Origin of the sequence: Arthrobacter sp. C2, assembly GCA_024207135.1 — a bacterium.
In the GTDB taxonomy this organism is placed as follows: domain Bacteria; phylum Actinomycetota; class Actinomycetes; order Actinomycetales; family Micrococcaceae; genus Paeniglutamicibacter.
The window spans coordinates 797795-855097 of record CP042428.1 but is presented as its reverse complement, the minus strand read 5'-3'; the positions used below and the strand labels follow the sequence as shown (position 1 = coordinate 855097).

At 67.1% G+C, this 57303-nt stretch carries 50 protein-coding genes, 1 tRNA gene and 2 pseudogenes (1 of these 53 running past the window's edge); 38 read left to right on the top strand and 15 right to left on the bottom strand.

The window, feature by feature from the left end; all coding sequences use genetic code 11:
* Positions 1–85: 85 nt before the first annotated feature.
* Positions 86–739 (bottom strand): dihydrofolate reductase family protein, encoded by a 654-nt coding sequence (locus tag FPY90_RS03940; RefSeq protein WP_498683943.1) that lies wholly within the window; start codon positions 737–739, stop codon positions 86–88.
* Between the two features lie 230 nt (positions 740–969).
* On the opposite strand from FPY90_RS03940, the gene FPY90_RS03935 reads away from it, so the two are divergent.
* From FPY90_RS03935 to FPY90_RS03925, 3 genes are read left to right on the top strand one after another with little or no spacing between them, the layout of a single operon-like run.
* The gene (locus FPY90_RS03935; protein ID WP_498683942.1) at positions 970–1413 is read left to right on the top strand and encodes a hypothetical protein; all 444 of its coding nucleotides are present in this window, start codon (positions 970–972) and stop codon (positions 1411–1413) included.
* Positions 1414–1472: 59 nt separating this feature from the next.
* Positions 1473–1904, top strand: coding sequence for a VOC family protein (locus FPY90_RS03930; RefSeq protein ID WP_498683940.1), 432 nt, complete (start codon positions 1473–1475; stop codon positions 1902–1904).
* Between the two features lie 52 nt (positions 1905–1956).
* Complete coding sequence (locus FPY90_RS03925) at positions 1957–2634, top strand: NADPH-dependent F420 reductase (protein WP_498683938.1); 678 nt, start codon at positions 1957–1959, stop codon at positions 2632–2634.
* A 67-nt stretch (positions 2635–2701) separates the two neighbouring features.
* On the opposite strand, the gene pepN is transcribed toward FPY90_RS03925, so the two are convergent.
* The 5 genes from pepN to FPY90_RS03900 all read right to left on the bottom strand — a co-directional run bounded on the left by pepN (position 2702) and on the right by FPY90_RS03900 (position 9552).
* Positions 2702–5341 (bottom strand): aminopeptidase N, encoded by a 2640-nt coding sequence (pepN, locus tag FPY90_RS03920; RefSeq protein WP_498683937.1) that lies wholly within the window; start codon positions 5339–5341, stop codon positions 2702–2704.
* A gap of 141 nt (positions 5342–5482) precedes the next feature.
* Entirely contained in the window at positions 5483–6997 is a 1515-nt protein-coding gene (locus FPY90_RS03915) for an SDR family NAD(P)-dependent oxidoreductase (RefSeq protein WP_071214970.1), read from the bottom strand.
* Positions 6998–7166: 169 nt separating this feature from the next.
* On the bottom strand, positions 7167–7892 hold the full coding sequence (locus FPY90_RS03910; RefSeq protein WP_498683935.1) for a dihydrofolate reductase family protein: 726 nt from the start codon (positions 7890–7892) through the stop codon (positions 7167–7169).
* A 208-nt stretch (positions 7893–8100) separates the two neighbouring features.
* The gene (locus tag FPY90_RS03905; RefSeq protein ID WP_498683934.1) at positions 8101–8466 is read right to left on the bottom strand and encodes a cyclophilin-like fold protein; all 366 of its coding nucleotides are present in this window, start codon (positions 8464–8466) and stop codon (positions 8101–8103) included.
* 189 nt (positions 8467–8655) lie between these two features.
* Positions 8656–9552 carry a helix-turn-helix transcriptional regulator gene (locus FPY90_RS03900; RefSeq protein WP_498683933.1) on the bottom strand — a complete coding sequence of 299 codons (897 nt, stop codon included), beginning with the start codon at positions 9550–9552 and terminating at the stop codon, positions 8656–8658.
* Positions 9553–9687: 135 nt separating this feature from the next.
* Here FPY90_RS03900 and FPY90_RS03895 point away from each other — a divergent pair.
* From FPY90_RS03895 to FPY90_RS03870, 6 genes and pseudogenes are all read left to right on the top strand, one after another.
* Positions 9688–10706 (top strand): annotated as a pseudogene (locus tag FPY90_RS03895) (zinc-dependent alcohol dehydrogenase family protein).
* Positions 10707–10765: 59 nt separating this feature from the next.
* Positions 10766–10909, top strand: a complete 144-nt coding sequence (locus FPY90_RS03890) for a hypothetical protein (RefSeq protein ID WP_498683932.1) — start codon at positions 10766–10768, stop codon at positions 10907–10909.
* A gap of 130 nt (positions 10910–11039) precedes the next feature.
* Positions 11040–12098: pseudogene (locus FPY90_RS03885) on the top strand (alkene reductase).
* A 610-nt stretch (positions 12099–12708) separates the two neighbouring features.
* The gene (locus FPY90_RS03880) at positions 12709–13983 is read left to right on the top strand and encodes an MFS transporter (RefSeq protein ID WP_498683931.1); all 1275 of its coding nucleotides are present in this window, start codon (positions 12709–12711) and stop codon (positions 13981–13983) included.
* An 83-nt stretch (positions 13984–14066) separates the two neighbouring features.
* Complete coding sequence (locus tag FPY90_RS03875; protein ID WP_498683930.1) at positions 14067–14645, top strand: cyclophilin-like fold protein; 579 nt, start codon at positions 14067–14069, stop codon at positions 14643–14645.
* A 61-nt stretch (positions 14646–14706) separates the two neighbouring features.
* Positions 14707–15846, top strand: a complete 1140-nt coding sequence (locus FPY90_RS03870; protein WP_498683928.1) for a PQQ-dependent sugar dehydrogenase — start codon at positions 14707–14709, stop codon at positions 15844–15846.
* A gap of 518 nt (positions 15847–16364) precedes the next feature.
* Here FPY90_RS03870 and FPY90_RS03865 read toward each other — a convergent pair.
* Together FPY90_RS03865 and FPY90_RS03860 are read right to left on the bottom strand one after the other, a co-directional pair.
* Complete coding sequence (locus FPY90_RS03865; RefSeq protein WP_498683926.1) at positions 16365–16592, bottom strand: hypothetical protein; 228 nt, start codon at positions 16590–16592, stop codon at positions 16365–16367.
* A 260-nt stretch (positions 16593–16852) separates the two neighbouring features.
* Positions 16853–17668 (bottom strand): PspA/IM30 family protein, encoded by an 816-nt coding sequence (locus FPY90_RS03860; protein WP_498683924.1) that lies wholly within the window; start codon positions 17666–17668, stop codon positions 16853–16855.
* A gap of 199 nt (positions 17669–17867) precedes the next feature.
* Between FPY90_RS03860 and FPY90_RS03855 the strand changes: the two genes are divergently transcribed.
* Positions 17868–18515 carry a maleylpyruvate isomerase family mycothiol-dependent enzyme gene (locus tag FPY90_RS03855; protein ID WP_498683923.1) on the top strand — a complete coding sequence of 216 codons (648 nt, stop codon included), beginning with the start codon at positions 17868–17870 and terminating at the stop codon, positions 18513–18515.
* Positions 18516–18680: 165 nt separating this feature from the next.
* On the opposite strand, the gene FPY90_RS03850 is transcribed toward FPY90_RS03855, so the two are convergent.
* Both FPY90_RS03850 and FPY90_RS03845 read right to left on the bottom strand, forming a co-directional pair.
* Positions 18681–20762: an acyl-CoA dehydrogenase family protein gene (locus tag FPY90_RS03850; RefSeq protein WP_498683921.1), complete on the bottom strand. Its 2082-nt coding sequence runs from the start codon at positions 20760–20762 to the stop codon at positions 18681–18683.
* Between the two features lie 106 nt (positions 20763–20868).
* Positions 20869–21582, bottom strand: coding sequence for a TetR/AcrR family transcriptional regulator (locus FPY90_RS03845; protein WP_498683919.1), 714 nt, complete (start codon positions 21580–21582; stop codon positions 20869–20871).
* Positions 21583–21653: 71 nt separating this feature from the next.
* Between FPY90_RS03845 and FPY90_RS03840 the strand changes: the two genes are divergently transcribed.
* The 4 genes from FPY90_RS03840 to FPY90_RS03825 all read left to right on the top strand — a co-directional run bounded on the left by FPY90_RS03840 (position 21654) and on the right by FPY90_RS03825 (position 26290).
* The gene (locus FPY90_RS03840; RefSeq protein ID WP_498683917.1) at positions 21654–22952 is read left to right on the top strand and encodes an acetyl-CoA C-acetyltransferase; all 1299 of its coding nucleotides are present in this window, start codon (positions 21654–21656) and stop codon (positions 22950–22952) included.
* A gap of 2 nt (positions 22953–22954) precedes the next feature.
* Positions 22955–24292, top strand: coding sequence for a 3-oxoacyl-ACP reductase (locus tag FPY90_RS03835; RefSeq protein ID WP_498683915.1), 1338 nt, complete (start codon positions 22955–22957; stop codon positions 24290–24292).
* A complete protein-coding gene (locus FPY90_RS03830; protein ID WP_498683914.1) occupies positions 24289–25197 on the top strand; it encodes a MaoC family dehydratase in 909 nt (302 codons plus the stop codon). The genes FPY90_RS03835 and FPY90_RS03830 overlap by 4 nt, the downstream gene beginning before the upstream one ends.
* Positions 25198–25588: 391 nt before the next feature.
* On the top strand, positions 25589–26290 hold the full coding sequence (locus tag FPY90_RS03825; protein WP_498683913.1) for an alpha/beta hydrolase: 702 nt from the start codon (positions 25589–25591) through the stop codon (positions 26288–26290).
* Positions 26291–26312: 22 nt separating this feature from the next.
* On the opposite strand, the gene FPY90_RS03820 is transcribed toward FPY90_RS03825, so the two are convergent.
* Positions 26313–27551 carry a glycosyltransferase gene (locus tag FPY90_RS03820; protein WP_071214979.1) on the bottom strand — a complete coding sequence of 413 codons (1239 nt, stop codon included), beginning with the start codon at positions 27549–27551 and terminating at the stop codon, positions 26313–26315.
* Positions 27552–27910: 359 nt separating this feature from the next.
* Between FPY90_RS03820 and FPY90_RS03815 the strand changes: the two genes are divergently transcribed.
* From FPY90_RS03815 to FPY90_RS03805, 3 genes are all read left to right on the top strand, one after another.
* Positions 27911–27993, top strand: a tRNA-Leu gene (locus tag FPY90_RS03815).
* Positions 27994–28156: 163 nt separating this feature from the next.
* Positions 28157–29482, top strand: coding sequence for a M20/M25/M40 family metallo-hydrolase (locus FPY90_RS03810; RefSeq protein WP_498683909.1), 1326 nt, complete (start codon positions 28157–28159; stop codon positions 29480–29482).
* 124 nt (positions 29483–29606) lie between these two features.
* A complete protein-coding gene (locus FPY90_RS03805) occupies positions 29607–30731 on the top strand; it encodes an acyl-CoA dehydrogenase family protein (RefSeq protein WP_071215188.1) in 1125 nt (374 codons plus the stop codon).
* A 423-nt stretch (positions 30732–31154) separates the two neighbouring features.
* Here the strand turns inward: FPY90_RS03805 and FPY90_RS03800 are convergent, their stop codons facing one another.
* Positions 31155–31409, bottom strand: a complete 255-nt coding sequence (locus tag FPY90_RS03800; protein ID WP_071214981.1) for a DUF5703 family protein — start codon at positions 31407–31409, stop codon at positions 31155–31157.
* A gap of 42 nt (positions 31410–31451) precedes the next feature.
* Here FPY90_RS03800 and FPY90_RS03795 point away from each other — a divergent pair, with 42 nt between their 5' ends.
* The 3 genes from FPY90_RS03795 to mshC all read left to right on the top strand — a co-directional run bounded on the left by FPY90_RS03795 (position 31452) and on the right by mshC (position 34062).
* A complete protein-coding gene (locus tag FPY90_RS03795; RefSeq protein ID WP_071214982.1) occupies positions 31452–31709 on the top strand; it encodes a hypothetical protein in 258 nt (85 codons plus the stop codon).
* 139 nt (positions 31710–31848) lie between these two features.
* Positions 31849–32673, top strand: coding sequence for an undecaprenyl-diphosphate phosphatase (locus FPY90_RS03790; RefSeq protein WP_498683907.1), 825 nt, complete (start codon positions 31849–31851; stop codon positions 32671–32673).
* 111 nt (positions 32674–32784) lie between these two features.
* Positions 32785–34062, top strand: coding sequence for a cysteine--1-D-myo-inosityl 2-amino-2-deoxy-alpha-D-glucopyranoside ligase (mshC, locus tag FPY90_RS03785; RefSeq protein ID WP_498683906.1), 1278 nt, complete (start codon positions 32785–32787; stop codon positions 34060–34062).
* Between the two features lie 129 nt (positions 34063–34191).
* Here the strand turns inward: mshC and FPY90_RS03780 are convergent, their stop codons facing one another.
* Positions 34192–35190, bottom strand: coding sequence for a PAC2 family protein (locus FPY90_RS03780; RefSeq protein WP_071214984.1), 999 nt, complete (start codon positions 35188–35190; stop codon positions 34192–34194).
* Between the two features lie 73 nt (positions 35191–35263).
* On the opposite strand from FPY90_RS03780, the gene FPY90_RS03775 reads away from it, so the two are divergent.
* The 18 genes from FPY90_RS03775 (at position 35264) to FPY90_RS03690 (ending at position 55835) form a co-directional block, all read left to right on the top strand.
* Positions 35264–35983 carry an HAD family hydrolase gene (locus tag FPY90_RS03775; protein WP_498683904.1) on the top strand — a complete coding sequence of 240 codons (720 nt, stop codon included), beginning with the start codon at positions 35264–35266 and terminating at the stop codon, positions 35981–35983.
* Positions 35980–37107 (top strand): site-2 protease family protein, encoded by a 1128-nt coding sequence (locus tag FPY90_RS03770; protein ID WP_071214986.1) that lies wholly within the window; start codon positions 35980–35982, stop codon positions 37105–37107. The genes FPY90_RS03775 and FPY90_RS03770 overlap by 4 nt, the downstream gene beginning before the upstream one ends.
* A gap of 71 nt (positions 37108–37178) precedes the next feature.
* Positions 37179–38267 carry a tRNA (adenine-N1)-methyltransferase gene (locus tag FPY90_RS03765; RefSeq protein WP_071214987.1) on the top strand — a complete coding sequence of 363 codons (1089 nt, stop codon included), beginning with the start codon at positions 37179–37181 and terminating at the stop codon, positions 38265–38267.
* Between the two features lie 165 nt (positions 38268–38432).
* Positions 38433–40169, top strand: coding sequence for a proteasome ATPase (gene arc / locus FPY90_RS03760; RefSeq protein WP_083411248.1), 1737 nt, complete (start codon positions 38433–38435; stop codon positions 40167–40169).
* Between the two features lie 14 nt (positions 40170–40183).
* Complete coding sequence (gene dop, locus FPY90_RS03755; protein ID WP_083411249.1) at positions 40184–41764, top strand: depupylase/deamidase Dop; 1581 nt, start codon at positions 40184–40186, stop codon at positions 41762–41764.
* 106 nt (positions 41765–41870) lie between these two features.
* A complete protein-coding gene (locus FPY90_RS03750) occupies positions 41871–42050 on the top strand; it encodes a ubiquitin-like protein Pup (protein WP_071214990.1) in 180 nt (59 codons plus the stop codon).
* Positions 42047–42838 (top strand): proteasome subunit beta, encoded by a 792-nt coding sequence (gene prcB / locus FPY90_RS03745; protein WP_071214991.1) that lies wholly within the window; start codon positions 42047–42049, stop codon positions 42836–42838. Before FPY90_RS03750 ends, prcB begins: the two co-directional genes overlap by 4 nt.
* Positions 42839–43549 (top strand): proteasome subunit alpha, encoded by a 711-nt coding sequence (prcA, locus tag FPY90_RS03740; protein WP_498683900.1) that lies wholly within the window; start codon positions 42839–42841, stop codon positions 43547–43549. It begins immediately after the preceding gene.
* A 7-nt stretch (positions 43550–43556) separates the two neighbouring features.
* Positions 43557–44954, top strand: a complete 1398-nt coding sequence (gene pafA / locus FPY90_RS03735) for a Pup--protein ligase (RefSeq protein ID WP_071214993.1) — start codon at positions 43557–43559, stop codon at positions 44952–44954.
* A gap of 118 nt (positions 44955–45072) precedes the next feature.
* Positions 45073–46020, top strand: coding sequence for an FKBP-type peptidyl-prolyl cis-trans isomerase (locus tag FPY90_RS03730; RefSeq protein ID WP_498683898.1), 948 nt, complete (start codon positions 45073–45075; stop codon positions 46018–46020).
* A gap of 39 nt (positions 46021–46059) precedes the next feature.
* Positions 46060–46455: an FKBP-type peptidyl-prolyl cis-trans isomerase gene (locus FPY90_RS03725; protein WP_071214995.1), complete on the top strand. Its 396-nt coding sequence runs from the start codon at positions 46060–46062 to the stop codon at positions 46453–46455.
* Positions 46456–46581: 126 nt separating this feature from the next.
* On the top strand, positions 46582–48537 hold the full coding sequence (locus FPY90_RS03720; RefSeq protein WP_498683896.1) for a helix-turn-helix transcriptional regulator: 1956 nt from the start codon (positions 46582–46584) through the stop codon (positions 48535–48537).
* Positions 48538–48539: 2 nt separating this feature from the next.
* Positions 48540–48899 (top strand): hypothetical protein, encoded by a 360-nt coding sequence (locus FPY90_RS03715; RefSeq protein ID WP_498683893.1) that lies wholly within the window; start codon positions 48540–48542, stop codon positions 48897–48899.
* Between the two features lie 34 nt (positions 48900–48933).
* Positions 48934–49158, top strand: a complete 225-nt coding sequence (gene tatA, locus FPY90_RS03710) for a Sec-independent protein translocase subunit TatA (protein WP_113764502.1) — start codon at positions 48934–48936, stop codon at positions 49156–49158.
* 6 nt (positions 49159–49164) lie between these two features.
* On the top strand, positions 49165–50001 hold the full coding sequence (gene tatC, locus FPY90_RS03705) for a twin-arginine translocase subunit TatC (protein WP_342592443.1): 837 nt from the start codon (positions 49165–49167) through the stop codon (positions 49999–50001).
* A 69-nt stretch (positions 50002–50070) separates the two neighbouring features.
* Positions 50071–52860 (top strand): DEAD/DEAH box helicase, encoded by a 2790-nt coding sequence (locus FPY90_RS03700; RefSeq protein ID WP_498685497.1) that lies wholly within the window; start codon positions 50071–50073, stop codon positions 52858–52860.
* A 91-nt stretch (positions 52861–52951) separates the two neighbouring features.
* Entirely contained in the window at positions 52952–54571 is a 1620-nt protein-coding gene (locus tag FPY90_RS03695; protein ID WP_498683892.1) for an amidohydrolase, read from the top strand.
* Between the two features lie 535 nt (positions 54572–55106).
* The gene (locus FPY90_RS03690; RefSeq protein WP_071215001.1) at positions 55107–55835 is read left to right on the top strand and encodes a polyprenol monophosphomannose synthase; all 729 of its coding nucleotides are present in this window, start codon (positions 55107–55109) and stop codon (positions 55833–55835) included.
* A gap of 98 nt (positions 55836–55933) precedes the next feature.
* On the opposite strand, the gene FPY90_RS03685 is transcribed toward FPY90_RS03690, so the two are convergent.
* Both FPY90_RS03685 and FPY90_RS03680 read right to left on the bottom strand, forming a co-directional pair.
* Positions 55934–56293, bottom strand: coding sequence for an RNA polymerase-binding protein RbpA (locus FPY90_RS03685; protein ID WP_071215002.1), 360 nt, complete (start codon positions 56291–56293; stop codon positions 55934–55936).
* Between the two features lie 181 nt (positions 56294–56474).
* Positions 56475–57303 carry the 3' portion of an SPFH domain-containing protein gene (locus FPY90_RS03680; RefSeq protein WP_071215003.1) on the bottom strand. It continues 107 nt past the right edge of the window, so only the last 829 of its 936 coding nucleotides appear in the window; the start codon falls outside the window, past its right edge — the gene reads right to left on this strand; its stop codon occupies positions 56475–56477.

Below are 57303 nucleotides of genomic sequence, written 5' to 3'. Positions count from 1 at the left end.
AGACTACCCCCGGAGTGAACCGGAAGCCCGGGCAACCGGCCTCCGCCCGGGGCTTGGGAGCGCCCCGGTCCCCGGAGCAATTTCATCAGGCCCGCAGCAACCGCACGTGGAAGGCCCCTTCGCCCTGTTGCGACTCGGCCACCCGGTAGCCGTCCGCGACCCAGTTTCCGGTGAACAGCCTTTCGCCGGCGCCCAACAGCACCGGGGCGAAGGCCAGGTGCAACTCGTCCACCAGCCCGGCGGCCACCGCCTCGCGCACCGTCGCCACACCGCCGCCAAGACGGATGTCGGCTCCGTGCGCGGCGCTGCGGGCCGCTTCGAGCGCTGCGGGCAACCCGTCGGCCACGAAGTGGAAGGTGGTGCCTCCGGACATCGGAAGCGGGTGGCGTGGATGGTGCGTGAGCACAAAGACGTCGTGCCCGTAGGGCGGGGATTCGCCCCACCAGCCGCGCCAGGAGGCCGCTTCGTCGTCGGCGTCCCAGGGTCCGCGGATGGGCCCGAACATGTTCCGGCCCATGACGGTGGCGCCGATCCCCGTATCCCCGGCGCGCAGCCACGCATCGTCCGTTCCGGTGCTGCCACCGGGTTCGCCGCTGCGTTCGTGCCAGCATGCGGTTGAGAACACCCATCCGTGCAGTTCTTCCCCACGCACGCCGAGCGGGTCGTCGATGCCCTGGTTGATGCCGGCGCCGTAGCCGTCGATCGAGACGCTGAAATTGTGGACCCTGACCTTTGACATGGTGTCCTCGCTTGACCGTCGTTGTTGCTGACAGGCGCGGGCCTGCCTGTGTCCGCCACCAGCATAGGACTAGACACCGGTCCAGCCAAGCAGCGAGACCCCCGTCGCTTTGGTGATGTCCAGAATGTGGGGCGCCAGTGGTGTCGCATGGGAAGAAATCCATTGGCCCGGACACACGACGTCGTCGCGCCGAACCATTCTGTCAGTGGCAATCGGTAGTATCCGGAAGCATGGAGAAGCCACTGCAGCCCCTATACGACGACGACCATTGCGAAGTGAGCCGAGAAGTTTTTTGGGGCCAAAAGGAACTGGGGCAGGACCTCGGAATCACGGCCGTCCATGTGGGCGACCTGCTGCGCTCGGTGGGCCTGCTGATGCCAGAGGCGAAAGATGCGACACCGGAAGCCTTGGACTCTAAAGCCGCAGTATATGTAACCGTCAAGACTGCCGAGGGATTCCACCGGTATCCACGATGGAACAAGGATCTGGTGCTGGGACCCCTGGCTCAGGCTTTGAGGGGCATGCCAAAGCCGCTGCCGCGAAACCGACCGCAAGCCAAACAGCCCAAGAATGTCACCAATTCCGGTCAATCATTGGTTGAGCGAGTCACCATGTTGGAACGCCGGTTGGAAACCCTGGAGCGTGCCGTCTGGGGCACCACTGCGAAGCCCTAACGCAAACGCCAATTTGACCGCACCTTGAATCGGGCTCTCCGGCGGAATAGCGTGTGCCCATGGACCTCTCTATTCAGATCACCGTCGACAGCGCCAACCCGCACCAGCAGGCCGTGTGGTGGGCCGAAACGCTCGGCTGGACCGTGGAACCCAGCGACCCGGACTTCATCCAGAAAATGATCGACGAGGGCCATGCCAGCGAGGACGAGACGTTGATCTTCGACGGCGAGCTCGCGTGGCGCAGCGGGGCCGGGATCTGCCCGCTGGACCAGCTGGGGAAGGTGCCGCGCCAGCGGATCCTCTTCCAGCTGGTGCCCGAGGCCAAGACCGTGAAGAACCGGGTCCACCTCGACCTTGACCTGGGCGACATCGAGGAGGTGCGCGGCAAGCTGTTGGCCCGCGGGGCCACGTTCCTGCACGCGGCCGCGCAGGGCCCCTTTACCTGGTACACGCTGGCCGACCCGGAGGGCAACGAGTTCTGCATCCGCTAGGCCCTCCCGTGGACCTATCCAAAACCGCCATGCCAAACTGGAAGTTGCCGCCATGAAGATTGCAGTGCTGGGAACCGGCACCGTCGGACGCACGCTCGCGGCGCGCCTGGCCGAGCTCGGGCACGACGTCACCGTCGGCACGCGCGACCCGGCGGCGACCACCTCGCGCACCGGGCCCGGGGCCATGGGCGCCGCGCCGTTTGCAGACTGGGCGGCGGGGAACCCCGGCATCTTCCTGGAGTCCTTCGCCGACGCCGCTGCCAGCGCGGAGCTGGTCGTCAACGCCACCCACGGGGCCGCCTCCCTGGACGTGCTGGCCCTGGCCGGGGCCGGAAACCTTGGGGGAAAGATCATCCTGGACGTTGCCAACCCGCTGGATTTCGGCCACGGGATGCCGCCGACCCTCCTGGTCAAGGACAGCGATTCGCTCGGGGAGCAGATCCAGCGCGCCCATCCCGCGGCCCGCGTCGTCAAATCCCTCAACACCCTCACCGCCGGGCTGATGGCCTACCCGACGCGGTTGCCCGAACCGGGCACGGTCTTCGTCTCCGGGAACGATTCCGACGCCAAGGACACCGTCACCGGGCTCCTGGCCGACCTCGGCCACCGGGACGTGATCGACCTGGGCGACATCACCACCGCACGCGGGGCCGAAATGCTCATGCCGATCTGGTTGCGGCTCTGGGGCGCGCTGGGGACCTCGGAGTTCAACTTCATGATCATCCGCTGAGCCGCGGCGAGCGCGCCGGCCGGGCTCCGGGGTCCGGCGGGCGCGCTGTTCCCGGAAATTCCCGAAGCTAGCCGGCGCTCAGGGCCTGGGCGGCCAGGGAACGGGCGAGGGAGTCGCGTTGCTCAAGCAGGATCCGGCGCAGCGCCCGCGGGGCGTCGGGGTTCTGTTCGAGCCAGGCATCCAGCCGGGCCATGACCGGGTGCACGCCGTCGCCGGCCAGGTCCTGGGCGGCGGGGAAGAGCCCGGAAATCACGCGCGTGGCCATGCCGATGCTCATCGACTCCCAGATGCCCTCGAGCGCCGGCCAGTACTCCTCGTAGTGCCCGTCGAGCAGCTCGTGGGGCCCGAGCAGGAAACCGGCGGCGGTCGCGGAGACCGCCTCGTTGGACAGGGCGGAGCCATCGGCGTCCACCCCGGTGAGCACCGCGTGGAACGCGGCCTGCTTCACGGCAGGCTGCGGGCGCGCGGCCAGCGCCAGCAGGCGCCCGGCGGTGGCCACGGCCGAGGGGTGCGCGGCCGCGTCGGCCTCGAGCCGGGCCAGGGAAGCCTCGTCCAGGGTTCCGCCGGCGGCCTTGGCCGCCCACAGGGCCCAGCGCAGTTCCTCGTCAAGTTCCAGGCCCGCGAAGCGTTCCTCGCCGGCGAGCAGGGAATCGACGATGTCCCCGGCAACCGAGCCGCGGGCCAGCACGGCCAGGGCGCGGGCCGCGGCGACCTGCGCGTCGCTTCCCGGTGCGGCACGATCCAGCCATGCGGTGATGGCCTCGGCCAGGGCCCGGCGCTCGGCATCCCGCAGCTCCGGGGGCAGGTAGTGGTTGATGGCGGTGGTCGCCTGGGCGAGCAGCTGCGCGAAGACCGAGACCTCGGTGACCGACTCGGCGTGGGCGCGCACCGCGGCCAGGAACTCGGGGGCCGGAAGCTTTGCGTCGCGCACCATGTTCCACAGCGCGGCCCAGCAGGTGGCCCGGGCCAGCGGATCGGCCAGCGTGCCCAGGTGGCCCAGCAGCGTGGCCAGGGAGACCTCGTCGAAGTCCACCATGGCGTAGGTGTCGTCCCCGTCGTTGGGCAGGATCAGGTCCGGGCGCTCCGCCCCGGCCAGGAAGGGCAGGTCCACGCCGCTTCCGGCCAATTCCACCCGGTGGGTTGCGGTGCGGGCCAGGGCGCCATCGATGATCTTGAACAGGCCCATGTTCAGCACGTGCGGGTGGGTGATGGGGGTCCCGGTGATCGGGTCGGTGCCCGATTGGGTGAGCGTTGCGGCGGTGATCTTCCCGTCGGACAGCTGCAGGTCCAGGCCCAGGCGCGGGACCCCGGCGGTCTTCAGCCAGGCGTCGGCCCACGCGCCCATGTCGCGGCCCGAGGCCGCCTGAAGGGCGGAGAGGAAGTCGGTGAGCGTGGTGTTGGCGTATTCGTGGGCGCGGAAATAGGTGCGCGCGGCGTCGCGGAAGGCGTCGGCCCCCACGTAGGCGGCCAGCTGCTTGAGCACGGATGCGCCCTTGGCGTAGGTGATGCCGTCGAAGTTCTGCTTCGCTGCCTCCAGGTCGGTGATGTCCGCGACGATGGGGTGCGTGGAGGGCAGCTGGTCGGCCACGTAGGCCCAGCCCTTGCGCCGGTTGGCGAAGGTGGTCCAGGCAGTGGTGAATCCCGTGGCCTCGGCGTTGGCAAGGGTCCCGATGTAGTCGGCGAAGGACTCCTTGAGCCACAAGTCGTCCCACCAGCTCATGGTGACCAAGTCGCCGAACCACATGTGCACCATCTCGTGCATCAGCGTGTTCGAGCGCTGCTCGTGCTGCGCCTCGGTCGCCCGCGAGGTGAAGAGGTAGTGCTCGGTGAAGGTGACCAGCCCGGGGTTTTCCATGGCGCCGAGGTTGTATTCGGGCACGAACGCCGAGTCGTATTTGCCCCACGGGTAGGGGTAGTCGAAAAGCTCGTGGAAGTAGTCCAGCCCGGTGCGGGTCAGCTCCAGGATGTTTTCCGGATCGAAGTGCTCCGCGAGCGAGGCGCGGCAGGTGGCGTTCAGCGGGATGACCAGTTCCGTGCCGTCATCCAGGGTGCGGGTGTAGGTATCGGTGGCCACGAAGTAGGGTCCGGCGAGCACCGTGGTGATGTAGGTGGAGATCGGCAGGGTCGGGGCGAAGTGCGTGGTCGCGGTGCCGTCGCCGTGTTCCTCGACGCGGGCGGGGGCCTGGTTGGACCCGACGTGCCAGCCTTGCGGTGCGCGCACGACGAAGGTGAAGGGCGCCTTGAGATCGGGCTGCTCGAAGTTTGCGTAGACGCGGCGGGCATCTGCGGGTTCGAACTGGGTGTAGCAGTAGGTCTGCCCGTCGGCCGGGTCCACGTAGCGGTGCAATCCCTCGCCGCTGCGCGAGTACCGTGCGTGCCCGTCGATGATGAGCGTGTTGGGGGAGTCCGCGCCCTGGAGAAGGTCTCCAAGGTAGATGCGGGAGCCGGAGACGGCCTGCCCCGGGTCGACGGGGGCGCCGTTGAGCGTGATCGACTCGATGGATTCGTGGATGAAGTCCAGGAAGGTGCCGGTGGTGCCGTGGGCCTCGAGCACCAGCGTGGTCCTGGAGCGGTATCCGGTCACGGCCGGGTCCTGCGCGGCCGAGAGGTCGAGCTCCACCCGGTAGGAGAGCACCTTCAGGGTTTGGGCGCGCCATGCCGCCTCGTCGCGCGTGAGGTTTTCGTTCGGGCCCGGGGTTCTGGTCATGTGATCCACCAGACCATTCAAACATGAAACGAGCGTTTGACAATGTCCGGGTGCCGGGCCCGCGTATTGGCCGCAGAGGGAACGTGCGCCGCCTCGTGGCCGGCCGTCGAGCGGCGGCCGGCCACCGGGCGCATCAAGCTCCTACCAGGGGGAGGGCTCGTAGTCCTTCAGGAAGCAGCCGTAGAGGTCGATGCCGCGTTCCCCGTCGACGATCGGCTGGTAGACGCGGGCCGCTCCGTCGATCAAATCCAGCGGCGCGTGCCAACCCTCGGCAACCATGCGGACCTTGGAATCGTGCGGACGCTCGTCGGTGATCCACCCGGTGTCCACCGCCGACATGAGGATCCGGTCCGTCTGCAGCATTTCCTCGGCGCTGGTGCGCGTGAGCATGTTCAGCGAGGCCTTGGCCATGTTGGTGTGCGGGTGCCCGGCGCCCTTGTAGCGGCGGGAGAACTGCCCTTCCATGGCCGAGACGTTCACGATGTACTTGCGGTGCGCGTCCGAGGCCGCCAGCGCCGGGCGCAGGCGCGAGGCCAGCAGGAAGGGAGCGGTGACGTTGCACAGCTGCACCTCGAGCATTTCCAGCGCGTCCACGTCGCCCAGGATCTGCGTCCAGGAGTTCTCGGTGACCACGTCCGGGACCATCCCGCCGGCATCGATCGCGGTGCCCGCGGCAATGCGCTCCAGCGTTGCGGAGCCCGCGGTCATGGCCAGGTCGGCCACGGCCTGCGCGTCGTAGTTGGTCGGGGTTGCCGGGACCAGCAGCGCCGAGTCCTCCAGGCGGAAGGCGCTGGCCAGGGCCTTGGGGTGCTCGGAGGGGGGATTGGCCTCGCCCCAGACCTCCGGGCCGCCGTGCGCGAACTCGAGCTCGGCCGGCAGCGGCTGGTTTTCGGATTCGATCAGGTGTAGGTAGGAGTTCGAGGTGCGGCGCACGGTCTGCGCGGCATTGTTGATCAGGATGTCCAGCGGGCCCTCGGCGGCGACGCGGTCGGCCAGCGAGATCACCTGGGAGGGATCGCGCAGGTCGATGCCGACGATGCGCAGGCGGTGGATCCAGTCCGCGGAGTCCTCCAGCGCGGCAAAGCGGCGTGCGGCATCGCGCGGGAAACGCGTGGTGATGGTGGTGTGGGCGCCGTCGCGCAGCAGGCGCAGGGCGATGTGCATGCCGATCTTGGCGCGCCCGCCGGTGAGCAGGGCACGCTTGCCGGTCAGGTCCGCCCGGGCATCGCGGCGCTCGCGTCCGGCCGCGGCGCACTCCGGGCACAGGTAGTGGTGGAAGGCGTCCACGGTGGTGTAGCGCTGCTTGCAGATGTAGCAGCCGCGCGGCTTGATGTATTCGCCGGCGGTGTGCTCGTCGGTCGGGGTGCTCAAGTCCAGGCCGAGGGTCTCGTCGTCCAGGCGCTGCGGGGAACCTGTGGCGGTGCGCTCGACCACGGCGCGGTCGGCGGCGTTGATGGCCGATCGCTTCTCGTTCTTGCGGTGCCGCTTGGCGGACTTGAACATCTTGCCGGTGGCCCGGCGCACCGCGATGTGCCGTTCGTCCTCGGCGTCCAGCCGGTGCACCTGGCCCAGCACCTTCAGTGCCGTCTCAAGTTCCTCGGCGGTGAAAAGTTCGTCATTGCCGGCCGCATCGGCCGCAGGATAATTCTCAGTCATGTCGCCATCAAGTCTACCGGCAGTGCCTCATCACGGTTTCGGTCGACCGGAAAACCTGCAAGCCCAGTCGGGCAGTGCGTGGCGATCCCCAACCGGAACCATGCCTTGGCGTGACGGTTCAGGCCACACGGCGACGCCTCGGATCCCGGATCAACAAATCAAAAGAGTCCTATGGGGTGGGCTGATTGACGGTATAGCGCAGCCAAACGACGCTGTCGCCGAGGTCTTCAACGCTGCTCAGCCGCAAAGCGACGGGACTGACAGAACTATACGGTTCGCGGGCTGTAAAAAAGCGAGGGGCATTAGGGTCGCCATTCGCAATTGGGGCCAACACCATGCTGACTTCATCCACCAGGCCCTGCTGGAGGAACGACCAGTTGATGGTGCCGCCACCACCGACCATGAGGCGTTTGATGCCAAGGTTGGCGAGTTTGGTCAGCATGATGCCGTAGTCGACTTGATCGGTGCCTGCGATGATGTACGAGATTTTCTTCCGGCGCAGGAAGTCCTTGTAGGCGTTGCTTGCCTGGTCGGTGAGCACGTCAAGGAAATGTGCGGGGACGCCACCGTAACCGAATGTATTGGTTTCCCACGCGAGCTCCCCACGAGGGTCGATGGAAATGTAGTACATGCCTGCATCGGGCTCGGCTATGAAGTCCCCGGCCGGGACCTGCGCGGCGTGCTCGTCCACATCGGGGACCTTGTAGTGGGTGATGTTGTCTTCCGTGGAGGTCTTGCCGTTCAGGTAGGCATCCACGTTGAGCACCTGCTTGCCGGGGGTCAACGACAGGTCTTGATAGAGCTGGCTGCCGGCTTCGAATGCGGGCAGGTCCATTCCGTCGATGTTTCCGTCGATTGAGGTGTGCGTGTGGATGATGACGAATGGGCGTTCCATGTTGTCCTTTTTCTCGGAAGTTCTCTGCTTCGGTGCGCCGAATCAGTCGATGGCTTGCTCGCCCGTTTCTCGCGGTGCAGTTGATTCTGTTGCCGTCGAAGGCAGGTCTGGCGCGGTTTTGGGAGTCTCTGTCCTGCGCTTTTGGAAAGGATTCAAGGGTGTTCCTCACCGAGCGGGACCACGGGACCTCACCGACTAGAGGGGTGGGTCAGGGGTTGGGGACGGCAGCCAATGCGAAATGGATCAGCGTCCTGTCCGGTAGCGCGCGCAGCGCACCCAAGTCGTAGTCGAATCGTCCCATGCGCACGAGTCCGGGCCATTTCCCGGGGCTGCCGTAGTACAGGACCAGGCCCTGGGCTGGGGCGTAGTAGCCGATTTCACCAGGGCCGGGAGCATCCGCGTGGGGCACACCATCCAGGCCAAGTGCCTGGTCGAGGGTCGCGACTTTCTCGACCGCGTTGAAATCGTTGAATTCGAGATCGAGGGGCAGCAGCCCAGCCAGTTCGCGTGCCACCGGATGGTCATACAGTTGGGCGTCAACACGGTTTCCGTTGATGGCCAGTTCGATCTTCATGCAGATGCGTCCTTTGTTCGATCGTGTTGGTTGGTCTTTGGAAGCCCTGTGGCGGGACCAGTTATCCGTGCCGATGCCCGAGAGCACCTTGTTGGGAGGTTCCGTCCTAGTCTGAGCGGTACCGCTGCCGGGGCTTCACCGTACAAGGCCGACGGAATGCGCGTCGGACCTTGGTCTTCGTTGTCGGGTTCAGCGGTCGGTTGGCGCCTCGGCGACGGTGGAGGTGGCCTGTATGCCGTACTCGGTCGCTGCCCACGAGGCGAGCAGCCGCATTGCCTGTTCGGAGCTGGAACCGGGCTCTGCGGCATAAAGTGTGAGGGTCAGGCCGGGTTCGGCTGCCATTTCCAGGCCTTCGTACGCCAGTGTGATTTCACCGACGACCGGGTGGTGGAAGGTCTTGGAACCTGCCCCGTGGTGGCGGACGTTGTGCGCGCTCCACCGCCGCCGAAAATCGTCGGATCGGGTGCTGAGCTCCCCAATGAGGTCGTGGAGTTCCTTGTTGTGTGGATCGCGCGAAGCTTCGGTGCGCAGGATGGCGACGGTGACCTCGGCGAAGAGTTCCCAATCGGGGTAGAAATCGTGGGCCCGGGGATCGAGGAACGTGTACCTGGCGATGTTTGGCGCCTGGCCCGGCATATCGAAAACATCCTTGTAGAACGCGCGGGCCAAGGGGTTCACCGCGAGGATATCCATGCGTCCGTTCCGGACGAACGCCGGCCCCGCCGTGACGGCGTCGAGCACCCATTGCAGGGATTGGTGTGCGAGCCAGGTCTTGGGGTTTCGTCGCCGCGGAGGTCTGGCTACGGGGCTCGCCGCCTGTGCGAGGTCGAAAAGGTGTGCACGTTCCGCATCATCGAGCTGCAACGCCTTGGCGAGGGCGTCGAGGATCTCGGGGGAGACGCCGCTGATAGAGCCGCGTTCGATGCGGGTGTAGTACTCGATGCTGACACCAGCCAAGGTGGCGACTTCGTTTCGTCGCAGGCCCTTGACCCTCCGGTTGTTGCCGGTTGGGAGGCCGACCTGTTTCGGGGTGAGTTTGTCCCTACGCGACGAAAGGAACTCCCGCACTTCTGCTCGATTATCCATGCTTCCACGGTAGACGAGACCCCGGCTCCGAGGGAGTCCCTTGCGGTACCACCATCAACAGGGGCTCCGTCCAGCGGTCGATTCGTGGTGTCGTTGAATCGATAAAAGATCCGATTACAAAGAGGATCACCTCTCATGCGCGGAGTCATCATGCACGCACCCGGCGATGTACGCGTCGCCGTACGCGAACAACCCGCCATCGTCCACCCCACCGATGCAGTGATCCGGGTTACTGCTTCCTGCGTCTGCGGTTCCGACCTGTGGCCGTACCGCGGAGCCGACGATGCGGCGGATAGCCCCATGGGTCACGAGTACGTCGGCGTGGTCGAGGAGATCGGCGCGCAGGTGTAGTCCGTCAAGCCCGGGGACTTCGTTGTCGGCTCGTTCATGGCATCAGACAACACCTGTGAGATCTGTCTGGCCGGGTACCAGTCCCGCTGTGTCCATGTCGAAATCATGAGCATGATCGGCACCCAGGCCGAATTTGCCCGGATCCCACACGCCGACGGCACCCTCGTGGCGACCCCGTCCATGCCCGAGGATGACCTCATCCCCTCGCTATTGGCCGCCTCCGATGTGTTGGGCACCGGTTGGGTTGCCGCCGTGGCCGCCGAGGCAAGCCCTGGCAAGACCGTGGCCGTCGTCGGTGACGGCGCCGTCGGACTGCTAGGGATCATGGCATCCAAGCAACTCGGCGCCACACGCATCATTTCCATGTCCCGCCATGCCGACCGCCAGGCCCTCGCCCGCGAATTCGGAGCCACCGATATCGTCGAGGAACGCGGCGACGCCGGGGTTGCCCGCATCGAGGAACTCACCGGTGGCTACGGCGCGCACAGCGTCATGAGGCCGTTGGAACGCAGGAATCCATGATGCAGGCGATCCGGTCCACCCGCCCCGGCGGCCACGTCGGCTATGTCGGGGTTTCCCACGACGAGCAGCTGCCCGGCGAGGAGTTGTTTTCTCCGGCGTGCACCTGCACGGCGGCCCCGCCCCAGTGCGCCGGTTCCTGCCCGAACTGATCCAACTGATCTGGGACCGCAAGATCAACCCCGGCAAGGTCTTCGACCTGACCCCCCCCGCTGGATGACGCCGCCGAAGGCTACAAGGCCATGGACGAACGTCGCGCCATCAAGGTCCTCTTCCAGCCTTGACCGCTCTCTGCGGCGTAAGCAGCGCATACGCTTCCGCGTCCACTCACTGGGTGATGGGCATGGCGAAATTGGCAGCCCTGGATTCCGCGGCCGAGGGGTTCAAGATCAATGCCATCTACCCCGGCATTGTGGAGACCCCGATGATGGACCTGTTTTCCGGCGATATCGCCGAAACCCGCGCCCTAATCGTCGGCGGAGGGTAAACGGTCGGACCCTGAAAACAGAGTCGGCACACGAGTCATCAAATCCAACATGAACACTGAATAAGGAACAACCTCGAGTATCTTTTCCCCCATCACCCTCGGTGACCTCGACTTGCCCAACCGCCTCGTCATGGCCCCGCTCACCCGTTCCCGGTCTGGCCGCGACGGCGTACCCGGAGAGATCGTCGCCGAGTACTACCGGCAGCGCGCTTCCATGGGGATGCTGATCACCGAAGGCATCTACCCCAGTGCTGACGGACAGGGTTTCGTGCGCCAACCGGGACTCGAAACCCAGGCGCAGATCGATGGCTGGCGCAAGGTCACCGACGCTGTCCACGCGGAAGACGGACGTATCATCGCCCAAATCATGCATGCGGGGCGTGTTGCCAACTCCGGCATCACGGGCCAGCAGGCAGGGGCCCCCAGCGCCATCGCCATCCACGGACAAACCAGGACCTATGAGGGAAAGATCCCCTACGAGGTCCCGCGTGCCCTGGAAACGGACGAACTGCCGGTAATCATTGCGGATTTCGTCCAGGCTGCCCGCAACGCCATCGCGGCAGGCTTCGACGGCGTGGAAATCCATGGCGCCAATGGCTATTTGCTCCACCACTTCCTGGCTCCCTCGGCCAACCACCGAACCGATGGCTACGGAGGAACGCCGGAGGACCGTGCACGGCTCACCATCGAAACGGCATCGGCCGTCGCCCGGGCCATCGGAGCCGACAAGACCTGGCTGCGGATCTCACCGGAAAACACCATCGAGGACGCGCTGGACAGCGACCCCATCGACGCCCTGGCCACCTTCCTGGCCGTGGCCGCAGGCATCGCCCCGCTGGGACTGGCGGGCCTGAGCATCCTGCACACGGACCCCTCCGGCTCACTCGTCCAGCAGGTGCGCACCCGATTCGGTGGGAGAATCATCCTGAACACCGGATTCAACTCGGTGACGTCCCTGCAGGATGCACGGAATCTCACTGAGGGTGGTTGGGCCGATGCCGTGGTCGTGGGCAGGCCGACACTTGCCAACCCGGACCTCGTCCGCAGGTAGCAAGAAGGGCTTCCGCTGAACGAACCCGACCACACCACGTTCTACACCGAAGGCCCCAAGGGCTACACGGACTACGCCGCGTGGCAGAAATCACACCAAGGAAGTCAACCATCGACACGTTTTCCTTCCCATCCATGAGCCAAAGGAGACTCGTCCAAGGGACGATTCGATCAGCTCCACTGCTGGATCGAGGAGAAAAATCGTCGTCGTCTTCGTGCTGTTCATTCTGGTACTCGGATTGGTCGCTGTCATCGAACGCTCCGTCCTCGGCAGCCTGCGTGGCGCGCCAGTCGGTGAACTCGCTGCCGGGCAGATCCCGAATGGCTGGGCACCACTGAAAGAAGAGGCTGCCGAGGAGCGCCCCGCCGGGGGAGAGAGCGGTCGCCGCGCCGGGCGGTGCCCGAGCACTCCAATCACCGGATTGGGCAGGCTCCATGACCGGCCTCTCCCTGTGTGGCTCTTACCGGCTGCATGGCGATCGGACAGAACCACGCTGAGGCCCTCATCATGAGTCGGCCCGTTCGGTTTGCTCCGGGAGTGGTTCCCGATCGGGTCAACGGTGCCCATGGCCCACTCTGGGTATACGGCCGTTTGCCGATCCACCCCTTGCCGACGAAGGGATCACTGCCGGTACCCCTCACAACGTGGACTCCCACGGCGGGCGAACCTGCTGTTTGATGGAGATTGAACAACCAACAATCCACGCGCCGGCGGCGCCAGCAGCCACAGCAAGCAGGAAGAAACGACCTTGACGAAAGAAACCTTCTCGAGCCGCGCCGAAAGCGACGGCGCCACGCCGGGAATCGGCGCGGGAGCAACGAAACTTGCCGAAGCGATGCCAACGGCGGCCGCGATCCCGCGGGTTCCGGGCGATCGACTGCCACTGGCTGCATTGCTCGTCATGGCGCTCATGGGCTTCATCCTCATTGCCACCGAAACCATGCCAGCGGGCTTGCTGCCTCAGATCGCCAGCGGACTGGGCATTGCCGAGGCCACCGCGGGTCAAATGGTCAGCGCCTACGCGCTGGGCACCGTGGTCCTCACGATCCCTGCCATTGCGCTGACCCGCGGGATGCGGCGCAAGCCCGTTTTCCTCGTAGCCATCCTGGGCTTTCTGGTGGCGAACATCGTCGCGGCCGGCTCGGAGGACATCATTCTTTCCCTGTCGGCCAGGTTCGTTGCCGGAGCCTTTTCCGGGTTGGCGTGGGGAATGATGGCCGGTTACGCGCGTCGAATCTCCGCCCCGAAGTTCGCCGGAAGGGCCCTGGCCATTGCCTCGATCGGCACGCCGCTCGGGTTGGCCGTGGGCACGCCCCTCGGGTCGTGGCTGGGCACAACCTTTGACTGGCGCTTCTCCTTCTGGGCACTGTCCGCCTTGACGATTCTCACCGGGTTGCTCGCACTGGCGATCGTCCCCGATGCCCCCGGCCAGCGCGCGGAATCCCAAATCCCGATGCTCCGCGTGTTCTCCATCCCCGGGGTATCGGTGATCCTCGTGGTCATTTTTGCGTGGATGCTGGCGCACAACACCGTTTACACCTACATCGCCTCCTATCTGCGGACGACAAGTGAGTCCATCTCGGTGGACGTGGCCCTGGTGGTGTTCGGGGTGTCAGCCCTGGTTGGCATCTGGATCACCGGAACCCTCATTGACCGGGCACCGCGGCCCCTGGTCCTGGCCAGCCTCTCCCTCTTCCTGATCGCGGGCGTCATCTTCATCGCCGGAAGCCAGTCGCTGATCGCCGTGCTGGTGGCCCTTGCCCTCTGGGGAATTGCCTTCGGCGGAGCGGCACCACAACTGCAGAGCTCCATCAGTGCAGCCAGTGGAGAGAACGCCGATATCGCAAATTCCCTGCTCGGGGTCGCGTTCAACGTCGCCATCTTCTTCGCTGGCATTATCGGTGCCGTTTTGATCAGTTCCGCCGACGGTACGCTCCTGCCCATCCTGATGGTTGCCCTGGCAGCCGTTGCCCTGGCCCTCGTCTTCATGGCACGTCGTTATGCCTTCCCTTCTGCCCGCTAGCCTCCGTGGAAGCGAGTTAGTCGCGCAGCACCCGCCGCACCAAACACCGCCTCCAACCGACCAGACAACAGGAGACACGACGAATGCGTAGAAACCACATCACCGCCGGATCTCTGGCGCTGTTGCTGGCCCTGACCGGATGCGCCCAGACCGGTGACGCCACACCTTCGACCCCGGTAACGGGCACGGAGCCAAGCTCCCTCTCCGCGACCAGCACGTCACAGCCGTCCGCATCGATGCCCGCGACAAGCCCGACCACGTCCGCGCCTGAATCAACGGCCACGGAAACAGCCGCCGAGCAGTTGCCCGTCGTGCGTTTCACCTCGGGGCAGACGTCCATCGATGTCACCATCAAGCCGGAGAACCCCACCGCCAGGGACTTCCTCTCGATGCTCCCGCTCACCGTACCTGTCGAGGAATTCGCGGGGCGGGAGAAGATCGCCAACCTGCCCCGGGAGCTGGTGACCGAAGGTTCTTCGGGCTCGGACCCGGTAGACGGCGACCTGATCTACTTCAAGCCGTGGGGAAACCTCGGTTTCTACTACAACACCGCGGGCATTGACTTTTCGGACCAAACCATCCATCTCGGGACCTACGAAGCCACGGGCGAACAATTGGAGCTCCTCGAAGGCAGTGACATCACCGTCGCCCGTCTCGACTAGGGCAGGCACTTCGGCCACCCTAGAACCATCACAAGAAACTCGGAACGCCCAGGAGAAAACCTTGAAGAACCTACGAGCAGCATCGGTGCTGGCCGCCGGCCTGGGGTTCAGCTTTCTGCTGACTTCATGCACACCGACACCTCCGGCCCAGCCCTCGCCGCCGGCCACCTCATCGGATGGACCGTCAACGCCGTCGCCATCAACGTACTCGTCGGCGGAACCGGCCGGAGCTGCGGCACCCACCGGCACTCCGCGGGTGGTCAGCAGCGGCATTCAGGCCCCCTGGTCCGTGGTGTTCCGTGACGGCAAGGCCTTGGTCAGTGAACGCGACAGCGCCCGCATCCTCGAACTGGCCAAGGACGGGAGCTCCCGTGTCATCGGGACGGTTCCAGGGGTGGCCGGCGCCGGCGAGGGCGGCCTGCTGGGCCTGGCGGTCGATGACCATGGACGGCTGTACGTCTACTCGACGGGTGCCGGGGAGAACCGCATCCAACGCTTCGATATCACCGGCGAGTCCGGGGCGCTGGCGCTGGGCGCTGCCGATTCGATTCTTGACGGGATCCCCTCGGCGAGCTACCACGACGGAGGACGCCTCGCCTTTGGCCCGGACGGTATGCTCTATGCCACCGTGGGAGACGCCGGGCAGGCCGACCAAGCACAGGACCTGGATTCGCTGGGCGGCAAGATCCTGCGGATGAGCGCCGACGGGGATGTACCCAATGACAATCCGTTCGACGGTTCCCTGGTCTACAGCTATGGGCACCGCAACCCACAGGGACTTGCGTGGGCGCAGGACGGGACAATGTTTGCAACAGAGTTCGGGCAAAACACCTGGGACGAGCTGAACATCATCAGCGCCGGCGCCAACTACGGGTGGCCGACCGTCGAGGGCATCGACGACGCCGAGGGCTTCACTAACCCGGTGCAGCAGTGGACCCCTGATGCGGCCAGCCCCAGCGGCATGACGCACATCGATGGGACCCTGTTCATCGCCAACCTGCGCGGATCGGTGCTGCGCGCGGTGCCCGTCGCTGACCCCGCCACGTCAACCGACCACTACGTCGGCGAGTACGGTCGCATTCGGGATGTCACGGTAACCCCGGACGGGGAGCTGTGGTTCCTCACCAACAACACCGATGGCCGCGGGACGCCGGGTCCCGAGGACGACCGCATCCTCGGCGTGGATCTGGAACAAGAGTAGAAGTCTGTGCCCTCGCCCTGTATTCCAGCCCGTCAAGTGCGTTCGAAGCGCGGAAGAAATTGCATAGAGGAATCTCGCGGATATGACATGGCCGACTGGCGCCGATGGGGGCAGCTACATGCTGCTGTGTCGGGTAACGACCGTAAATGGACGCGTCCATCCTTAGCATCGGATATGTGACGAATTCACGAGCTACTCGGTTGTCGGCCATGCGTCGAGGTGTCCGTTTCGCCGGGCCTGCAGCACCCTTTCGTTCCCATATGAAGCGTGTTGAGGAGGTCCGGTTCGGGTACGGCATCAGCAGTTTGCTTGTTACCGTCTTTGTCGCTGACAACCGTTTTCGGCACGATGGCGCTAGAACCGTGAACCGGACGGGTCCCGCATCGGGCACCAAGATCACGATTCCAGCCAGCATCAAGTGGCTAAAAAGGGATCCAACATCCGGCTTCCTGATGATGGTGCGGCCAGGAATTCATCCTTGAGTGGCCGCCGTTGAAAACGGAATTCGCTTCGCTGAACTACACCAGCCAGGCGCCGTGTCGCCTGCGCGCCGCGCGACGCTTGAAGTAACCGGCGATCAATCCACCGGCCAGGAGGATGACCCCTGCGGCAAAAAGTCCGACGTACATGCGTAATTGGTAGGGGCCGCCGGCAAAATCGCTGAACGGTTCGGGGCCGGAAATGATCCACGACTTGCGCTCGGCTTCTCCATGGATGAACAGATACAGGGCAACGGGGCTGGCCATGAGGAGAAGTCCCCATCCGAACAAGATTCCTGCTGCAAAACCTCGACTCTTGCGCATTCGTGGCCCCCCGTTCGTGTCAGTCCATTCAACCACGATGAGGCCGGCAGTCAACGGCCTACAAAGAATGGTTGACCTGTGGTGAAAGGGAACCGGCACGGCGTTCCTCTGACGGGGAAACGAAGGCGGGGTTGGACAACTGGTGTCCAACCCCGCGTCATGGCCCCGGAGGCAGCGCGGAAGCTGCATCCGCGGCAGGAAAACTAGCCCTGGTTCTTGGCCTTCAGCTCCGCCAGGCGGGCTTTGATCTCGGACGCCGCCGGGGCGTCCTCAAGCTGCGCGGCGGCAGGTGCCTGTTCCAGGATGTTCTTCTCGGCCTTCATGGCCGCCAGACGTGCCTCGACCTCGGTGGACTCGCCCAGATCCTCCAGGGAGGCAAACTGCGCATCCAGGGAGGAAGAAGCAAGCTCGGCCGCACCGCGCACGCGCGCTTCGTCGGAGCGGATCTTGGCTTCGAAGCGCCCGATCTCGGAGGTCGGGTCGCTCATGTCCAGGGCCTTGACCGCGTCCATCATCTGGCCCTGGGTCTTGGCGTTGCGGGCGCGGGCCACCAGCTCGTCGCGCTTGGCCACCAATTCCTGGCGCTTGGTCGACATGGTGTTCAGGCCGGTCTTGAGCTGCTCGACGACCTGGCGCTGCGAGGCGATGTTCGGCTCGGCGTTGGCAGCCTGCTTCTCGCTGGACATCTGGCGCTGGATGGCCACGGTGGCCAGCTTGTTGAACTTCTCGGCGTTGGCGCCGTCGCCGGCGGCCGCGTATTCCTCGGCCTTGTTCGAGGCGGCCAGTGCCTTGGCGCCCCACTCGCGGGCGTCGTTGACCGCGGTCTTGTAGTCGTCCTCAAGCATGCGCAGGTTGCCGATGGTCTGGGCCACCGCGGTTTCGGCCTTGGCAATGTTGTCGGAGTAGTCACGCACGTTCTGGTCCAGCATCTTCTGCGGATCTTCCAGCGCATCCAATGCCGCGTTGGCGTTGGACTTTCCGATGCGGAACAGTCGTGCAAAAATCGAGTTCTTCTTCATGGGGGGAGCGTTGCCCTTTCATAAGCCGCGTTGGAATAACTCTATGCGACAGGCGGCCCCGACTGAACCCGGGACCAAGGATTCCCGGCAGGTCGAGGGGCGTGCGCGTCGCGCGGAACGGGACGGATCCGCGGCCATCCGGTGGATCGGGCGACCAGGGATTGTTGCCTCGGCGCGTGGCAACTGCTTGGGTGGAACCATGACCCCTGCACCGAGCTCCGTGATCTGGCCCGTCGTTCACCGGGAGCGCCTGGCCCTGGCCGACGACCTCGAAAGCCTGGCGCCCGGGCACTGGGAGACGCCGTCGCTGTGCCCCGGCTGGTCCGTGCACGACGTGCTGGCCCACCTTGTCGACTCCGCCAAGACCACCCGGCTGGGATTCATCCGCCGCATGTTCGCTGCGGGCTTCAACTTCGACCAGGACAATGCCGTGGGACTCGCTAGGGAACGCTGCGCGGACCCGGCACGGACGCTGGCCGGGTTCCGCACGGTGCTCACGCGAACCAGCACCCCGCCGGCGGCCTTGCCCACCCGCCTGGTGGAGGCGTTCGTGCACGGGGAGGACATTCGCCGTCCACTGGGCCTCCGGAGCGACTACCCAGCCGCACACGTGGCCACGGCGTTGGAATACCAGGTGCGGACCAGCACCAAGATGGGCGGCGGCAAGGAACGCGCCGCCGGGTTCCGGCTGGTTGCCACGGACACCGGGTTCGAGCACGGTTCCGGGGACTTGATGGTCCGCGGCCCGGCGATTTCCTTGCTGCTGGCCGTTTCCGGCCGCCCCCTGGCGGTGGATGAAGTCTCCGGACCGGGTGCGGCGGCCTTCGCGACGCACGCAGGATCCTGAAGCAGGTTCGGAAGTCCTTGATCCACGGGGATCAACTACGGAACGCGCCTGATACGGGCCCCCAAAGGATCAGGGAAAGCCAAACGGGGAGTGCGGTGCGGACCGAAGGGCAGTCGATTGCCTGTTGGTCCGCGCCGCACTCCCCGTCGGGGATGGGTGCCCGGGCTACTTCTTGGCAGACGCGTGGTGCGCGGCCTTCTTGGCGGCCTTCTCGCGCGCGATCAGCACCTTCTCGTCAACCGGGGCATCGGCACTGGCACGCAGCTTGCGGTAGTACTGGGCGGCCTCATCCTGGCGTTCGGCTTCCCCTCCGTCGGCGATCTTCGCGCGCAGGTGCTCCGGACCGTAGCCGAAGGCATCGACCAGGTCCTGGGCGTGCGGGCGAAGCCGGGCGAGCAGGATGTTGATGTAGCCGGTGAGCGTGCGGGCCCGCTGCATCGACAGGCGCCCATTCATCAGGTACCAGCCGAGGTTCTCCTCGATGAGGGTCAGCGCGTACACGTCGCGCAGCCAGGTCAGCACCGTGCGGGTCCCGGCGTCGGAGGTGTTGCCCAGGGCCGTGGTGAAGGCCTCCCAGCGCAGCAGCTCGCCGTGCGCGCGGGCCGCGGCGATCAGCGCGTCCTGCTTCTCGTTGAAGGCGGCGGCGGAGGCCGCGCGGTCCTTGGTGTTGACCCCGCGCAGCGCGTCGGCGATCTCAGCGACCATGGTGTTGATCCGGTCGGTGAGTAGGGCGCGCTGGTTGGATTCGTCCTTGAAGAAGTTGGCGCTCTTGCGCTCATCCCCGGTGTCCGCGAACGCCTGGCCGACCGAGCGCAGCCCGGTGCGGTGCAGCGCAACGTTTTCGGCCTGCTTGACCACGTAGCGGGCCAGCACCCCGGCGTCGAGCTTGCGGAATTCCTGCCCGTAGTCGGTCAGCAGCCGCTTGCCCACCAGCTGCAGCAGCACGTTGTTGTCGCCCTCGAAGGTGACGTAGATGTCCAGGTCCGCGCGCAGGGCGGTGAAGCGGTTCTCGGCAATGAATCCGGCGCCGCCGCAGGCCTCGCGGGCCTCCTGCAGGGTGTCCAGTGCGTCCCAGGTGCTCAGCGGCTTCAGGGCTGCGGCCAGGGTCTCAAGGTCCTGGCGGTCGGCGTCGGTGTCGGTGGCCCCGGAGAAGACGTCGTCGAACTTCGCCAGCAGTTCCTCGTGGGCGAAGGACGCGGCGTAGGTGCGGGCCAGGCGGGGGATGAGCCGGCGCTGGTGGCGCTGGTAGTCCATGATGTTCTCCTCCTGGATGTCGGAGGAGGCGTTGAACTGGCGGCGCTGGTTGGCGTAGGTGACCGCGATCTGCAGGGCGATCTTGGAGGCGGCCGTGGCGGCGCCGTCCAGCGAGACGCGGCCCTGGACCAGGGTGCCGAGCATGGTGAAGAAGCGGCGGCCGGGGGAGTGGATGGGCGAGGAGTAGGTGCCGTCCGCGGTGACGTCGCCGTAGCGGTTGAGCAGGTTGGTGCGCGGGATGCGGACGTTGGTGAAGTGCAGCCGTCCGTTGTCGATGCCGTTCAGTCCGCCCTTGAGTCCGTCGTCCTGTCCGCCGATGCCCGGCAGGAAGCCGTTCTCGTCCCGGATGTCGACGTAGAAGGCGTGCACGCCGTGGTTCACGCCGCCGGTGATGAGCTGGGCGAAGACCACCGCGGCCTTGCCGTGGACCCCCGCGTTGCCCAGGAATTCCTTCCATGCGGCCTTGAAGGGGGTGTTGATGACGAATTCCTGCGCCTGGTCGTCATAGGTGGCGGTGGTGCCGATGGAGGCGACGTCCGAGCCGTGCCCGATCTCGGTCATCGCGAAGGCCCCGGGGATTTCCAGGGACATGATGCCCGGCAGCCACTTGTCGTGGTGTTCGGCGGTGCCCAGGTGCAGCACCGCGCAGCCGAACAGGCCCCACTGGACGCCGGCCTTGATCTGCAGGGACGGGTCGGCGGTGACCAGTTCCTCGAAGCTGGCGATGGAGCCGCCGTGGTTGTCCTGCCCGCCCAGGCGCGCGGGGAAGGCCCGGTGCACGGCCTTGGCGTTGACCAGTTCGTGCAGCTGGGTGAAGACGCGTTCGCGGTGTTCGTCCATGGTCAGCCCGGGGGTTCCGCGCAAGGCCTCGGTGCCGGCCAGGGCGCGGGCTTCCTTGCGGATCTCCGCCCAGCGGCCCAGCAGCTGTTCGCCGAGGGATGCCACGTCGATGGTGACGTCGGCGGTGTCGAGGGTGATTTGTTCCTGGGTCACTGGCGTATCTGCCTTTCGGTTGTGCTGCCCTCGCGGTGCGGGGGAACTGACGCTGGATTTCTTGGATGTTTGGTGGTCGTCTTGCCGTGGGGAAGGAGCTTGCGGGCTAGGGGAGGTCGAGCGAGGCCTGGGACGCGACGCCGTGGGTGAGCCACAGGGTCAGGCTCCGGGCGAGTTCCTCGATGCCGGGGCGCCCGGGGCCTTCGGGTGCGCGCAGCCACAATTCGCCGGCGGCGCGGACCATGCCGATCGATGCGCGCGGCCAGAGCTCGAGGGCGGGGCTGGCCCGCTCCCCGGGCCCGACGCCCATGTAGGCGTGCATGCGTTCGCGCATCATCGTTGCCAGGTCCTCGAAGAAGTCGTTCAGTGCCCCGTCGCGGACCTGCCCCCCGGCACCGGCCGGGTCGGTCAGCACGTCCGTTGCGGGGCTGGCGGTGACGAAGAAGTAGATGTTCGGGGAGGTCGCGGCCATCCGCAGGTAGGCCAGCACCATGGCGTGCAAGGCGTCGCCCTCGCCGCTGGACTTGAGGGCCGCGGCGATCACCTCGGTGCGGAAGTTGGTGATGACGTACTGGCCCAGCGCCTGGCGCAGTCCCTCCTTGTCGCCGAAGTAGCGGTAGAAGACGGACTTGGAGGTGTTCGCCTGCGCGGCGATCTCCTCCATGGAGGCGCCGGGGCCCAGCCGGTGGATCGTGTGCCGAGCGAGCTTGATCAGTTCCAGGCGCCGCGCGGCCCGGTGGGCATCCCAGCGCACCGAGCGGCCATCGCCTGGTGCTTGCATCGGGGTGCCCGCGGTGTCGGGGGCTTGAGGGTTGTTCACGATACCCAGCGTATCAGGTACGCTGGGTATCAGTAACTCACCTCACATCTGCCCCCAGGAGCAACCACAGCATGTCCGACCAGACCCAAGCCATTCGCCCGGCCGTCATCATCGGCGGAAACCGCATCCCCTTCGCCCGTTCCAACGGCGCCTACTCCAAGGCCAGCAACCAGGACATGCTCACCGCCGCACTTGACGGGCTGATCGCCCGCTTCGGCCTGCAGGGCCAGCGCCTCGGCGCAGTATCCGCCGGAGCGGTGCTCAAGCACTCCAAGGACTTCAACCTGGTGCGCGAATCCGTGCTCGGCACCTCGCTCTCGGCCCGGACCCCGGCCTACGACGTCCAGATGGCCTGCGCCACCGGCATGGAAGCCATCGGCTCGCTGGCCAACAAGATCAAGCTGGGCCAGATCGACTCGGGCATCGGCGGCGGCGTGGACACCACATCGGATGCCCCGATCGCGGTCTCCGAGGGCCTGCGCGCGGTCCTGATGGATCTTTCCCGCGCCCGCACCACCGGCGCGAAGCTCAAGGCGGTCTCCAGGTTCCGCCCGCGCGATTTGGCACCGAACGCGCCGGGCACCGGCGAACCGCGCACCGGCCTGTCGATGGGCGACCACCAGGCGATCACCACCAAGGCCTGGAACATTTCCCGCACCGCCCAGGACGAGCTCGCCCTGGCCAGCCACAAGAATCTCGCCGCCGCCTACGAGCGGAACTTCTTCGACGACCTCATCACCCCGTTTGCCGGGGTCTCGAAGGACACCAACATGCGCGCGGATTCCAGCCTGGAAAAACTCGCCACGCTCAAGCCGGCCTTCGGCAAGAACCTGGGCGCCGAGGCGACGATGACCGCCGGCAACTCCACCCCGCTGACCGACGGGGCCTCGGTGGTGCTGCTGGGCTCGGAGGACTACGCCCGCGAGCACGATTTGCCGATGCTGGCGAACTTCGTGGACTTCGAGGCCGCCGCAGTGGACTTCGTGCACGGGGCCGAGGGGCTGCTCATGGCGCCAACGTATGCCGTGGCCCGCATCCTGGAGCGCAACAACCTCTCACTGCAGGACTTCGACTTCTACGAGATCCACGAGGCCTTCGCCGGCACCGTGCTGGCCACGCTGGCCGCCTGGGAAGATGCCGAATTCTGCAAGAACAAGCTCGGCCTTGACGCCCCGCTGGGGGCCATCGACCGTTCCAGGCTCAACGTCAACGGCTCCTCGCTGGCCGCCGGGCACCCGTTCGCCGCCACCGGCGGACGCATCGTGGCCTCGCTGGCGAAGATGCTGCATGAGAAGGGATCGGGCCGCGGCCTGATCTCCGTGTGCGCCGCCGGCGGGCAGGGCGTCGTGGCGATCCTGGAGGCACGCTGATCATGGCCGACAAGTACCTGGAACTCGTGAACTCCGGCTTCACCAAGAAGCTTGCCAAGTCCCTCGGCGCCCCGCGTCCGGCGATCCTGCGCCGCTACGCACCCGGGGCCCCGTTGCTGCCCGGACCGCTGCTGCTGCTCGGAAACTCCTCCGCCGCCCAGGACCTGGCCGACACGCTGCTGGGCTGGGGCCTGGATGTGCGCCGGCACGCCTCCGGCGAGAGCCAGCTCGGCGGGATCATCCTGCTGCTCGACGAGCTGGCGGACCCCGCCGAACTCTCCGAGCCCATGCTCGCCGCCGGCGCGGCGCTGCGCCGGCTGGCCCCCGGCGGACGCGTGGTCTCCTTCAGCCGGCCCGCGCTGGACACCGACGCCCCGGCCGTGGCCGCCGTGCGCCAAGGCATCGACGGGACCATGCGCTCCCTGGGCCGGGAAATGCGCGGCGGTGCAACAGCCAACGGCATCGTGCTCGCCGAGGGCATCTCGGTCACCGCCCCCTCCGCACTGGCTGCCCTGCACTTCCTGCTCTCCGGGCGCAGCGCCTACGTAGACGGCCAGTTCATCGCCGTCGACTCGGTCGACGGGACGCTGCCGGAGAGCTTCGACAAGCCCCTGGCCGGGAAGGTCGCCGTGGTCACCGGCGCGGCGCGCGGCATCGGGGCGGCCATCGCGCAGACGCTGCACCGCGACGGCGCCACCGTAGTGGTGGTCGATGTCCCGGCCGCCGGGGACGCGCTGGCAAGGGTCGCCAACCGGGTTTCCGGCACCGCCCTGCAGCTGGACGTGACCCGCGCCGACGCCGGGGAAAAGATCATCGAGCACGCACGCTCCCGCCACGGGGCACTGGACATCGTGATCCACAATGCCGGGATCACCCGCGACAAGCTGCTGGCCAACATGGACGCGGTCCGCTGGGACTCGGTCATCGCGGTGAACATCTCCTCGCAGCTGGCCATGAACGAGGCGTTCCTGGCCGCCAAGCTGCCGGGGCTGCGCATCGTCTCGCTGGCCTCGACCTCCGGCATCGCCGGGAACCGCGGACAGACCAACTACGCGGCCTCCAAGGGCGGGGTCATCGGCATGGTGCGGGCCTCCGCGGCCGCATTCGCCGCAAACGGCGGCGGCATCAACGCCGTGGCTCCCGGTTTCATCGAGACCGACATGACCGCGAAGATCCCGTTGGCGACCCGCGCCGTGGCGCGGATGCTGATGCCCTCGCTGATGCAGGGCGGGCTGCCGCTGGATGTGGCCGAAGCCATCGGATTCCTGGCTTCTGATGCGGCCGCCGGCATCAACGGGCGCACCCTGCGGGTGTGCGGGCAGTCGTTGGTGGGGGCATGAGCGCCCGCGAACGGGTCGTCCTGGATGCCGCACCTTCGCTGGGCGCGCTCTACGCCAAGGCCGCCGGAAGCCGGCTGCGCGCCCTGCTGCCCGGCGGCCAGGCCGCAGGCGGCACGCTGCCGGAAATCGAGCACCGCCTCGAGGCCCTGGTGGCCGATCCCGCACGGCTGGTCGACTACCAGCGCCTGATGGGCGACACCGTGCGCGACACCCTGCCCAGCGTCTTCGTGCATGGCATGGTGTTCCCGGTGGCGATGTCGGTGATGGTGCGCGAGGACTTCCCGCTGCCGCTGCTGGGCATGGTGCACCTGTCCAACCGGGTCAACCACCTGCGTCCGATCCCCGCCTCGGCAACGCTCTCGGCCACCGCCTGGGCGGCCAACCTGCGCGAGCACCGCGCCGGCACCCAACTGGATCTCGTCGTCGAGGTCTCCGAGGGCGGCGAACCGGTGTGGCGCGGGGTCTCGACCTACCTGGCCCGCGGGATCTGGCCCGGCAGCCGGCCCGGCGCCCCCTCCGAGGCCCGGGCTCCCTTCACCATCCCGGCACGCACCGCGTCATGGAAGCTGGCCGCCGACACCGGGCGCACCTACGCGGCGGTGCTGGGGGACTACAACCCCATCCACCTTTCCGCCGCCTCGGCCAAGGCGCTGGGCATGAAGCGCGCCATTGCGCACGGGATGTACCTGGCCGGACGCGCACTGGCCGGCGCCGCGCCGCAGGACGCTGGCTACGACTGGGAGATCGAGTTCGCCACCCCGGTGTTCCTGCCCTCCACCGTCGATGTCGGCTACGAGGACCGCGGGGACCACATGGTCTTCAGCGGGTGGGGCGCACGCAGCGGCAAGCCGCACTTCTCCGGATCGATCACCACGCATCCGGACGGGCCTGCCTCCCGGGCGTAGAAGGCCGCGGCGCCTGCCGCCACGCCTTGGGTCCTCGACGCACGGACCGGTCGACCCAACTGGACAGGTCCACGACACGTCCTTCGCCGCGGCAACTGCCCGGGTCCTTCATGGAAGACTCGAGCCGTTGCCGGCCCACAGAAAAGGAAGCGCCCATGAACTTTCATAAACCAACAGAAGCCGGCGTCGAGGACTACGCGGCCTTCTTGCCGCCCGCCCGGAACCAGCGGCAGGTTTCCCCGGCGTCGACCTGGTGGTCCTGGCGGAGACATCGCGTCCACCTCTCCCGGTTGCGCAAGCCCGACGCCCCGGTGCGTCTGGTCGTCGTCCATGGTGCCGGCGCCCATGCGGCTGCGCTGTGGCCCGTCCCGGCCTGCTGGCTGACAGCGACGTGGACATCACCGCCGTCGACCTGCCGCTCTACGGCCGAACCCTCACCGCATCGCGGACCCGGGTGGTCTACGAGGACTGGATCGCCCTGCTGGCCGATCTCCTCGAGGCCGAGGACGACGGGCGTCCCGTGGTCCTGCTCGGGGCCAGCATCGGCAGTCTCCTCGCGGTGGAGGCCGCTGCCCGTGCCGGCGGCGTTGCCGCGGTCATCGCCACCTGCCTGCTTGACCCCCTGGAGCGCGAGGCGCGCGCGGCCATGACGCGGTTCGGGTCGCTCGCACTTCCCTTCATGCCGCTGCTCGCCCTGGTGCGCGGACCTGTGGCCCGGATTCCGGTCAAGATCTCCTGGATCGCCGATCTTCGAAGCATGGGGCGAGATCCCCTCTTGGGGCGGCTCTGCGCCAGGGACCGGCGCGGCGGCGGCGCCTGGCTGCCCCTGGGGTTACTCGCCTCGTACCTGAGGCACCCGCACACCGCGGCACGAACACGGGCGGTCACGGTGCACCTGATGCATCCCGAGCTCGACGCGTGGACGCCGGCGGCGCTGAGCGAGGGAACCCTGCAGGCCTTGCCCGGTCCCACGGTCAGCCGGCTGTTGCGCGGATGCGGCGATTTTCCCTTCGAGGAGCGCGGGCTGCAGGATCTGCTCGATGGGCTCGAGGAGGTACTGGCCGACGCGGCATCGGCCACCGGCCAACCGTGAGCGGGTCCCCGGCGGGGGCGCGCTAAGGGGCGGGGGAGGTGCTTGACCTGTCCGCGCTGCGCTGCGCGATGGCACCGGCATAGGACGACAGCGCCGCGGCGGCGGTTTTTTCCCAGCCGTGCCCGGCGGCGAAAGCGGCGGCCTGGGTGCCCAGCCGCCGGCGCAGCGGCGCGTCGGCGGCAAGCTTCGCCAGTGCCACGGCCCAGGCGGCGGGCTCGGCGCCATCGACCAGGATTCCGGTGTGCCCGTCCCGCACCGCGTGGGGCAGCCCCCCGACGCGGCGGGCCAGCACCGGGGTGCCGCAGGCCTGCGCCTCCAGCGCCACCAGCCCGAAGGACTCGCTGTAGGAGGGGACCGCCACCAGGTCGGCGCAGCGGAACGCCTTGGCCAGGTGCTCCGCGGGCATCGGCAGCGAGAACCGCACCAGGTGCTCCACTTCCTGTGCCTCGACCAGCTTCTGCAGGTCCAGCTCCTTGGCCCCGGAGCGCGCACCAATCACCGAAAGCTTCACATCGAGGTCCGGGCGTTCACGGGCCAGGATCCCCAGCGCCCGCACCAGGATCTGCGGGCCCTTGAGCTTCTGGATGCGCCCGGCAAAGACCACCCGCAAGGAACCCGGTGCGCTCTCGCGCTGCTCGCACACCCCGGGGTGGAAGGTCGACAGGTCCACGCCCGGCTCCACCACGTCAAGCGCCGCGGGTTTTGCACCGTAGAGGTGGATGAGCTCCTCGACCTCCACCGGGGTGTTGGCGGTGAGCCGGTCGGCCTGGAGGCACAGCAGCATTTCCCCGCGGATGCGGGCGGCGGACTCCTCGGTGTGCGCCGAGAGCTTCTTGACCTTGCCCATGGTGTGCATGGTGTGCACCAGCGGCACGCCCCATGCATCACGTAGCTGCAGCCCGACGATCCCGGAAAGCCAATAGTGGGAATGGATCGCGTCGTAGGGTCCGAGGCCCGAGGCATAGTCCTGGATCGCCGAGGCGGCTTCCGGCAAGTGCCCGGCCAGTTCCTCCTTGGCCAGCTTCCCGGGCGGGCCTGCCTGCACCTCGTGGCACACCACGCCCGGGGCCATGTCGGTGGCCCTGGTCTCGGCGCCGCGGACGAAGACATCGACTTCCACCCCGAGATCGGCCAGTGCGAACGCCAGGTGCCTGATGTACACGTTCATTCCGCCGGCATCCCCTGACCCGGGCTGTTCCAGCGGGGAGGTGTGCAGTGAAATCATCGCGATGCGCTGGGGGGTGTTCGTGGGTTCGGACATCGGTGCTCTGCCGCCTGTAAACGAGAAATGTGCGATCAATGCGGCCGCCGTTTCCCGACATGCTCGGGAGGTGGCGGCCCAACACCTTCATCCTACGCAACAAGCCCCGCCCCGGATCATGGCCTGCCACGGGCCCGAAATCCACGATTTCCCCCTTCGGAATATGACCCTGCTCACAAATAGCGGCCCCGACTGCATGTTTTGGCTCCGAAGCACGCAAATAGCCTTGTAAACACGGGGTTTTCGGGGCGGGGAACCGCCGAATTGAAGTGTGCCCCAGACCCGTGCTAGAGTCTTATCTCGCCGCGGACAACGGAAACAAAGTTCTTCACGAACTTCCTCCGGTGCAGCGGCCACCAGCGAGGGTGGCGGAATGGTAGACGCGCTAGCTTGAGGTGCTAGTCCACGTAAGTGGGTGGGGGTTCAAGTCCCCTCCTTCGCACAGACAAACCCCCGATCGGATGAGAATCCGGTCGGGGGTTTTCTCGTTCCCGGCAAACGCCCCCCGCGCCACGACTCGTGGCGCCTCGCCCTCGCCTGCGTGCGCCGGTCTGGATAGGGTGGGGGAACCAGGTTTCGTCACGAGAAGGCAGAAGGATTCCCCCATGTCAGCTGCGCAGAGCACCCCGGACATCGTTGTTGCCGAGGACGAGGTCGCCGGCATTTGCCAGGCGCTGATCCGGATCGACACCACCAACTACGGCAACAACGAGGGCGCGGGGGAGCGCAAGGCGGCCGAATACGTCGCCGAACTCATCCACGAGGTGGGGCTCGAGGCCACGGTCCTTGAATCGGCCCAGGGCCGCGCCAACGTCGTCACCCGCCTCGAGGGCACCGACAAGTCCCTGCCGGCACTGATCGTGCACGGGCACCTCGACGTGGTCCCGGCGTTCAAGGACGAATGGTCCGTGGACCCCTTCGGCGCCGAGATCAAGGACGGGATGATCTGGGGCCGCGGGGCGGTGGACATGAAGGACATGGACGCGATGATCCTGGCGGTCATGCGCCAGATGCAGCGCACCGGCACCCGCCCGCGCCGCGACCTGGTTTTCGCGTTTTTCGCCGACGAGGAAGCCGGCGGCGACTACGGCGCGCGCTGGATGGTGGAGAACCACCCCGAGCTCTTCGAGGGCGCCACCGAGGCCATCAGCGAGGTCGGCGGCTTCTCCGCGACCATCGACGGCAAGCGCGCCTACCTGCTGCAGACCGCCGAGAAGGGCATCGCCTGGCTCAAGCTCACCGCGAACGGGCGGGCCGGGCACGGCTCACAGATCAACGAGGCGAACGCGGTGACCCGGCTGGCGGCGGCCATTACCCGCATCGGCGAGCACGACTGGCCGATTTCCTACACCGACACCACCCGCGCCTTCCTTGAGGGTGTTTCGGGGATGACCGGCATCGAGTTCACCGAGGACAACCCGCAGGTGCTGCTGAATGAGCTGGGCAACGTGGCACGCTTCGTCGGGGCGACCCTGCAGAACACCGCCAACCCCACGGTGCTCTCCGCCGGGTACAAGCACAACGTGATCCCCGGGTCCGCCGAGGCCCTGCTGGATGTGCGCACGCTGCCCGGGCAGCACGAGGCGGTCATGGAAACGCTGCGCGCCCTGGCCGGGCCGGACGTCGAACTGTCCTCGTTGCACCTGGACCGGGCGCTGGAGGTTCCCTTCGCCGGGGGACTGGTCGATTCCATGGTCGCCGCGCTGAATCGCGAGGACCCGGAGGCCGTCGTGCTGCCCTACATGCTCTCCGGCGGCACGGACAACAAGTCGCTCTCCCGGCTGGGCATCACCGGCTACGGCTTCGCCCCGCTGCGCCTTCCGGCCGAACTGGACTTCACCGGCATGTTCCACGGCGTCGACGAGCGCGTCCCGGTCGACTCGCTGAAGTTCGGCACCCGGGTCCTGCGCGACCTGTTGACCACCTACTGACACCCTCCCGGGCTATGCCCGCCGAGGCCGGTGACCGGCCGCCGCGGGATGATCCACACCCCCAGCAACAGGAAAGCGAAGCGAAACCCACGTGAAGACGATTGACCAGGTGCTCGGCACCGACATGCTCGAAGGATTCCGGGCACGTGCCGGAGGCTACGACGAACAGAACACCTTCTGCACGCAGGACTTTGCCGAACTTGCCGAGGCCGGGTACCTGCGGGCCATGCTCCCGGAATCCCGGGGCGGCTTCGGCTGGGGCATGGAAACGATGACCGCCGCCCAGCGCCTGCTCGGCTCCTACGCCCCGGCCACGGCACTGGCCGTGAACATGCACCATGTCTGGTGCGGGGTGGCAACGCTGCTCGCCGCCCGCGGAGACCACCGGCTGGACATGGTCCTGGACTGGGTGCAGGCGGGGGAGGTCATGGCCTTCGGGGTCTCCGAGGCCGGCAACGACCAGGTCCTCTTCGACTCCGTCACCCGGGCCGTGCCGGCGGCCGACGGTTCCTACGCCTTCACCGGCACCAAGATCTTCACCTCGCTGGCCCCGGTCTGGACCCGGCTGGGGGTCTTCGGCAAGGACGAAAGCGGCCCAGAGCCGAAGCTGGTCCACGGTTTCCTGCACCGGGATGCGCCGGGCATCGAGATCCCGCAAAACTGGAACACCCTGGGCATGCGGGCCACCCAATCGAACTCGACCGTCCTCACCGGGGCCCCGGTGGCGGCCGAGCACATCCACAGCACCCTGCCGGTGGGCCCGGTTCCGGACCTGCTGGTCTTCGGCATCTTCGCCTCGTTCCTCTCGCTCACCGCCTCGGTCTACGTGGGGCTGGCCGAGCGCGGCATGCAGTTGGCCGCGGCCAACCCGGTGCGGCGGAAATCGCTGAAGAACGACGGGCGGACCTATGACCAGGACCCGGACATCAGGTGGCAGGTAGCCAACGCCGGGATGGAGATCCTGCGGCTCGACGCGATGCTGCGGATGACCACCCGCGACCTCGACGACCTGGTGGATCACGGGGGATCCTGGTTCCCGCGGCTGGTCACGCTGCGCACCGCGGCCGGGGACGCGGCCCGCTACTGCATCGATGTCGCCGCCAAGGTCTCCGGCGGCGGGCAGTACTTCCGCGGTTCGGAGCTCGAGCGGCTCTACCGCGACGCGCTGGCCAGCCTCTACCACCCCTCGGACGCCGAGTCGGCGCACTCCACGGTGGCGTCCTGGTTGCTGGGGCCGGTCAGGGAGTAGGCCGCGAGGGCACCGGGCGATCTGAAGCACTGGGAAGGGCCACGCACGGCAGGGGCCCCGGCATCGACCGCTGCCCTGCCGCCTCCTTCAATGCGGCCAGCTGCAGCACCGACGCCTACGCAAGGAACCTTTCAATCCTCCACTTCCAGGAGGGACTGGTGGGGCCGGCACCGCTTGACGAGGGCTTGGCGTGGGGGATTCCGGAGGAGCTTTTCGGTGCCGTTTAGTCGATCGATCCGCTCGAGGCCGGCGAACGGATCGGTCGGTACATCTCGCGGCAGGTCGACAACCTCCCGGACGGAAAGCCCGCAGCGGTCTCCAGCGAGCCTGCCTGCCTCGCAAGGTCCTGACCGGGCTTGATCCATGGGCGGGACGTTTCCTGCCGACCGCCGGCGTTGATCGTCCGCGGGGAAGCTGCGCAGCTCAGGCGCGGATGTCAAGGGTCGGCTTGACCCGCATGATGCGCCTGCGCATCCAGTACTTCTGCCCGCCGCCCTCGTAGAGGCAAGTGCGCACCAGTTCCCACTTGCCGTATTCGGAGTGCTCCCGCACCGCGGCCCGGGCCACCGACCGGTGCTCGCCGGGGCGGGCGGTGATGACCAGGTATTCGAAGCGGTGTCCGGGGTCCCCGGGCATCGCCTCGAGGGGGCTTGGTGCCGTGATTTTCTTTTCGATCATGACCCTGTCCATAGTGTGGCTTGTGCATGTAACGTCGAACACATGAGTACAGACCCGCGTGTTGCCCTCAGTGTATTGATCAGCTGCCTCGAAGAACACCTTTCGGCGGTGGCGGCAAAGCGCGGTGCCCAGGACGCCTCGATCAGCGCGGCATTCCTTGCCGTGGCAGACGCCTACGAGGAGTACGAGGACGCACTGTATGAGTCCTACGAGGAGTTCCTGCCGCTGACCGTGGTCGACGAGGACGACGACAACGACCCCTACGACGAGGACGGGCCGCTTCAGGGAAGCGAGCAATAGGACCGGGACACGGCCGGTGCGCCGAACCGGTACCAGGGTGCCGGTGGCGGCCCTCGGCGGGTGGGACCACGGTATTAACTTCGCCTCACCGTGGAGAGCCAACGGGCCTCGGTGCGCCTTGGTGAAGTAGTGTCGGTACGTGAATTGGTTTGAAGCGGCATTCCTGGGGCTGATCCAGGGTCTGACAGAATTTCTCCCCATCTCTTCCAGCGCCCACTTGCGCATTGTCGGAGAGCTATTGCCCGGTGCCTCCGATCCCGGCGCGGCGTTCACCGCGATCACGCAGCTGGGCACCGAAACCGCCGTGCTGGTGTTCTTCTGGAAAGACATCGTGCGGATCATCGGCGCCTGGTTCAACGCATTGCGCGGCCGGATTCCGCACAGCGACCCGGACGCGAAGATGGGCTGGCTGATCATCGTCGGTTCGATCCCGATCGCGGTGCTGGGCCTGCTCTTCGAAGAGCAGATCGACACGTCCTTCCGCTCCTTGTGGATCGTGGCGACCACCCTGGTGGTCTTCGGCCTGATCCTGGCGGTCGCCGACTACTACGGCAAGCAGGACCGCGAGCTGGCCTCGCTGACCCCCAAGCACGGCATCCTCTTCGGCTTCGCCCAGGCACTGGCCCTGATTCCCGGGGTCTCGCGTTCCGGCGGCACCATCACCGCGGGGCTGTTCATGGGCTACACCCGCGGCGCCGCGGCCCGCTACTCGTTCCTGCTGGCCATCCCCGCGGTCTTCGCCTCCGGGCTGTACAAGCTGGCCAAGTCCTTCGACGAGCCCGGCGTGTACTCGCTGCCGCAGACGGGCCTGGCAACGCTGATCGCGTTCATCGTCGGTTTTGTCATTGTCGGCTGGTTCCTGAAGTACGTTTCCTCGCACAGCTACAGCCTCTTTGTCTGGTACCGCGTGGCCCTGGGCCTGGCCCTGTACCTGCTGCTGGGCTTCAACGTGATCAACGCCTAGCAAACCCGGCCCCGAATCGTGGAATAAGCGCGGGGTCCTTTGGACTTGTTCCAAGTAACTGCATTGCGCCCCGGCCTGTTCCGGGGGAAAACCTAAGAGAAAGGACGCCCCGTGCTTGCATGGTCCGCGCCCACCGTCCCGCACGTTCCGGGAAACGCACCGATCCTGGCGGTGCACGACACCGCCAGGCAGCGGCTGGTTGACACCGCCCCCGCCGAGAAGTCCGACGCACCGGCGAGCATGTACGTCTGCGGCATCACCCCCTACGACGCCACCCACATGGGGCACGCCGCCACCTACGTGGCCTTCGATTTGCTGCTGCGCACCTGGCGCGACGCCGGGCGCGAAGTGAATTACGTGCAGAACGTCACCGACATCGACGACCCGCTGCTCGAGCGGGCCGCCGCCACCGGCATGGACTGGCAGGTGCTGGCCAAGGAGCAGACCGACCTGTTCCGCGCCGACATGGAGGCCCTGAACGTGATCCCGCCGAAGCACTACATCGGCGCCGTGGAATCCATTACCTGGCTCGTCCCGCTGGTCGAGGAGCTCGTCGCCAAGGACCTGGCCTACGCGGTGCCCGGTGAAAACGGGGAACCGGACGGGGACATCTACTTCGACGCCGCGGCCGCGGCCTCCGACGCCTGGGAGCTGGGCACCGTCAGCGGGTACGACCGCGAGACCATGCTCGGGTTCTTCGCCGAACGCGGCGGGGACCCGGCACGCCCGGGCAAGCGCGACGCCCTGGATCCCCTGCTGTGGCGCGTGGCCCGGCCCGGTGAACCGGAATGGGACGGCGGAACCTTGGGCGCCGGGCGCCCGGGTTGGCACATCGAGTGTTCGGTCATCGCCCGCCGCTTCCTGCCCGCCCCCTTCACCGTGCAGGGCGGGGGATCGGACCTGATCTTCCCGCACCACGAGTTCTCCGCCGGACACGCCGCCGCACTGGACGGCAAGGCGCTGGCGCAGTCCTACGTGCACACCGGCATGGTGGGCCTGGACGGCGAAAAGATGAGCAAGTCCCTGGGCAACCTGGTGCTGGTCTCCAAGCTGCGCGCCGCCGGCGTGGAGCCGGTGGCGATCCGCACCGTGCTGCTGGGCCAGCACTACCGCAGCGACTGGTTCTGGACCGACGAGCTGCTCGCCCAGGCCCAGGACCGCCTGGCCCGCTGGCGCGCCCGCATCGATTCCGCCACCCTGGCCGAGGCCACCGCGGTGATCACCCGGATCCGCTCGAGGCTGGCCGACGACATCAACGCACCCGCGGCCCTGGCCGTGCTTGACGCCTTCGCCGCACAGGACCCGGCCGAGGACGACGGCCAAAACGGTGCCGGCGGGCAGCTGCTCACCGATGCGCTCGATGCGCTGCTGGGCCTGAAGCTCTCCTAGCGATCCGTGCCCGCCGCTTCGGCAGCGGGCACGGAAACCGGAACGCGTCCCGCACCGCCACACCCCTTGCAGGGGCAGTGGCTGCGTGCGGGACGCGTTTTGCGTACCCCCGGGGCCTTGCGGGAACCGCTAGTCGGGGGTCCCGGGGGTGTCCGGCGTCTCGGGCGTATCCGGTGATTGCGGGGTCTGCGGCCCCCCGGTGGCAGGGTCGTTCCTGTCGGGCGATTCGTGTTCCTCGTGCGCCCCGGCCGCCCCGGGGCGGTGCCGGCGCTTGAGGTAGCGCTCGAATTCCCGGGCAATCGCCTCGCCGGTGGCCTCGGGCAGCTCGGTCTCGTCCTGCGCCTGCTCCAGCTGCTGCACATAGGCTGCCACGTCCGCGTCCCCGGTGGCCAGCGCGTTGACCCCGCGCTCCCAGGCCAAGGCGTCCTCGGTCAGCTCGTGCAGGTCCAGCGTCAGCGGCAACAGTTCCTCCACCCGGTGCAACAGCGCCAGTTCGGCCTTCGGCGAGGGCGGCTGCGCCACATAGTGGGGGACCGCGGACCAGATCGAGAGGGTGGGCAGCCCGGCGGCCTCGGAGAACTGGGCCAGCACCCCCAGGATCCCGGTCGGACCCTCGTAGCTCGCCTGCCCGGCGCCCAGGGCCTCGCGCACCTTCGGGTCGTCGGAAGAAATCGAGGCCTGGATCGGGCGGGTGTGCGGCACATCGGCCAGCAACGAGCCCAGCGCCACGACCCCCTGCACGTTCTCCTCCTCGGCGCGGGTGAGGATCTCGGTGATGAACGCCTTCCACCGGTAGGTCGGCTCCACCCCGCGCACCAGCAGCAGGTCCACCGGCGAGTCGGGCAGCGACGCACGGTAGATGCGGGTGGTGGGCCACTTGATGACCCGCTTGCCTGCGGCATTGCGGCGCACCTGCGGCCGGGAGAACTGGTAGTCGTAGTAGTCGTCGTCGCCGATGCCCGCGACCTTCACCGCGCCGGTGGCCGACTTGATGGTCTTCAGCGCCGAGCTTGCGGCGTCCCCGGCATCGTTCCATCCCTCGAAGGCCACCACCATGATCGCCGGGCGCAGGGGCGCGGGCGTCGCGGACGCTGCCACCAGCGAGGAAAGTGTCACTGGTTCATTCATATCTTCGCTCACATCCTCACCCTAGCGCGCGCACCGGTCGCCGGGGCAATGGCGCACACACTAGAATTGGCTCATGCCAACCCAGAATTGCGACCCCCTGCCCAGTGCTGCCCTGAACACCGAGATCCAGGGCGTGCTGTGGGACATGGACGGAACCCTGCTTGACACCGAACCCTATTGGATGGCCGCCGAGGCGGCCCTCGTGGCCGAATTCGGCGGCCGCTGGAGCGAAGACCAGGCCATGGCCCTGGTCGGAAACGCCCTGCCCGACGCCGCGGCCGCGCTGCAGCGCGCCGGGGTGGCCCTTCCCGAGCGCGAGATCATCGACCGGCTCACCGCCGAGGTCCTGGCCGGGGTGCGCCGCCACGTCAACTGGCGCCCCGGCGCCCTGGAACTGCTTGAAACCCTGCACCGGGCGAACATCCCCTGCGGGCTGGTGACCATGTCCGAGGAGCCGCTCGCGGCGCTGGTGCTCGAACAGCTGCCGCACCCCTACTTCGGCTTCCGCGTCACCGGCGACATGGTCTCCCGCGGCAAGCCGCACCCCGACCCGTACCTGCTGGGCCTGGACATGCTCGGGCGCTCCGTGGCGGATCTCGAGCCGGCCCGGGTCATCGGGCTGGAGGACTCGGCCCCCGGCATCGCCTCGGCCGCCGCCAGCGGCGTGACCGCTGTGCTCATCCCGCACATCGCCCCGGTCCCGGACTCCGTTGCCTGGCACCGATTCGGCTCGCTGGCGGAGCTGGACATTGAAACCCTGGGCACCCTGGTGTCCGCCGGGGCACGCACATGAGCGAAGCCGGCACCAAACGCGCGGGGATCCCGCTCGGTTCGATCTTCGGGGTCCCGGTCTCCCTGGCCTGGTCCTGGTTCGTCATCACCGGGGTCATCGTGCTGCTCTTCGGGCCCAACGTCGCAAGCTCCATCCCCGGGCTCGGCGCCATGGCCTACCTGGTGGCCTTCGCCTACGCGGTGCTGCTGGCCGTCTCGGTGCTCATCCACGAACTCGCCCACGCCCTGGTCGCCAAGTCCTTCGGCTGGCCCGGGGCGCGGATCACCCTGAACCTCTGGGGCGGGCACACCCAGTTCTCCTCCTTCAACGCCACCCCCGGCCGCTCGCTGGCCGTGGCGATGGCCGGGCCGGCCGCGAACTTCGTGCTGGCCGGGGTCGGCTACTCGCTGCTGCTCTGGGTGCAGCCAACCGGCGTGCTGTACCTGCTGTGGTTCATCCTGGTCTGGGCGAACCTGCTGGTGGCGATCTTCAACGTGCTGCCGGGGCTTCCGCTCGATGGCGGGCGCTTGGTCGAATCGGCCGTCTGGCGCTACACCGGATCCCAGGACCGCGGCACCATTGCCGCGGGCTGGGCCGGGCGCGTGTTGGTGATCCTGGTGGTCGGATACTTCGTGATCCGCCCGCTGACCCGCAACGAGCCCCTGGACCTGCAGGTGCTCATCGTCGCGGTCCTGGTCGGCGGCTTCATGTGGGTCGGCGCCTCGCAGGGCATCACCCATGCCAAGCTGCGCCTGCGCCTGCCGCTGGTGAAGGTGCGGGCCCTGATGGAACCGGCCACCGCCATCCGCCAGGACTCCACTCTCGCCCAGGTCGCCGCCCGGCTGGCCAGCCGCGGCGGGCGGGTCATCCTCGTCGACGAGGCCGGGAACCCGGTCGCGGTGATCGACGAGGAGGCCCTGGGCTCCATCGACCCCTCGCTGCTGGCCGGGTCCCCGGCGCTCTCCGCGGCCCGCGCCCTGGGACCGGGGGCGGTGGTCGACGCCAACGCCGACGGCCGCGCCCTGATCGGGTACCTGGCCACGCTGCAGGGCAGCGAGTACGCGGTCATCGACGAATCCCACCGCGTCATCGGACTGCTCTCCCAGGCCCGCATCGTCGCGGCCATCACCGGCAAGCCGCACTAGCCACGGCGCCGCCTCGCGGCCGCCACCGACGAACACCCACCAATCCAGAACGTAAGGACATTTCCACCCCCATGAGCGAAAAGCCAGCAACACCCCACGGGGCCGAGAACCGCCGCGGCCCCTTCCGCCCCGGCGACCGGGTCCAGCTCACCGACCAGAAGCGCCGGATCCACACCATCACCCTGACCGCCGGCGGGGAATTCCACACGCACAAGGGCGTGCTCTTCCACGATGCGCTGATCGGCGCCCCCGAGGGCTCCATCGTGGAGAACACCAACGAGGTCCGCTACCAGGCGTTGCGCCCGCTGCTGAAGGACTTCGTGCTGTCGATGCCGCGCGGCGCCACCGTGGTCTACCCCAAGGACGCCGCCCAGATCATCCAGATGGGCGACATCTACCCCGGCGCCCGCGTCGTGGAGGCCGGCGTCGGCTCCGGCGCCCTGTCGATGTCGCTGCTGCGCGCCGTGGGCGATTCCGGCTACCTGCACTCCTTCGAGCGCCGCGAGGAATTCGCCGACATCGCCCGCGGCAACGTGGACACCGTCTTCGGCGGCCCGCACCCGGCCTGGCAGATCTCCATCGGCGACTTCCAGGAGAAGGTCCTGGAAACCGAGGAACCCGGCTCCGTGGACCGCGTGGTGCTGGACATGCTCTCCCCGTGGGAGTGTGTCGACGCCGTGTCCACCGTGCTGGCCCCGGGCGGGGTGTGGGTCAACTACGTGGCCACCGTGACGCAGATGTCCCGCACCGTGGAGGCCATCCGCGCCACCGGGCTGTACACCGAGCCCGAGTCCTTCGAGACCATGGTCCGCGGCTGGCACGTCGAGGGCCTGGCCGTGCGCCCGGACCACCGCATGGTCGCGCACACCGCCTTCCTGATCACCTGCCGGCGCCTGGCCGACGGCGCCGTGGGCATCCCCGGCGCCAAGCGCGTGAAGGAACACACCTACTCCGCCGAGGACCTGGAAACCTGGACCCGCTCGCAGAACCCGGAGGCCTGGCACCACGAGGCCCTGGGGGAGCGCGGGGTCTCGGACCGCAAGCTGCGCCGCGCCGCCAAGGACGCCAAGTCGATGATCCAGCGCGGTTCGCTGCCCGCCGGCACCGAGCCGGATTCCGCGACCGACACCGGGCCGGAAACGCGCACCGAGGGCAACTAGCCCCGCGCGCCCCCGTGGCCGCGCGCCTTTCCGGGCCCACCTGCCCGCGAAGGTGCGCGGTCACATTTCGTTCAATCCGCCGCGCCCATGCCTAGGATGGAAGCAAAGAAAGGTGCCGGTTCACCCCGGCACCCGCAAACCCTCCGGATCAAGCGAAACAGGTGGATGATGGGCGAAGATACGGATCGCGCACGGCTCGAGGGCCAGGTCACTGCGGCCGAGCGGCAGCTGAACATCGTGCGGGACAAGAACCGCCAACTGGACCGGCAGCTGGCCACGGCCGGTGCCAACAACACCCGCCTGGTCGCCATGCTCGAGCGCACCCGCGAGGAAATCCTGAACCTGAAGTCCGGGCTCGAAAAGGACGGGGACACCCCCTTCAGCCACGGCACCGTCGTCGACCTGCACCCGCGCACCCACCCGGTGCCCGGGGTCGCGATCTCCTCGACCGGCGTTCAGTCCGCCGACATCGTCCAGGGCGGGCGCAAGCTGCGCGTGGGCATCTCCCCGCTGCTGGACTTCGCCAAGCTGGCCATCGGCCAGGAGGTGCTGCTGAACGAATCCCTGGTCATCGTCGCCGGGCTCGGCTACGAGAAATCCGGGGAGCTGGTCACCGTCAAGGAGGTCCTGGAGGACCACCGGGTGGTGGCCATGGGGCGTGCCGACGACCAGCGCGTCATCCGCCTGGCCGCACCCCTGGTCAAGGACACCGTGCGCGTCGGTGACGTGCTGACCCTGGACACCCGCACCGGGCTGGGCCTGGAAAAGGTGCACCTCTCCGACATGCAGTCCCTGGTGCTTGAGGAGGTCCCGAACATCTCCTACGCCGACATCGGCGGGCTGTCCGACCAGATCGAGGCGATCCGCGACGCGGTGGAACTTCCGTTCCTGCACCCGGACCTGTACCGCGAGCACGGGCTCACCGCCCCCAAGGGCATCCTGCTCTACGGCCCCCCGGGCTGCGGCAAGACGCTGATCGCCAAGGCCGTCGCGCACTCGCTCTCCGAGCGCACCAACGAACGCAACGGCGACACCGGCACGGCCAAGAGCTACTTCCTGAACATCAAGGGTCCCGAGCTGTTGGACAAGTACGTCGGGGAGACCGAGCGCCACATCCGGCTGATCTTCGCCCGCGCCCGGGAGAAGGCCGCCGGCGGCAACCCCGTGGTGGTGTTCTTCGACGAGATGGACTCGCTGTTCCGCACCCGCGGCACCGGGGTGTCCTCCGACGTGGAGACCACCATCGTCCCGCAGCTGCTCGCCGAGATCGACGGGGTTGAGCGCCTCGACAACGTCATCGTCATCGGCGCCTCCAACCGCGAGGACATGATCGACCCGGCGATCCTGCGCCCGGGCCGATTGGACGTGAAGATCAAGATCCGCCGCCCCGACGCCCAGGGCGCCGCGGAGATCTTCGCCAAGTACCTCACCGCGGATCTGCCGCTGCACCCGGACGACCTGGCCGAACACGGCAACGATGCCGACGCGACGGTGCGCGCCATGATCCAGGCGACCGTCGATGCGATGTACTCCACCGGGGAACAGAACCAGTTCCTCGAGGTCACCTACGCCAACACCGAGACCGAGATCCTCTACTTCAAGGACTTCTCCTCCGGCGCGGTGATCCGCAACGTCGTGGACCGCGCCAAGAAGTCCGCCATCAAGGCGCTGCTCACCGGCGCCGAACGCGGGCTGCGCATGGAGCACCTGCTGGCCGCTGTCGTGGAGGAATTCCACGAGCACGAGGACATGCCCAACACCACCAACCCCGACGACTGGGCGCGGATCTCCGGGCGCAAGGGCGAACGCATCACCTTCATCCGCACCATCGTGGCCGACAAGAACGGGCGCGGCAAGACACTGCAGGCCCCCGGCGCCGACGAGACCGGGCAGTACCTGTGAGCGTCCACCGGGTCATGGGCCTGGAGACCGAGTACGGGGTGCTGGCCCCCTCCATGCCCGGGGCGAACGCCACGATGCTCTCGGCCCAGGTCATCAACGCCTATGCCGCGACCGTCCGCGAGGCCCGCGGAAAGATCGCCGGAACCCGCTGGGACTACGCGGACGAGTCCCCGCTGAACGACGCCCGGGGCTTCACCCAGCCGCGTGCCCAGGCGGACCCCTCCCAGCTCACCGACGTCGAACCGGAACTTGACGCCGAGCAGGTGGCGCTGGCCGGCGGGGACGTGAGGATCGGGGACACCCTCTACGAGGCCGGGCCCTACGACCACGAGGTGCTGATGAACATGGTGCTGGGCAACGGCGCCCGGCTCTACGTGGACCACGCGCACCCGGAGTACTCCTCCCCGGAAACCACCAACCCGTTCGACGCGGTGCTCTGGGACCAGGCCGGGGACCACGTGGCGCTGGCCGCTGTGCGCCGCATCGAGTCGCTGGCCGGGGTGCCGGATGTGCACCTGTACAAGAACAACACCGACAACAAGTCGGTCTCCTACGGGGCGCACGAGAACTACCTGATGCCCCGTTCGGTGCCCTTCGATTCGATCGCCGCGGGGCTGATCCCGTTCTTCGCCACCCGCCAGGTCATCTGCGCCTCCGGGCGGGTGGGCCGTGGCATGCTCGGCTCCTACCCCGGGTTCCAGGTCTCGGCGCGCGCGGACTTCTTCGAGGCGCAGATCGGCCTGGAAACCACCATCCGCCGCCCGATCATCAACACCCGCGACGAGCCGCACGCGCACTGGGAAAAATACCGCCGGCTGCACGTGATCATCGGGGACGCGAACCTCGGGCAAATCTCCACGCTGCTGCGCACCGGCACCACGGCCCTGGTGCTGTCGATGATCGAGGCCGGCACCGCCCCGGAGATCGAGCTGCGCGATCCGGTCGCCGCACTGCAGGCCATCAGCCACGACCCCACACTCACCGCCAAGGTCGAACTGGTTGACGGGCGCCGGCTCACCGCGCTTCAGATCCAGTGGATCTACGCCGAGGCCGCGGCCCGGCACAGCGGCGCCACCGATGCGACCGACGAGGCCACCGTGGAGATCCAGCGGCGCTGGGAGGAAACCCTGCACCAGCTGGAAACCGACGTCTTCTCCGCGGCCTCCACCGTGGACTGGGTGGCCAAGTACAAGCTGATGGGCTCCTACGCGCAGCGCCACGGCCTGGACTTCACCGACCCGCGGATCGCGGCGATGGACCTGCAATGGGCGGACATCCGCCCGGAGAAGGGCCTCTACCACCGGCTGGCCGCACGCGGGCTGGTCGAAACCCTGTATTCCCCGGCGCAGATCGCCCACGCCGCGACCAACCCGCCGGAGGACACCCGCGCGTACTTCCGCGGGCGGGTGCTCAGCCAGTATCCGGAGCACGTGGTGGCGGCCAGCTGGGACTCGGTCTCCTTCACGGTTCCCGGGGGCCGGAAGCTCGAGCGCATCGCGACCCTGGAACCGTTGCGCGGCACCAAGGCCCTGGTCGGGGAGCTGCTGGACCAGGAGTTGTCGATCCGCGAGTTCATTGCCACGCTGCGGAGCTAAAGTCCCTACCCAGTGGCAAGATGTAAGTAACAGCACAACCAAGGGGCCCAGGCCGCGGCGTCGCCGCTACCGGCCCCCGGAGCAGAGGGAAGAGAGCGCAACCGCCATGACACAGGAACACCACTCGGGACAACGCCGCGAAGAAACCCAGGCGCAGGAGCAGGAAGCCACGGCCGCCGCCGGCCAGGACGCCGGGGTCGATGACCTGCTCGACGAGATCGACGGGGTGCTGGAGCAAAACGCGGAGGAATTCGTGCGTGGCTTCATCCAAAAGGGCGGGCAGTGACCGAACTCGGTCCCGGGCCCTCCTTCCTGGAGCACCTGAACCGGGACCGCCCCGACCTGCTGCCCGGCACCCGCGCCGTGCTGCCGGCGGACGCCGGCGCCCAGGTGCCCCACGGAACCACCATCGTCGCGCTGTCCTACGCCGATGGGATCGTGATGGCCGGGGACCGCCGCGCGACCATGGGCAACGTGATCGCCAGCCGCCGCATCGAGAAGGTCTTCGAGACCGACAGCTACTCGGTCATCGGGATCGCCGGCGCGGCGGGCCTGGCCATCGACATCGCCAAGCTCTTCACCGTGGAACTGGAGCACTACGAAAAGATCGAGGGCACACGCCTGTCCCTGGACGGCAAGGCCAACCGGCTGGCCTCGATGATCCGCTCCAACATGCCCATGGCCCTGCAGGGCATGAGCGTCGTTCCGCTCTTTGCCGGCTTCGACACCTTCTCCGGCACCGGGCGGATCTTCTCCTTCGACATCACCGGCGGGCTCTACGAGGAGGTCGAGCACCATTCGATCGGCTCCGGCTCCCCGTATGCCCGCGGCGCGCTGAAGAAGCTCTGGCAGCCCGGCCTCGGCGCCACCGCCGCGGTGCAGGTCGCCGTGGAGGCGCTTTACGACGCCGCCGACGACGACTCGGCCACCGGGGGACCTGACACCGTGCGCGGCCTGTGGCCGGTGGTCTACACCGTGGATGCCACCGGGGCCCACCGCGTCGAGGACGCCATCCTGGCCGACATGGCAGCCGACATCATCGCCACACGCACCGCCAGCGGGAGGGAGTCCTAGATGAGCGCACAATACTACGTATCGCCCGAACAGCTCATGAAGGACCGGGCGGACTTCGCCCGGAAGGGCATCGCCCGCGGACGGGCCGTCATCACGGCCTCCTGCATCGACGGGATCGCGTTGATCGCGGAGAACCCCTCGGGTTCGCTGCACAAGATCGGGGAGATCTACGACCGCATCGCCTTCGCGGCGGTGGGCAAGTACAACGAGTTCGAGTCCCTGCGCCAGGCCGGGGTGCGCTACGCCGACACACGCGGCTACTCCTATTCCCGCCACGACGTGACCGGCCGCGGCCTGGCCAGCGTCTACGCCCAGTCCCTGGGTGCGGTGTTCACCGCCGAGGCCAAGCCCTTCGAGGTGGAACTGGCGGTCCTTGAACTCGGGGCGACCCCGCCCGAGGACACGCTGTTCTCGCTGAACTTCGACGGCTCGATCGCCGAACAGCCCGGGCACATCATCATGGGCGGGGACACCCCGGCGCTGCGCGAGGCCTGGAACGCCTACTGGATGGGCAAGGACCTGGCGGCCGCCGGCATCGACGAGGTCATCCGCGCCGCGGCACTGGTGTTGCCGGGCGTGGGGGAGGGCCCCGGGGACGCCCACCTCCTGGAGGTCGCGATGCTCGAACGAACCACCTCCACCGGCTCGCACCGCCATTTCCGCCGCCTCGACACCCCCACCATCGCCCGGATACTGGGAGCAGGGAAGTAGACAGAACATGGACCGCAGAATCTTCGGCATCGAAACCGAATACGGGATCAACTATTCGGACCCCACCGGGCGCCCGCTCACGCCGGAGGAATCGGCCCGCTACCTCTTCCGCCGGGTGGTGGCCTGGGGGCGCAGCTCCAACGTGTTCCTGACCAACGGCTCCCGGCTCTACCTGGATGTCGGATCGCACCCCGAATACGCCACGGCCGAATGCGACGAGCTGACCCAGTTGATCGCCCACGACCGGGCCGGGGAAGCGATCCTGAACGACCTGGTGCAAAGCGCCGAGGAACGCATGGCCGCCGACGGCTACAACGGCCGGCTCTACCTGTTCAAGAACAACACCGACACCGCCGGGAACTCCTACGGCTGCCACGAGAACTTCCTGATCCCGCGCAAGCTCGAGTTCGCCCGGCTCGCCGAGATCCTGATCCCGTTCCTGGTCACCCGGCAGCTGATTGCCGGGGCCGGAAAGATCGTGAACATCGAGGGCGAGCCGCTCTACGCGTTCTCGCAGCGCGCCGACCATGTCTGGGAGGGCGTCTCCTCGGCGACCACCCGCTCCCGGCCCATCATCAACACCCGCGACGAGCCGCACGCGGATGCCGAGTACTTCCGCCGCCTGCACGTCATCGTGGGGGACTCGAACATGTCCGAGACCACCCAGCTGGTCAAGCTCGGAGCCACCGACCTGATGCTGCGGATCATCGAGTCGGGAAAGATCATGGAGGATCTGCGACTGGAAAACCCGATCCGCTCCATCCGCGAGATCTCCCACGACTTCAACGGCACCACAATGGTCAGGCTCGCCAACGGCACCGAGCTTTCCGCCCTGGCCCTGCAACGCCGCTTCCTGACCCTGGCCACCGAGTTCGTGGAGCGCGAAGGGGCACACCACGACCAGGTCCCCGCGGTGCTGGACCTGTGGACCCGGACCCTGGATGCCGTGGAATCGGGAAACTTCTCGGGCATCGACACGGAAATCGACTGGGCGATCAAGCACAAGCTGATCACTTCCTACGCCGATCGGCACAACCTGGACATGGGCGCCCAACGCCTGGCCCAGCTGGATCTGACCTACCACGACATCGACACCAAGCGCGGGCTTTTCCACCTGCTGGCGGCCCGCGGGCGCGCCGCCACCGTGGTGGATCCCGCGGACATCGCCTTCGCGGTGGACAACCCGCCGCAAAGCACCCGGGCGAAATTGCGCGGGGACTTTGTGCGTGCCGCCAAGAACGCGGAGCGCGACTTCACCGTGGACTGGGTGCACCTGAAGCTCAACGACCACCCCGGCCAGACGGTGCTGTGCAAGGATCCCTTCGTCAACGAGGACCCGCGGGTCCAGGAGATGATCACCTCGATGGGTGGGTCGCCCCAGGTTGCATCCGGCCGCCTGCAATAAGGAGATTCACAGATTCGGCATTTAGGCTGTTTATAACCTCTTTCGAAAGCTCACCATTCAGTGTGGGTGTTTCAAGTCCCAAAATCCCCAACTGAAAGTTGATTTCGTGCGCAAAGTTATGGCACTCGTTGCAACGGCCTCGTTGCTGCTGGTCACGGCCTGTGGTTCAACCACGACGGCCTCCAGCGGTGACATCGCCCCCTTGGAATCGATCAAGGTCACCCCGGGTTCGGATGATGCGTCCGATCCCACGGTCACCTTCGAAACCCCGCTGGTTGCCACGGCAACCGCGGCCAAGGTCCTCGTCGAGGGCAAGGGCGATCAAATCAAGGAAAACCAGAACATCAAGTTCAAGTCCATTGCCTACAAGGCAACGGATGCGAGCCTGCTCGGCTCCGGCTTCGCCGGCGAGCCGGTGACGCTGCCGACCAACGAGGAATTCAAGGCCCAGCTCCCGGCGCTCTACGACACGCTGATGCAGACCAAGGTCGGCTCCTGGATCGCCATGGTCGAACCTGCGGCCGAGGCAGCGGCAACCGGCGGCGCCTCGCCCTCGGCAAGCCCGGAAGCGGCCCCGGCCGAAACCGTGGTCGTGCTCAAGGTCGTCTCCACCGAGGAGATCCCGCCGAAAGCACCGCCGTCCAAGAAGCTCGGCGCCGACGAGGTCAAGAAGCTCAAGGACGCCGGAGCGCTGCCGACCTTCGAGATGAAGGACGGCAAGCCGGCCATCACCATCCCGAAGGACAAGGACGTGCCGGGCGGACTGGTCGTTGACGTCGTCAAGGAGGGCACCGGCAAGGTTGCCACCGCCACCTCGAAGGTCTCGGCCAACTACACCGGGGTGAGCTGGGAAGACGGCAAGCAGTTCGACTCGAGCTACGACCGCGGGGCGGCGTCGGACTTCGGCCTCGACGGCGTCATCCCCGGCTGGACCCAGGGCCTGACCGGGCTGAAAGCCGGCACCCAGGTCATGCTGACCATCCCGACGGACCTGGCCTACGACGGGGCCCCTGGAGCCCCCGAGGGCCCGCTGGTGTTCTTCGTGGACCTCAAGGAAGTAAAGTAGCTAGGACGCTTCTAGCAAACAACCGAAAGGACTTCACCCATGTCTTTTGGACAGCGTGAATACGACCGCACCAAGCCCGAGATCGATTTCCCGGGAACCGATGCCCCGACCGAGCTGAAGATCGAGGACATCGCCGTCGGCGACGGTGCCGAGGTCGTTCCGGGCTCGAACATCTCCGCCCACTACGTCGGCGTGGCTTGGTCCACCGGCGAGGAATTCGACGCCTCCTGGAACCGCGGCGCCCCGCTGGACTTCCGTGCCGGCGTCGGCCAGGTCATCCAGGGCTGGGACCAGGGCCTGATCGGGATGAAGGTCGGCGGCCGCCGCCGCCTGGAAATCCCCTCGGAAATGGCCTACGGTTCCCGTGGCGCCGGCGGAGCCATCGGCCCCAACGAAGCCTTGATCTTCGTCGTGGACCTGGTGGCAGTGCGCTAGGCACGGCTTCACCGATCGACGCCCTTGGCCGTGTTTTCCCATGTTGAACCGGGAAAACACGGCCAAGGGCCGTTAACGCGGCGTTGCATTGGCCCGGGTTCGTCGCCACGGGGTAATCTTGCGGACGTGGCTCAAATTAATTCCGGCGGTCCTTCCCGTGCCGAGAAACTCGTCAGTCTCACCTATGCGTTGATCAACACCCCGCACGGGTATTCCAAGCGTGAGCTGCGCAAGATCGTTGACGACTACCAGGGGCTGAACGACGCCGCCTTCGACAGGAAGTTCGACCGGGACAAGAAGGACCTTCGCGAGATGGGCGTTCCGGTGAAGACCCTGGGCACCGGATCCGACGAACGCTACCTGATCACCCCCGAAAGCTACAGGCTGCCCGAAGTCAGCTTCAGCACCGAGGAAGCCGCGGTGCTGGGCCTGGCGGCACAGCTGTGGAAGGACACCGACCTGGAATCCTCCGCCGCCCGGGCCAACGGCAGGCTCTCGGCCGGCCTGGAAGACACCGGGCACGGGGTCCGGTTCACCGAATACGTCCCGCGCCTGCACGCCGCCGGGCCGGCCTTCGCCGCCTGCCTGGAAGCGGTCTGGGCACACCAGGTCGTCTCCTTCGAGTACTTCGATGCGCAGGGCCGCACCAGCGAACGGACCATCGATGCCTGGGGGATCGGATCCCGCTTCGGGAACTGGTACCTGGTGGGCCTGGACCACAAGCGCCAGCACGTGCGGATGTTCCGGCTCACCCGCATCCTCAGCCCCATCCACACCGGCAAGGCCCACGACACCCGCCCCGCCGGGTTCTCCATGGCCCAAACCCTGGGCCGGCTGGATCCCGACATCGCCGGGCAGACCGCCAGGATCTCGGTGGCCAAGGACACCGGCTGGGCACTGCGCTCACGCGCCGCATCCATCACCCCGGGCCAGGACCGCGACGAACTTTCCCTGCAATTCCACGATCTCATGGCCCTGGCAGCCGACGTGGCCAAGCTTGGCGCCAACGCCCGCGTGCTGGAACCGGCATCGCTGGTGTCCGCGGTGCGACGGAAGCTCGACGGGGCGCTGGCGGCCTCGAACCACCCGGTCCCCGACTACAAGCTCGGCAAGCGCCGCAACGCCGGCCGGCCGCCCTCGACCGAGGCCGTGGCACGGAACCTCGACATCATTTCCTACGTGGCCAGCCACGGTTCACCAAGCGTTGTGCAAACGGCCACCCACTTCGGGTTGACTGAAAAGCAGCTGCTGGCCCACCTGCAAACCATCATGATGTGCGGGGTGCCCAACGGCTTGCCCGACGAACTGATCGACGTGGAATGGGAGGCCGGGACCATCAGCATCAACAACGCCGAGGCCCTCAACGCACCGATCAGGCTCAGCCTTCCCGAGGCCGCGACCATGCTTGCGGGACTGGCCTCGCTGCGCGGGCTCCCGGGATTCGAACACGCCGCTGCCGTCGATTCCGCCCACGCGAAGCTGCAGGCCGCCGCCGTCGGATTCGAGGGCCTGGAAGCGGTTTTGTCCATCACCCTGCGCTCCGCCGAGGAAAACGAGATCCATGCAACCCTGGCCCGGGCCATCCGCGAACGCCGGGTTGTCGAACTGACCTACTACAGCGCCTCCAGCGATGCCGTCACCGTCCGGCGGGTCGAGCCGATCCGGCTCCTGGAGAACGCCGGCCGCCAGTACCTTCGCGCCTTCTCGATCCCCAACGACGAAATCCGGTCCTTCCGCATCGACCGGATCCAGTCCGCGACCCTCCCCGGGACTCTCTTCGACTTCGATGCGCAACGGCACGAGGACGAGGCCGACATCTTCTTCACCCCCGGCCCCGCCGACGAGCTCGTGGTCCTGGGCTTTGCCCCGCGGCTGGCGGCCCTGGTGGAGGAGTACGCACCGGAGAGCTGGGCCAAGGCCGGGGAAGAGCACATTGCCGAGATCCGGATGCCCTCCACCTCGACCATGCCGGGCATGGTCGCCTACCACGGCGGGGACCTGCGGGTCATCGGCCCCGATTCCCTGCGCGCCGAGGTCGAGACCTGGCTTCGTGCGGCCGTCGACTCCCAGGAAGTGAAGTAGCGATGTTGCCTTGGTGGTTTTGGGTCCTGCTGTGGACCGTCCTGGCCTTTGCCACGCTGCTCTTCCTGGTGCTCGCCGGGATCAGGCTCTTTCGCGGCTTCATGGCACTGGCCCACGAGGTCGGCGAGGCCATGGACCGCAGCGGCGCCTCGATGGATGCCGAGGCCGAGGACCGCGACTACCCCGAGCCAACCGACAGGACCCCGGCCGGGGTGGCCGCCCTGTTCCAGGATCCCGATGCCGCACGCCAGGGATACGAGGCCGGCAAGCTTCGTCGGGCCACCGCCCGCCGCAACACACGCGTGAAGCGCAAAGCCCTGCGCGGACAACCCCAGCGCGTAAGCGATTTAGAACTCTTCTGACGTAGACTTAACACGATTGAAAGGTAGGTTCCCCATGGGTGGAATCCAAGGATGGCATCTGGTCATCATCGTAATTTTGGCGCTGCTGCTGTTCGGTGCCCCGAAGCTTCCCGGTTTGGCACGCTCCGTCGGCCAGTCCCTGCGCATCTTCAAGTCCGAGGTCCGCCAGATGAAGGACGACGACAAGGCTCCTGCTGCCGGCGACGAAACCGTCGAGGGCAAGATCGTTGATCCCGACCGTCGTGAGAACAACGCCTAATATTTCGTGAGCGAACAAGAAGCTGCTGCCACCAAGGGGCGGAAGAAAAATCCCGAGGGCCGCATGGCCCTGAAGGAACACCTGGTCGAGGCCAGGAACCGTCTCTTCATATCGCTGATTGCCCTGGTTCTGGGAACGGTCGGAGGGTTCTTCCTCTATGACAATGTCCTCGAGCTGATCATCGCGCCGGTGCGCGCGTACGGCGGCGAAGTCAACTTCACCTCCGTGATGGCACCCTTCGACATCATGCTCAAGACATCGCTCCTCCTGGGCCTGGTCTTCTCCGCGCCCATCTGGATCTACCAGCTCTGGGCCTTCATCGTCCCGGGCCTGAAGAAGAAGGAACGCAACACCGCCATCGGCTTCGCCGCCGCGGCGGCACCGCTGTTCATCCTCGGCGTGGGCATGGCCTACTGGGTGCTTCCGCACGCCCTGAAGTTCTTCATCTCGCTGACCCCGGAAAACGCGCAGTCCTGGCTCACCACCGACACCTACCTCCCGTTCGTCTTCCGCCTGCTGATCGCCTTCGGACTGGCCATGCTGGCCCCGGTGCTGATGGTCGGGCTGAACATGGTCGGAGTGCTCAAGGCCAAGCTGATCATGAAGCACTGGCGCATCACGGTCTTCCTCATTGCCCTCGTGGCAGCCATGGCGGCACCCGGCGGCGATGCGATCACCATGTTTGCGCTGGCCGGCCCGCTGTTCGTGACCTTTGCGACGGCAACGCTGATCTGCCACCTGAACGACAAGAAGCGCGACAAGAAACGTGCACAACTTGAGGCGGAAAACGCCGCCAACGCAGGCGAGGGGTCCAGCATTCCCGACTCGCCGGATCTTCCATAGGAACGCCCGCGTCCGCAACACGGACGCGGGCGCACCTACTACCCTCCTGAAAGGGGTCGCAGCGTGAGCATGCCGGCCGAGCGATACACCGCAGCCAAGGAACAACCGCAGGAGGAAGGAACCGGGCTTGCCGAGTTCCGCGCCACCCTGGGCTTCGACCTTGATCCCTTCCAGGAAGAGGCCTGCCGTGCCGTTGCCACCGGTTCCGGTGTGCTGGTCGCCGCCCCGACGGGCGCGGGAAAGACCGTGGTCGGCGAATTCGCCATCTTCCAGGCGCTGCGTTCCGGCCGCAAGGCCTTCTACACCACACCCATCAAGGCGCTGAGCAACCAGAAGTACTCCGACCTCGTGGCCACCTACGGCCCCGAGCGGGTCGGGCTGCTCACCGGGGACATGACCATCAACGGCGAGGCCGAGATCGTTGTCATGACCACCGAGGTGCTCCGCAACATGCTCTACGCGGACTCAGACACCCTCGACTCGCTCGGCTACGTGATCATGGACGAGGTCCATTACCTGGCCGACAAATTCCGCGGGGCCGTGTGGGAAGAAGTGATCATCCACCTGCGCGACGACGTCCAGGTGATCTCGCTGTCGGCCACGGTCTCCAACGCCGAGGAATTCGGCGGCTGGCTCGACACCGTGCGCGGGGACACCAGCATCATCGTATCCGAGCACCGCCCCATCCCTTTGTTCCAGCACGTCATGGTCGGCGGCCGGCTCCTTGACCTGTTCGCCGAGGACGTGTCCTTCGACCAGGTCGCCAATGCACCGGAGCGCGCCGCGGAGGTCAACCCCGAGCTGACCAAGATGGCACACCGCGCCATGGCCGGCCCACGCTCGCAGCGTGGCCGCTCGCGCCGTGGCGGGGGATCATGGGGGGCGCAGCGCGAGCAGCTCAGCACCCGGGTTTCGCGCCCCGACATGATCATGGCCCTTGACCAGGCAGGGCTGCTGCCCTCGCTGGTGTTCATCTTCTCCCGCAACGGCTGTGACGCGGCCGTTGCGCAGTGCGTGCGTTCGGGCCTGGCCCTGACCACCATCGCCGAGGCCACCGAAATCGAGCAGAGCATCGACCTGGTGGCGCACAAGCTGCCGCCGGACGACCTGGAGGTGCTGGGCTTCTGGCCATGGCGCGAGGGCCTGATGCGCGGCTTCGCGGCCCACCATGCCGGGTTGCTGCCGATCTTCAAGGAAGTCGTCGAAGACCTCTTCGTCCGCGGCTTGGTCAAGGCCGTGTTCGCCACCGAAACACTGGCACTGGGCGTGAACATGCCCGCCCGTTCGGTGGTCATGGAAAAGCTGGAGAAATTCAACGGCGAATCACACGTGGCCATCACCGCGGGGGAGTACACCCAGCTGACCGGCCGCGCCGGGCGCCGCGGCATCGACGTCGAGGGCCACGCGGTGGTGCTGTGGCAGCAGGACACCGACCCGGCCGCGGTGGCCGGGCTCGCCTCGAAGCGGACCTACCCGCTGAACTCGAGCTTCCGTCCCACCTACAACATGTCGCTGAACCTGACCTCGCAATTCGGCAGGGAACGGGCCCGCGGCATCCTGGAGACCTCCTTCGCCCAGTTCCAGGCCGACCGCTCCGTGGTGGGCATGGCCCGCCAGGTCCGCTCCCGCGAGGAATCGCTGGCGGGGTACAAGAAGTCGATGACCTGCCACCTGGGGGATTTCACCGAGTACGCGGTGCTGCGGGCCGAGTTGTCCACGGCCGAAAAAGACGCGGCGAAAACCATATCCCGGCTGCGCCGCGCGTCGGCGACCGAATCCCTGGAATCCCTGGTCCGCGGCGACATCATCGAGGTCACCGGCACCCGCCGGCTCGGGCGCTGCGTGGTCATCGAACAGGATTCGGCCTGGAACGACCCACGCCCCACGGTGCTGACCGAGGACAAGCACATCCGCCGTGTCGGCGTCCAGGACCTCAACGGCCCGGTCGAGGTCATCTCCCGGATCCGGATCCCCAAGGGCTTCACCGGGCGCAGCCCCAAGGAACGCAGGGACCTGGCCGCCTCGCTGCACAGCGCGCTGGCCGAGTCCCGCCCGCCGCGCGAGGACGCCCCGGAATACAGGTTCACCGGCAGCGACGAGGAGGAAGCCCGCATCACCCAGCTGCGCGCCACCCTGAAGGCGCACCCCTGCCAAGGGTGCCCGGAACGCGAAGACCACGCCCGCTGGGGCGAGCGCTACTCCAAGCTCTTGCGCGACACCAACAAGCTGCGCTCCCAGATCAGTGGCCGCACCAACACCATTTCCAAGACCTTCGACAAGGTGGCCAAGGTGCTGGAGGACTTCGAGTACCTGGTGCCCGCGTCCGACGACCTGGGCCAGGCCCAGATCACCGCCGCCGGGCAGCGGCTGCGCCGCATCTACGGCGAACGCGACCTGCTGACCTCGCTGGTCATGGAGACCGGGGCCATGAACGAAATGACCGCGGAGGAGCTGGCCGGGTTCATCTCCGCCCTGGTCTTCCAGGCGAGGCGCGAAGACCACGGGCCCGACCCGCGCATGCCCACCGCGAAGATCCAGATCGCCTGGGAAGCGTCGGTGAACCTGTGGTCGCGGCTCTCGGATGTCGAGGCGAATGCCGGGCTGCCCGAGACCGCCGCCCCGGATTCCGGGCTGATCTGGCCGATCTACAAGTGGGCGCGGGGCTCGGACCTGCGCGAGTGCCTGCGCGGCACGGACCTGGCGGCCGGGGACTTCGTGCGCTGGGCCAAGCAGGTCATCGACGTGCTGGACCAGCTGGCCAAGATCCCCGACCTGGATGCGGGATTGGCCCGGTCCTGCAACCGCGCGGTCCAACGCGTCCGCCGCGGGGTCGTCTCCTATTCAAACGTGGTCGACTAGGACCACGCTCTCCCGGGCCCGGCCCGGCATCTGTTGGATCGAAGCACGCCGAGGGATTTTCGTGCGTGCCTGCTTAAAGCAAAGGTAAGAAATGTCTGTTGAGTTGTACCGCAATGGTTCCATCTATTCCCCGGCCGATCCCTTTGCGACCGCCATGCTGGTCGAGGACGGCACCGTGGCGTGGATCGGGACCGAATCCGCCGCCGGCGCGCTGCTGGATGCGCGGATGACGGAGATCGATTTGCAAGGCGCACTCATCACCCCGGCCTTCGTGGACTCCCACGTCCACCTGGGTTCGCTCGGTGCCTCGCTCAACGGACTGGACCTGGGCAATGCCCGCAGCACCGGCGAGGTGCTCGAGGCCGTCGCCGCGGCGGCGGCGCAGGGCAGCGGCCTGCTCCTCGGCGCCGGCTGGGACGAATCGACCTTTGGCGACGGCACGCTGCCCACCAGCGAGCAGTTGCAGCAGGCGGCTCCCGACCGCGAGGTCTACCTGGCGCGCGTCGACGTGCATTCGGCCCTCATCAGTCCCAAGCTGGCCATGCGCTTCGGCCTGTCCGAAGGTCCCGAATACACCGGCGCCCTGGTCCGCGGGAAGGCCCACGGGCGCATCCGGGATGCGATCTTCGCCTTTGACGAAGCCACCAACTCCGAAAACCGCAATCGCGCCCTGGCGCACCTGGCCTCCACCGGGCACGGAACGGTCGTGGAGATGGCTGCCGGGCAGATCTCCGGCCGCGCGGACCTCGAGGCGCTGCTGGCCCGCACCGACGCGGACAAGGCCGCAACACCCGAGGTCTTCGCCTACTGGGCGGAACTCGTGGGCACCGAGGAAGAAGCCCGCACGCTGCTGGCCTCGTTCAATTCCGCTGCGGTCGTCGGACTGGGCGGGGACCTGAACATCGACGGTTCGATCGGTTCGCGCACCGCGTTGCTGCGCGAGGACTACGCAGACGCCGCCGGCGAACGGGGCACCTCCTACCTAGGCGTCGAACAGATCAGCGCGCACGTCGCGGCGTGTTCGCTGGCCGGGATCCAGGCTTCCTTCCACGTCATCGGCGATGCCGGTCTCGACGTGGCCCTCGAGGGCTTTGCCAAGGCGGCCGAATCCGTGGGACTGGCCAAGGTCCAGGCCGGGCGGCACCGCCTGGAGCACGTGGAAATGGTCGATGCGGCCGCACGCGGCCGCATGCTGGACTTCGCCCTGACCGCATCCATGCAGCCGGGCTTCGATGCTGCCTGGGGAGGGGCAGGGGGGCTGTACACCCAGCGCCTGGGCGATGCCCGGGCGGCGGCCATGAACGGCGTTGGACAGTTCCTCTCGGCCGGGGTCCCGGTGGTCATCGGCTCCGATGCCCCTGTCACCGCGGCCAGCCCGTGGGCAGCGGTGAAGGCCTGCCTGGAATTGAGCGATCCGCAGGCACGGATCTCGGCCAGGGCGGCTTTCATGGCCCACACCCGCTCCGGTTTCCGTGCCCTGGGATCGCCGAACCCGATGGCGGGGCAGTTGGTCAACGGCGCCGAGGCCACGTTTGCGGTTTGGGATGCCGCCGAGCTTTCCGTACAGACACCGGACCTTCGTGTCTCGTCCTGGAGCACCGATGCCCGCGCCGGCACCCCGATGCTCCCGGTGCTGGAAGACGAGCTGCCCAATTGCCTGCGCACGGTGCGTGCCGGCAACGTGATTTTCGACGCGATGGGCGGAGCCTAGGCGGACCGGGGCTTCCCCGCCGTTGGGTTCAGAGAAAAAGTGTTTTGGCAAGGCCGGAATCGAAGTATTTGCGCGAGGCCTCGTCAAGTTCCTTGAATGCTGGTCAGCGCGCCATATATCGGTTGACCTGATTGAATTCACGTAGCCAGTGGTCCGGAAACGGTTGACAGCTAAAAACTGGACGGTAGGCTGTTACCAGTGTCTGATCCTTCGATCCGGCTTACCGGTATTCCGGTCCGCAAGAACAAATTGACCCCGTTGGCATTAGATAACACCTTCCTGGCCGCTCGTCGGCCGGGAGGGACGGACCGAAGCCGCGGGGTCGATTTGTGTGTCCGGCCGGTGGGCCGAATCGTCTTGCGCGTCACACGGCTGGGAGCCGGGTTTCGGGGGAGCGGTTGCGTATAATTGTGCACTGACCCCCACCCGATCCCTGAAACCAGTCGCAGCGGGTTAACCCTACGCGGCACCTTGGTACCTGGCCCCTTGCGGCCTTCTTCCGCGGATCGTTCCATCAGCAGAAAGGGACTGCCGCGTGCGCGTAGTCACGATCATTCCGACCTACAACGAGCTTGAATCGCTGCCCATCACCGTGGGCCGCTTGCGTGCCGCGGTGCCTGATTCGGATGTCTTGATCGTTGACGACAATTCCCCGGACGGCACCGGCGCCCTGGCAGACAAGATGGCTGCCGAGGACAAATCCATCCACGTCATGCACCGCACGGGCAAGGCCGGCCTGGGCGCCGCCTACCTGGCCGGGTTCCGCTGGGCCTTGGACGCCGGGTACGACGTCCTGGTGGAGATGGATGCCGATGGTTCACACAAGCCCGAGCAGCTTCCCCTGCTGCTGGCGGAAATCCCCAAGGGCGCTGACCTGGTCATCGGTTCGCGCTGGGTCAAGGGCGGCTCGGTCGTCAACTGGCCGCTGCACCGCAAGATGATTTCCCGCGTGGGCAGCTTCTACTCCCGCACCATGCTGGGCGTGAACCTGCGCGACATCACCGCCGGCTTCCGCGCGTTCCGCCGCGAGACCCTCGAGGCCCTGGACTTCAACGCCATCGAGTCGGTGGGCTATGGCTTCCAGGTCGACATGACCTTCCGCGTGGCCCAGCTGGGCAAGAAGATCGTCGAGGTGCCGATCACCTTCGTCGAACGCGAACTTGGCGTCTCGAAGATGAGCGGAAACATCGTTGTCGAGGCCATGCTGAACGTGACCCGGTGGGGCCTGAGCGCCCGCTGGAAGAAGCTCACCGGACGCAAGTAGTACCCGCCGGCCGCATCCCGGATACGGCCGGACATGGCGAGGGCCCGAATGGATCATCCATTCGGGCCCTCGCCATTGCAGCAAACAGAGGCGTGTTGCTAGCCCTTCAATGCTGCCTGGGCTGCACCACGGGTGGCGCGCAACTTGTCCAGGCGATCCTTCAGGATCGTTTCCAGTTCTTCGACGGACCGGCGCTCGAGGAGCATGTCCCAGTGGGTGCGCACCGGCTTCTCGTTGGTCTCCTCCGGCTGTGCGTCGCCATTGACCAGCGATGCAATCTTGCCGGTCTTGGAAGTCCAGGTTGCCGGGATGTCTGCCTCTGCGGCAAAAATCACGAACACCTGCTCGCCGTCTTCGCAACGGTATTCAACGCGCTGGCGCGCTGCTGGCTCGACGCCAGCCTCAGTTTCCATGCTCTGTGCGCCAAGGCGCATTCCTCGCAGGCTGCGATCGCTCATATTGTCTCCCTACTGCGATTACATACGGGTTCGGCTACCGATTTCAACGTCCCGGTCCAGCATAAAATTCCCGCGGGGCGCAAGTCTCGAAGTTTCCATTATACGGCCCAAACGCGGCTTCGGGCGGGCATCCTCGCTTGTGAGGTCGCCCGCCCAATATTTTGCCGCCTGAAACAGGCCGTTACATCAGGGTGCTGCTGGTGCCTTCCGGCTTCTGGTCGTCGTCCGGGCCTTCGTTGAAGTTGCCCAGCGCGCCGCCGATCCCCTTCAGGGCCTCGCCGACCTCGCTGGGAATGATCCACAGCTTGTTGGCGGTGCCTTCGGCGATCTTCGGCAGCATCTGCAGGTACTGGTAGGCCAGCAGCTTCTGGTCCGGCTTTCCGGCGTGGATCGCGTCGAAGACCTTCTGGATGGCCGCCGACTCGCCGTCGGCACGCAGGATGGCCGCCTTGGCGTCACCCTCCGCTTTCAGGATGGATGCCTGGCGTTGGCCTTCGGCGGTGAGGATTGCCGACTGCTTGGTGCCTTCGGCGGTGAGGATCGCGGCACGGCGGTCGCGCTCGGCGCGCATCTGCTTCTCCATGGAGTCCTGGATCGACAGCGGTGGATCGATGGCCTTGAGCTCGACACGGGAGACGCGGATGCCCCACTTGCCGGTGGCCTCGTCAAGGACGCCACGCAGCTGGCCGTTAATCTGGTCGCGGCTGGTCAGTGCCTCTTCGAGGTTCAGCCCGCCGACGACGTTACGAAGCGTGGTGGTTGTCAGCTGCTCCACAGCCTGGATGTAGTTGGCGATTTCGTAGGTCGCTGCACGCGGCTCGGTGATCTGGAAGTAGACCACGGTGTCGATGGAGACCACCAGGTTGTCCTCCGTAATCACCGGCTGCGGCGGAAAGCTCACAACCTGTTCGCGAAGGTCCAGCATCGGCAGCAAACGGTCAACAAACGGAATCAAGATCGTCAGCCCGGGAAGCAGTGTGCGATGGTACTTGCCCAGCCGCTCCACGATC

Excerpts from the sequence above, each read along its gene's own strand:
- FPY90_RS03940 (WP_498683943.1), bottom strand. The coding sequence starts at position 739 with ATGTCAAAGGTCAGGGTCCACAATTTCAGCGTCTCGATCGACGGCTAC.
- FPY90_RS03935 (WP_498683942.1), top strand. The coding sequence starts at position 970 with ATGGAGAAGCCACTGCAGCCCCTATACGACGACGACCATTGCGAAGTG.
- FPY90_RS03930 (WP_498683940.1), top strand. The coding sequence starts at position 1,473 with ATGGACCTCTCTATTCAGATCACCGTCGACAGCGCCAACCCGCACCAG.
- FPY90_RS03925 (WP_498683938.1), top strand. The coding sequence starts at position 1,957 with ATGAAGATTGCAGTGCTGGGAACCGGCACCGTCGGACGCACGCTCGCG.
- pepN (WP_498683937.1), bottom strand. The coding sequence starts at position 5,341 with ATGACCAGAACCCCGGGCCCGAACGAAAACCTCACGCGCGACGAGGCG.
- FPY90_RS03915 (WP_071214970.1), bottom strand. The coding sequence starts at position 6,997 with ATGACTGAGAATTATCCTGCGGCCGATGCGGCCGGCAATGACGAACTT.
- FPY90_RS03910 (WP_498683935.1), bottom strand. The coding sequence starts at position 7,892 with ATGGAACGCCCATTCGTCATCATCCACACGCACACCTCAATCGACGGA.
- FPY90_RS03905 (WP_498683934.1), bottom strand. The coding sequence starts at position 8,466 with ATGAAGATCGAACTGGCCATCAACGGAAACCGTGTTGACGCCCAACTG.
- FPY90_RS03900 (WP_498683933.1), bottom strand. The coding sequence starts at position 9,552 with ATGGATAATCGAGCAGAAGTGCGGGAGTTCCTTTCGTCGCGTAGGGAC.
- FPY90_RS03890 (WP_498683932.1), top strand. The coding sequence starts at position 10,766 with ATGGCGAAATTGGCAGCCCTGGATTCCGCGGCCGAGGGGTTCAAGATC.
- FPY90_RS03875 (WP_498683930.1), top strand. The coding sequence starts at position 14,067 with ATGCGTAGAAACCACATCACCGCCGGATCTCTGGCGCTGTTGCTGGCC.
- FPY90_RS03865 (WP_498683926.1), bottom strand. The coding sequence starts at position 16,592 with ATGGCCAGCCCCGTTGCCCTGTATCTGTTCATCCATGGAGAAGCCGAG.
- FPY90_RS03860 (WP_498683924.1), bottom strand. The coding sequence starts at position 17,668 with ATGAAGAAGAACTCGATTTTTGCACGACTGTTCCGCATCGGAAAGTCC.
- FPY90_RS03855 (WP_498683923.1), top strand. The coding sequence starts at position 17,868 with ATGACCCCTGCACCGAGCTCCGTGATCTGGCCCGTCGTTCACCGGGAG.
- FPY90_RS03840 (WP_498683917.1), top strand. The coding sequence starts at position 21,654 with ATGTCCGACCAGACCCAAGCCATTCGCCCGGCCGTCATCATCGGCGGA.
- FPY90_RS03835 (WP_498683915.1), top strand. The coding sequence starts at position 22,955 with ATGGCCGACAAGTACCTGGAACTCGTGAACTCCGGCTTCACCAAGAAG.
- FPY90_RS03830 (WP_498683914.1), top strand. The coding sequence starts at position 24,289 with ATGAGCGCCCGCGAACGGGTCGTCCTGGATGCCGCACCTTCGCTGGGC.
- FPY90_RS03820 (WP_071214979.1), bottom strand. The coding sequence starts at position 27,551 with ATGTCCGAACCCACGAACACCCCCCAGCGCATCGCGATGATTTCACTG.
- FPY90_RS03810 (WP_498683909.1), top strand. The coding sequence starts at position 28,157 with ATGTCAGCTGCGCAGAGCACCCCGGACATCGTTGTTGCCGAGGACGAG.
- FPY90_RS03805 (WP_071215188.1), top strand. The coding sequence starts at position 29,607 with ATGCTCGAAGGATTCCGGGCACGTGCCGGAGGCTACGACGAACAGAAC.
- FPY90_RS03800 (WP_071214981.1), bottom strand. The coding sequence starts at position 31,409 with ATGATCGAAAAGAAAATCACGGCACCAAGCCCCCTCGAGGCGATGCCC.
- FPY90_RS03795 (WP_071214982.1), top strand. The coding sequence starts at position 31,452 with ATGAGTACAGACCCGCGTGTTGCCCTCAGTGTATTGATCAGCTGCCTC.
- FPY90_RS03780 (WP_071214984.1), bottom strand. The coding sequence starts at position 35,190 with ATGAATGAACCAGTGACACTTTCCTCGCTGGTGGCAGCGTCCGCGACG.
- FPY90_RS03775 (WP_498683904.1), top strand. The coding sequence starts at position 35,264 with ATGCCAACCCAGAATTGCGACCCCCTGCCCAGTGCTGCCCTGAACACC.
- FPY90_RS03770 (WP_071214986.1), top strand. The coding sequence starts at position 35,980 with ATGAGCGAAGCCGGCACCAAACGCGCGGGGATCCCGCTCGGTTCGATC.
- FPY90_RS03765 (WP_071214987.1), top strand. The coding sequence starts at position 37,179 with ATGAGCGAAAAGCCAGCAACACCCCACGGGGCCGAGAACCGCCGCGGC.
- arc (WP_083411248.1), top strand. The coding sequence starts at position 38,433 with ATGATGGGCGAAGATACGGATCGCGCACGGCTCGAGGGCCAGGTCACT.
- dop (WP_083411249.1), top strand. The coding sequence starts at position 40,184 with ATGGGCCTGGAGACCGAGTACGGGGTGCTGGCCCCCTCCATGCCCGGG.
- FPY90_RS03750 (WP_071214990.1), top strand. The coding sequence starts at position 41,871 with ATGACACAGGAACACCACTCGGGACAACGCCGCGAAGAAACCCAGGCG.
- prcA (WP_498683900.1), top strand. The coding sequence starts at position 42,839 with ATGAGCGCACAATACTACGTATCGCCCGAACAGCTCATGAAGGACCGG.
- pafA (WP_071214993.1), top strand. The coding sequence starts at position 43,557 with ATGGACCGCAGAATCTTCGGCATCGAAACCGAATACGGGATCAACTAT.
- FPY90_RS03730 (WP_498683898.1), top strand. The coding sequence starts at position 45,073 with ATGGCACTCGTTGCAACGGCCTCGTTGCTGCTGGTCACGGCCTGTGGT.
- FPY90_RS03725 (WP_071214995.1), top strand. The coding sequence starts at position 46,060 with ATGTCTTTTGGACAGCGTGAATACGACCGCACCAAGCCCGAGATCGAT.
- FPY90_RS03715 (WP_498683893.1), top strand. The coding sequence starts at position 48,540 with ATGTTGCCTTGGTGGTTTTGGGTCCTGCTGTGGACCGTCCTGGCCTTT.
- tatA (WP_113764502.1), top strand. The coding sequence starts at position 48,934 with ATGGGTGGAATCCAAGGATGGCATCTGGTCATCATCGTAATTTTGGCG.
- FPY90_RS03700 (WP_498685497.1), top strand. The coding sequence starts at position 50,071 with ATGCCGGCCGAGCGATACACCGCAGCCAAGGAACAACCGCAGGAGGAA.
- FPY90_RS03695 (WP_498683892.1), top strand. The coding sequence starts at position 52,952 with ATGTCTGTTGAGTTGTACCGCAATGGTTCCATCTATTCCCCGGCCGAT.
- FPY90_RS03685 (WP_071215002.1), bottom strand. The coding sequence starts at position 56,293 with ATGAGCGATCGCAGCCTGCGAGGAATGCGCCTTGGCGCACAGAGCATG.